The sequence below is a fragment of the Ensifer sp. genome (genome assembly GCF_031989085.1).
Lineage (GTDB): Bacteria > Pseudomonadota > Alphaproteobacteria > Rhizobiales > Rhizobiaceae > Ensifer.
The window spans coordinates 1-57,671 of sequence record NZ_DALZXU010000010.1 but is presented as its reverse complement, the minus strand read 5'-3'; the positions used below and the strand labels follow the sequence as shown (position 1 = coordinate 57,671).

Annotated in this window: 50 protein-coding genes and 4 pseudogenes (1 of these 54 running past the window's edge); 24 read left to right on the top strand and 30 right to left on the bottom strand. The window is 57.7% G+C overall.

The window, feature by feature from the left end; genetic code table 11:
• On the top strand, positions 1 to 1,410 hold the 3' portion of the coding sequence (locus RTP54_RS27675) for a hypothetical protein (protein ID WP_312367016.1). 3,039 nt of this gene lie to the left of the window's left edge; the window shows 1,410 of its 4,449 coding nt (coding positions 3,040-4,449); its start codon lies off the left edge, out of view; it ends in the stop codon at positions 1,408 to 1,410.
• Between the two features lie 150 nt (positions 1,411 to 1,560).
• Here RTP54_RS27675 and RTP54_RS27670 read toward each other — a convergent pair whose 3' ends face one another.
• The 11 genes and pseudogenes from RTP54_RS27670 to RTP54_RS27615 all read right to left on the bottom strand — a co-directional run bounded on the left by RTP54_RS27670 (position 1,561) and on the right by RTP54_RS27615 (position 19,525).
• A complete protein-coding gene (locus RTP54_RS27670; RefSeq protein ID WP_312367014.1) occupies positions 1,561 to 2,130 on the bottom strand; it encodes a DNA-binding protein in 570 nt (189 codons plus the stop codon).
• Between the two features lies 1 nt (position 2,131).
• The gene (locus tag RTP54_RS27665; RefSeq protein ID WP_312367013.1) at positions 2,132 to 2,491 is read right to left on the bottom strand and encodes a hypothetical protein; all 360 of its coding nucleotides are present in this window, start codon (positions 2,489 to 2,491) and stop codon (positions 2,132 to 2,134) included.
• Between the two features lie 293 nt (positions 2,492 to 2,784).
• Positions 2,785 to 2,991 (bottom strand): cold-shock protein, encoded by a 207-nt coding sequence (locus tag RTP54_RS27660; protein ID WP_312367011.1) that lies wholly within the window; start codon positions 2,989 to 2,991, stop codon positions 2,785 to 2,787.
• 104 nt (positions 2,992 to 3,095) lie between these two features.
• Entirely contained in the window at positions 3,096 to 4,310 is a 1,215-nt protein-coding gene (gene repC, locus RTP54_RS27655; protein WP_312367009.1) for a plasmid replication protein RepC, read from the bottom strand.
• A gap of 181 nt (positions 4,311 to 4,491) precedes the next feature.
• Positions 4,492 to 5,484, bottom strand: a complete 993-nt coding sequence (repB, locus tag RTP54_RS27650) for a plasmid partitioning protein RepB (RefSeq protein ID WP_312367007.1) — start codon at positions 5,482 to 5,484, stop codon at positions 4,492 to 4,494.
• Positions 5,481 to 6,656, bottom strand: coding sequence for a plasmid partitioning protein RepA (gene repA / locus RTP54_RS27645; RefSeq protein ID WP_312367006.1), 1,176 nt, complete (start codon positions 6,654 to 6,656; stop codon positions 5,481 to 5,483). The genes repB and repA overlap by 4 nt, the downstream gene beginning before the upstream one ends.
• An 824-nt stretch (positions 6,657 to 7,480) precedes the next feature.
• Positions 7,481 to 9,370 carry a ParB N-terminal domain-containing protein gene (locus RTP54_RS27640; RefSeq protein ID WP_312367004.1) on the bottom strand — a complete coding sequence of 630 codons (1,890 nt, stop codon included), beginning with the start codon at positions 9,368 to 9,370 and terminating at the stop codon, positions 7,481 to 7,483.
• A 1,126-nt stretch (positions 9,371 to 10,496) separates the two neighbouring features.
• Entirely contained in the window at positions 10,497 to 12,809 is a 2,313-nt protein-coding gene (locus RTP54_RS27635; RefSeq protein ID WP_312367002.1) for a glycosyltransferase, read from the bottom strand.
• A pseudogene (locus RTP54_RS31120) lies at positions 12,806 to 15,924 on the bottom strand (glycosyltransferase). The gene RTP54_RS27635 and the pseudogene RTP54_RS31120 overlap by 4 nt, the downstream one beginning before the upstream one ends.
• Positions 15,925 to 15,983: 59 nt before the next feature.
• Entirely contained in the window at positions 15,984 to 18,212 is a 2,229-nt protein-coding gene (gene glf / locus RTP54_RS27620) for a UDP-galactopyranose mutase (RefSeq protein ID WP_312367155.1), read from the bottom strand.
• Positions 18,213 to 18,352: 140 nt separating this feature from the next.
• A complete protein-coding gene (locus RTP54_RS27615; protein ID WP_312366997.1) occupies positions 18,353 to 19,525 on the bottom strand; it encodes a glycosyltransferase family 4 protein in 1,173 nt (390 codons plus the stop codon).
• Between the two features lie 432 nt (positions 19,526 to 19,957).
• Here RTP54_RS27615 and RTP54_RS27610 point away from each other — a divergent pair.
• Positions 19,958 to 20,416, top strand: a pseudogene (locus RTP54_RS27610) (DUF72 domain-containing protein); the annotation flags it as partial.
• Here the strand turns inward: RTP54_RS27610 and RTP54_RS27605 are convergent.
• The 5 genes from RTP54_RS27605 to RTP54_RS27585 all read right to left on the bottom strand — a co-directional run bounded on the left by RTP54_RS27605 (position 20,413) and on the right by RTP54_RS27585 (position 25,513).
• Positions 20,413 to 20,790: a hypothetical protein gene (locus RTP54_RS27605; protein ID WP_312366993.1), complete on the bottom strand. Its 378-nt coding sequence runs from the start codon at positions 20,788 to 20,790 to the stop codon at positions 20,413 to 20,415. The pseudogene RTP54_RS27610 and the gene RTP54_RS27605 sit on opposite strands and share 4 nt — an antisense overlap.
• Before the next feature lie 571 nt (positions 20,791 to 21,361).
• The gene (gene catE / locus RTP54_RS27600; protein WP_312366991.1) at positions 21,362 to 23,500 is read right to left on the bottom strand and encodes a catalase C; all 2,139 of its coding nucleotides are present in this window, start codon (positions 23,498 to 23,500) and stop codon (positions 21,362 to 21,364) included.
• 76 nt (positions 23,501 to 23,576) lie between these two features.
• Positions 23,577 to 24,077, bottom strand: a complete 501-nt coding sequence (locus RTP54_RS27595) for a ferritin-like domain-containing protein (protein ID WP_312366989.1) — start codon at positions 24,075 to 24,077, stop codon at positions 23,577 to 23,579.
• A gap of 151 nt (positions 24,078 to 24,228) precedes the next feature.
• Positions 24,229 to 24,756: a DUF4142 domain-containing protein gene (locus tag RTP54_RS27590; protein WP_312366988.1), complete on the bottom strand. Its 528-nt coding sequence runs from the start codon at positions 24,754 to 24,756 to the stop codon at positions 24,229 to 24,231.
• A 517-nt stretch (positions 24,757 to 25,273) separates the two neighbouring features.
• Positions 25,274 to 25,513: a hypothetical protein gene (locus RTP54_RS27585; RefSeq protein ID WP_409517225.1), complete on the bottom strand. Its 240-nt coding sequence runs from the start codon at positions 25,511 to 25,513 to the stop codon at positions 25,274 to 25,276.
• Positions 25,514 to 25,797: 284 nt separating this feature from the next.
• Here RTP54_RS27585 and RTP54_RS27580 point away from each other — a divergent pair, with 284 nt between their 5' ends.
• Complete coding sequence (locus RTP54_RS27580) at positions 25,798 to 26,022, top strand: hypothetical protein (RefSeq protein WP_312366985.1); 225 nt, start codon at positions 25,798 to 25,800, stop codon at positions 26,020 to 26,022.
• A 177-nt stretch (positions 26,023 to 26,199) separates the two neighbouring features.
• Here RTP54_RS27580 and RTP54_RS27575 read toward each other — a convergent pair whose 3' ends face one another.
• The 5 genes from RTP54_RS27575 to RTP54_RS27555 all read right to left on the bottom strand — a co-directional run bounded on the left by RTP54_RS27575 (position 26,200) and on the right by RTP54_RS27555 (position 29,618).
• A complete protein-coding gene (locus RTP54_RS27575; RefSeq protein WP_312366983.1) occupies positions 26,200 to 27,450 on the bottom strand; it encodes a sorbosone dehydrogenase family protein in 1,251 nt (416 codons plus the stop codon).
• Between the two features lie 120 nt (positions 27,451 to 27,570).
• Positions 27,571 to 27,798, bottom strand: coding sequence for a BrnA antitoxin family protein (locus RTP54_RS27570; protein WP_312366981.1), 228 nt, complete (start codon positions 27,796 to 27,798; stop codon positions 27,571 to 27,573).
• A gap of 148 nt (positions 27,799 to 27,946) precedes the next feature.
• A complete protein-coding gene (locus tag RTP54_RS27565; RefSeq protein WP_312367153.1) occupies positions 27,947 to 28,150 on the bottom strand; it encodes a YidB family protein in 204 nt (67 codons plus the stop codon).
• A gap of 12 nt (positions 28,151 to 28,162) precedes the next feature.
• Positions 28,163 to 28,657, bottom strand: coding sequence for a ferritin-like domain-containing protein (locus RTP54_RS27560; protein ID WP_312366979.1), 495 nt, complete (start codon positions 28,655 to 28,657; stop codon positions 28,163 to 28,165).
• A gap of 58 nt (positions 28,658 to 28,715) precedes the next feature.
• Positions 28,716 to 29,618 carry a PhnA-like protein gene (locus tag RTP54_RS27555; protein WP_312366977.1) on the bottom strand — a complete coding sequence of 301 codons (903 nt, stop codon included), beginning with the start codon at positions 29,616 to 29,618 and terminating at the stop codon, positions 28,716 to 28,718.
• A 623-nt stretch (positions 29,619 to 30,241) separates the two neighbouring features.
• On the opposite strand from RTP54_RS27555, the gene RTP54_RS27550 reads away from it, so the two are divergent.
• From RTP54_RS27550 to RTP54_RS27520, 7 genes are all read left to right on the top strand, one after another.
• Positions 30,242 to 31,003, top strand: a complete 762-nt coding sequence (locus tag RTP54_RS27550; protein WP_312366976.1) for an adenylate/guanylate cyclase domain-containing protein — start codon at positions 30,242 to 30,244, stop codon at positions 31,001 to 31,003.
• Between the two features lie 134 nt (positions 31,004 to 31,137).
• Positions 31,138 to 32,061: an alpha/beta hydrolase gene (locus RTP54_RS27545; RefSeq protein ID WP_312366974.1), complete on the top strand. Its 924-nt coding sequence runs from the start codon at positions 31,138 to 31,140 to the stop codon at positions 32,059 to 32,061.
• A gap of 460 nt (positions 32,062 to 32,521) precedes the next feature.
• Positions 32,522 to 32,737, top strand: a complete 216-nt coding sequence (locus RTP54_RS27540) for a hypothetical protein (protein ID WP_312366972.1) — start codon at positions 32,522 to 32,524, stop codon at positions 32,735 to 32,737.
• A gap of 272 nt (positions 32,738 to 33,009) precedes the next feature.
• Positions 33,010 to 33,282, top strand: coding sequence for a PepSY domain-containing protein (locus RTP54_RS27535; protein ID WP_409517222.1), 273 nt, complete (start codon positions 33,010 to 33,012; stop codon positions 33,280 to 33,282).
• Positions 33,283 to 33,301: 19 nt separating this feature from the next.
• Positions 33,302 to 33,913 (top strand): general stress protein, encoded by a 612-nt coding sequence (locus RTP54_RS27530; protein ID WP_312366968.1) that lies wholly within the window; start codon positions 33,302 to 33,304, stop codon positions 33,911 to 33,913.
• 223 nt (positions 33,914 to 34,136) lie between these two features.
• Complete coding sequence (locus RTP54_RS27525; RefSeq protein WP_312366966.1) at positions 34,137 to 34,403, top strand: hypothetical protein; 267 nt, start codon at positions 34,137 to 34,139, stop codon at positions 34,401 to 34,403.
• A 179-nt stretch (positions 34,404 to 34,582) separates the two neighbouring features.
• Positions 34,583 to 35,095: a sigma-70 family RNA polymerase sigma factor gene (locus tag RTP54_RS27520; protein WP_312366965.1), complete on the top strand. Its 513-nt coding sequence runs from the start codon at positions 34,583 to 34,585 to the stop codon at positions 35,093 to 35,095.
• 135 nt (positions 35,096 to 35,230) lie between these two features.
• Here the strand turns inward: RTP54_RS27520 and RTP54_RS31115 are convergent, their stop codons facing one another.
• Both RTP54_RS31115 and RTP54_RS27515 read right to left on the bottom strand, forming a co-directional pair.
• Positions 35,231 to 35,458 (bottom strand): hypothetical protein, encoded by a 228-nt coding sequence (locus tag RTP54_RS31115; RefSeq protein WP_409517224.1) that lies wholly within the window; start codon positions 35,456 to 35,458, stop codon positions 35,231 to 35,233.
• A 214-nt stretch (positions 35,459 to 35,672) separates the two neighbouring features.
• Positions 35,673 to 35,876 carry a hypothetical protein gene (locus RTP54_RS27515; RefSeq protein ID WP_312366963.1) on the bottom strand — a complete coding sequence of 68 codons (204 nt, stop codon included), beginning with the start codon at positions 35,874 to 35,876 and terminating at the stop codon, positions 35,673 to 35,675.
• A 1,109-nt stretch (positions 35,877 to 36,985) separates the two neighbouring features.
• On the opposite strand from RTP54_RS27515, the gene RTP54_RS27505 reads away from it, so the two are divergent.
• From RTP54_RS27505 to RTP54_RS27485, 5 genes are all read left to right on the top strand, one after another.
• Positions 36,986 to 37,393: a response regulator gene (locus tag RTP54_RS27505; RefSeq protein ID WP_312366961.1), complete on the top strand. Its 408-nt coding sequence runs from the start codon at positions 36,986 to 36,988 to the stop codon at positions 37,391 to 37,393.
• A gap of 900 nt (positions 37,394 to 38,293) precedes the next feature.
• Entirely contained in the window at positions 38,294 to 38,593 is a 300-nt protein-coding gene (locus tag RTP54_RS27500) for a hypothetical protein (RefSeq protein ID WP_312366959.1), read from the top strand.
• 98 nt (positions 38,594 to 38,691) lie between these two features.
• Positions 38,692 to 38,946 (top strand): DUF6894 family protein, encoded by a 255-nt coding sequence (locus RTP54_RS27495; RefSeq protein ID WP_312366957.1) that lies wholly within the window; start codon positions 38,692 to 38,694, stop codon positions 38,944 to 38,946.
• Between the two features lie 168 nt (positions 38,947 to 39,114).
• The gene (locus tag RTP54_RS27490) at positions 39,115 to 39,402 is read left to right on the top strand and encodes a DUF1236 domain-containing protein (RefSeq protein ID WP_312366955.1); all 288 of its coding nucleotides are present in this window, start codon (positions 39,115 to 39,117) and stop codon (positions 39,400 to 39,402) included.
• A gap of 178 nt (positions 39,403 to 39,580) precedes the next feature.
• Positions 39,581 to 40,234: a DUF6766 family protein gene (locus RTP54_RS27485; protein WP_312366953.1), complete on the top strand. Its 654-nt coding sequence runs from the start codon at positions 39,581 to 39,583 to the stop codon at positions 40,232 to 40,234.
• 288 nt (positions 40,235 to 40,522) lie between these two features.
• Here RTP54_RS27485 and RTP54_RS27480 read toward each other — a convergent pair whose 3' ends face one another.
• Positions 40,523 to 41,260: a response regulator transcription factor gene (locus RTP54_RS27480; protein ID WP_312366951.1), complete on the bottom strand. Its 738-nt coding sequence runs from the start codon at positions 41,258 to 41,260 to the stop codon at positions 40,523 to 40,525.
• Positions 41,261 to 41,593: 333 nt separating this feature from the next.
• Between RTP54_RS27480 and RTP54_RS27475 the strand changes: the two genes are divergently transcribed.
• Positions 41,594 to 41,842, top strand: coding sequence for a hypothetical protein (locus RTP54_RS27475; RefSeq protein WP_312366950.1), 249 nt, complete (start codon positions 41,594 to 41,596; stop codon positions 41,840 to 41,842).
• Between the two features lie 691 nt (positions 41,843 to 42,533).
• A complete protein-coding gene (locus RTP54_RS27470; RefSeq protein WP_312367151.1) occupies positions 42,534 to 42,716 on the top strand; it encodes a hypothetical protein in 183 nt (60 codons plus the stop codon).
• Between the two features lie 249 nt (positions 42,717 to 42,965).
• Here RTP54_RS27470 and traA read toward each other — a convergent pair whose 3' ends face one another.
• The gene (gene traA / locus RTP54_RS27465) at positions 42,966 to 46,271 is read right to left on the bottom strand and encodes a Ti-type conjugative transfer relaxase TraA (RefSeq protein ID WP_312366948.1); all 3,306 of its coding nucleotides are present in this window, start codon (positions 46,269 to 46,271) and stop codon (positions 42,966 to 42,968) included.
• 276 nt (positions 46,272 to 46,547) lie between these two features.
• Here traA and RTP54_RS27460 point away from each other — a divergent pair, with 276 nt between their 5' ends.
• The 3 genes from RTP54_RS27460 to RTP54_RS27450 all read left to right on the top strand — a co-directional run bounded on the left by RTP54_RS27460 (position 46,548) and on the right by RTP54_RS27450 (position 48,985).
• Positions 46,548 to 46,847, top strand: coding sequence for a mobilization protein (locus RTP54_RS27460; protein WP_312367150.1), 300 nt, complete (start codon positions 46,548 to 46,550; stop codon positions 46,845 to 46,847).
• Complete coding sequence (locus tag RTP54_RS27455) at positions 46,844 to 48,418, top strand: type IV secretory system conjugative DNA transfer family protein (RefSeq protein WP_312366947.1); 1,575 nt, start codon at positions 46,844 to 46,846, stop codon at positions 48,416 to 48,418. Before RTP54_RS27460 ends, RTP54_RS27455 begins: the two co-directional genes overlap by 4 nt.
• Before the next feature lie 114 nt (positions 48,419 to 48,532).
• Entirely contained in the window at positions 48,533 to 48,985 is a 453-nt protein-coding gene (locus RTP54_RS27450) for a ProQ/FINO family protein (RefSeq protein WP_312366945.1), read from the top strand.
• Positions 48,986 to 49,512: 527 nt separating this feature from the next.
• Here RTP54_RS27450 and RTP54_RS27445 read toward each other — a convergent pair.
• From RTP54_RS27445 to RTP54_RS27430, 4 genes and pseudogenes are all read right to left on the bottom strand, one after another.
• Complete coding sequence (locus tag RTP54_RS27445) at positions 49,513 to 50,460, bottom strand: zincin-like metallopeptidase domain-containing protein (RefSeq protein ID WP_312366943.1); 948 nt, start codon at positions 50,458 to 50,460, stop codon at positions 49,513 to 49,515.
• Between the two features lie 765 nt (positions 50,461 to 51,225).
• Positions 51,226 to 51,571, bottom strand: a pseudogene (locus RTP54_RS27440) (ATP-dependent DNA ligase); the annotation flags it as partial.
• Positions 51,572 to 52,130: 559 nt separating this feature from the next.
• A pseudogene (locus RTP54_RS27435) lies at positions 52,131 to 52,571 on the bottom strand (chemotaxis protein CheB); the annotation flags it as partial.
• A gap of 56 nt (positions 52,572 to 52,627) precedes the next feature.
• Positions 52,628 to 53,023 (bottom strand): response regulator, encoded by a 396-nt coding sequence (locus tag RTP54_RS27430; RefSeq protein ID WP_312366941.1) that lies wholly within the window; start codon positions 53,021 to 53,023, stop codon positions 52,628 to 52,630.
• A gap of 125 nt (positions 53,024 to 53,148) precedes the next feature.
• Here RTP54_RS27430 and RTP54_RS27425 point away from each other — a divergent pair, with 125 nt between their 5' ends.
• Entirely contained in the window at positions 53,149 to 53,295 is a 147-nt protein-coding gene (locus RTP54_RS27425) for a CGNR zinc finger domain-containing protein (RefSeq protein ID WP_312367149.1), read from the top strand.
• A gap of 191 nt (positions 53,296 to 53,486) precedes the next feature.
• Here RTP54_RS27425 and RTP54_RS27420 read toward each other — a convergent pair whose 3' ends face one another.
• Entirely contained in the window at positions 53,487 to 54,080 is a 594-nt protein-coding gene (locus tag RTP54_RS27420) for a TetR/AcrR family transcriptional regulator (RefSeq protein ID WP_312366940.1), read from the bottom strand.
• Between the two features lie 681 nt (positions 54,081 to 54,761).
• Here RTP54_RS27420 and RTP54_RS27415 point away from each other — a divergent pair.
• The 3 genes from RTP54_RS27415 to RTP54_RS27405 all read left to right on the top strand — a co-directional run bounded on the left by RTP54_RS27415 (position 54,762) and on the right by RTP54_RS27405 (position 57,401).
• Positions 54,762 to 55,514: an amino acid racemase gene (locus RTP54_RS27415; protein WP_312366938.1), complete on the top strand. Its 753-nt coding sequence runs from the start codon at positions 54,762 to 54,764 to the stop codon at positions 55,512 to 55,514.
• 67 nt (positions 55,515 to 55,581) lie between these two features.
• On the top strand, positions 55,582 to 56,496 hold the full coding sequence (locus RTP54_RS27410; protein WP_312366936.1) for an aminoglycoside phosphotransferase family protein: 915 nt from the start codon (positions 55,582 to 55,584) through the stop codon (positions 56,494 to 56,496).
• 74 nt (positions 56,497 to 56,570) lie between these two features.
• Complete coding sequence (locus tag RTP54_RS27405; protein ID WP_312366934.1) at positions 56,571 to 57,401, top strand: APH(3')-II family aminoglycoside O-phosphotransferase; 831 nt, start codon at positions 56,571 to 56,573, stop codon at positions 57,399 to 57,401.
• Positions 57,402 to 57,671 lie beyond the last annotated feature (270 nt).

The window sequence follows — 57,671 nt, the reverse complement described above, 5'->3', positions numbered from 1 at the left end:
GAACTCAGAGGTCTACAAAGCGCCAGGGTGGCCTTTGAAGAAGATCGGCGCAATGAGGCAGCGCGAAGCGAGATAGGCTACTCGCATGCGCACGACTACCGGACGGCGTTGACCGCCGTAGGCACCCGGGAAGCGGAACTAATCCTCAAAGAACATCTCTTAGATCCAGATTTCGGCATAGAGGCCGCAGTTGGTCTTCAAGTCATTTGGCTATCAAACAACGAGGCGCGATCGGACACCAAGTTTCAACAATGGCCAGACTTCGAGCGAGCCATCGCAAATAGGTCGAGAGACCGAAGCATTTCATGCGATGCTGCTGATGCAATCCTCAAGGCAGCCGAGGCCGCTAAAGCTGAAGGGACGGTTGGCGGGCAGCGTAGAGCCATGCAACTTGCAGGCCGCGCCGCCTTGTTGCCGCACGGTGAGCGTTCGGCGTTCTATGCCGATCTTATGCAATCCAGCTCCGACAGTTGGGGAAAGCTGGACCTTGCGAAACTAATGGTCGTCGGTGGCTTGGTGCCTGCCTCACAGACAATCATGTCGGGGCTTCAGGAATGGATTGCATCGCTGGCTGATAGAACATGGGTCGACGATAGCAAAGTGACCGAGATGCTGGACTGGCTGAAGCTGCTTCCGTATTCAGACGACCCTAAGGCCTTTTTTGTTGGTCTCGATGCCATCACCCCGAAGTTTGACTTCGGGTGGTGGCGCTTGAGGGACGTCTGCCTCTCAATCAAATACCTACCGGAAGTCGAACGCATCAACCTCTTGCGCGGAATCGCCCAACGGGTTCCCGATCTCATTGAGCAGTATGAGTTCTACCTGGCGATGCCAAAGCCCGGTGCGATCACCCTCGATTTTCTGGAACAAATCATATCAGGCCAGTTTGCTGGGAAGTCGTTAGACCGCGGGGCGCGGTTCGACTATCCGCAACAGGTATTCGGGGCTCTTTCTCCAGAGGATCGCGAAAAACTACCGGAGCGCTTCGAACGGGCCCAAAACGTGAAAGTAAAGCATTTTCTGGCGGAAATGCTACTCGCTGGCGCTGATCATGAGGTGTTCCTGATGCTGGCGTCAGACCCGGCCGGCCGGACCGCAATCACCAACCTTAGGTGGGGCGCACGGGAAAGTTTGCTGTATCACCACGAGTCGATCGGAGGGAACGCGTTCGAGTTGATCCCGCGCGACATCAAGAGGCTTCGAGAAGGGCTCTTCGACCTCACGCAATCGGCCGACCGCGAGACCGCAGCGTTCGCCGTCGACTACCTCGAGCGTATCGACTCTGAGCGCGATGGAAAGGGCGACGCCAGCTTCGGTCCGAGACATCCTCGCCTTGCCTCGGGCCGGCCTTGGCCGGATGTTGAGCGCATTCTTGCCGCCGCCTCCTCCGTCCATCCTTTGGAAAATTAAGAATCCATTAACCATCTGATTTAACGTGTGAAATATCACAAACAGAAGCTAATTAGTTTTTTAGTTCCGCCATCCGGACGCGTCTTTCGGATCATTCACTATCGATAGGTACTCAGTATCGATAGCGATCGATATGGCGATAACCTCGATCTAACTGGCCGAACGATAGAAGAGGACGCGACCATTCGGCATCAGTTGCAGCAGGTAATCGAAGTCGCTCACATTGGCAGTCAGAACAGTAAGCCCAAGCTTTTGCGCCTGCAGGAATAGGATGCAGTCGTGAAGGGCTCGCAGCCTCGCGTCGCGTTGATAGCCTTGTAACCGACACAGAATACCGGACAGCAAGGCGGCCCGTCCCAGAACATCCGCATCGGGTGTAAACACCCGGTGGACCGGCATCGCCGTAACCGTGGCCCGGATCTGACGGATCGCTGCCTTTGTCCCCTGGTGCCCCGGATTGAGCACGCCCACGGTATGCATCAACTCCTGGATGGCAATGGTGGAGTGATTGCTATGGCGGACATCAAGCAGGTCAGCCACGAGTTCGGGTGCTCGTCCTTGCAAACCATCAATGTAGACGCACGTGTCGAGGAGCAGTTCCGGGCCGGCTTCGGCAGGCCCCTCGAGGAACGGCAGTTCTTTGTCCACGCGCCTTGCAAGGGTACGGCCGGGGTCAAACCTTGCCCACCGAAAGGCAGCATCGAAATCAAAATCCGACAAGTCAGAATCCGAGTTTCAACTCAGGGTCGACCGTGCCGCGCGTCTTGCGAAAAACGGATCCGAAATCGTCATCAAGTGCTACCGTCGCCAATGCGAACTCGATCAGATCCGTGTCGGTTTGGATGCCGGTGTGCTTCTTCGCCTGTTCGATGAGAGCGGGGCTGATCCGCCCGCCGATCCTTTGGCTCTTTTCGCCAAGAAGACCGGAATGCTCGGCCGCCCTCATGACCGCATCGACGCGTGTCTTGCTTCCAGCCAAAAAATTGGCGGATTTCGCCTCACGTCCGACCTTTGCCAGCACCGCTTTTTTTCCCGGCGTCGGCACGACTGTGCTGCTATGCTTTCCCATGAAAAGCCCCATGTCTGACAAAATTGCATTTTGTCCAACATAGCGACAACCGCCCGAGTTTTCAACTCGGGCACACCACTCAAGTGGTCGCGCTGTCCTCTGGCCAAACGAACATAAATCCTCGTAAGCAATAAGAACGGTCAGTCCGTGGCCCGCCATTTTTGGCGGTGATAGAATACGGATCTTGCGGAATTTGTGCGAGACTATTGCACACAGCCGGCTGCAATAGAGGTTTGGCTGTGTCGTGCACGTCAAACACAAAAGGCGGATTCTAACGGCCTTCCGAGCTATGTCTCCAGTTAGGCTCAGGTCTGGAGGTTGTCCGCCGACATCTTGCCGGTCTTACGATCTGTCACCAACTCATAGGTGATCTTCTGGCCGTCGTCGAGACCGCGCAGGCCAGCACGCGTCACCGCGGAAATGTGAACAAATACGTCGGTGCTACCGTCATCCGGCTGGATGAAACCGAACCCTTTCGTTGCGTTGAACCATTTCACCGTACCGGTTGCCATGAGAAACTCCTCTCGTCCTGCCAGCCAATTGGCACACACTTGGGTCGCGTCCACATTGATAAACGCTTCAAGCGTCGACGGATAGCCATTGGATGTTCACTGCCTCACGACACTCTGCGCTCTGGCGCGCCGTGTGCACGCATCAACGCCATCAGCACCGGTCCGAGCGAAAACTCCCCTCGCCGCGCTTTTTCCGTCAGGTTTCGCAGATATCCCCCGGCCGAGTTGATGTGCCCGGCCCTTTCGAGGATGCAGGCCATCGTCGCGGCAGCATTCTCCGGCCCCATCGCGTCGCAGGCATCCTGATAGGCGCTAGGACTGACGCCGAGCATCGAACGAACCACCACCGCGGCCCCCATCAGCTCACGCCAACTCGAAATCGCCCCGCCTGGCCCGTACATCGCAATCTCCGGGCAGGCCTGCAGCACCATGCCCAACGGGAACGCCTTTATCGGCTCCCTCGTCGCCTGCGGTTTTACCACAGGTTTCGCCCCCTGCTCTTTTTCAGAGCTAGGTTCAAGTTCATGGATGGATTCGGTATTTGAATTCTGTGTGTGGCGGTCAAAACCGACACCATTGGCGTCCGTTTTTTCGGAATTCATCTGCAACTCCAGGAGATTGAGGATCTCCGCCCGCAGCATTTCCATTTCCTCCAAGATCGGTCGCAAATCGTCGATCGAGGGCGTGCGCGGAATTCGTCCGACCAAGTGGATGTACATCGCCTCGATCGCCCCCCAATCGCCAGAGGCGCCCTCCTCCACTGCAGCCGAGATAAGTTTACGAACGTCCCGTCGGCAGATGGAAAGCGTTTCCTTCACGCGCCGAAACTTCGCGCGGTCGGCAGCAACTTCTTGCGCCATTTGCGCAAGCTCCTCAGCGCGCGCCAGCAAGGGCGAAAGATCAAAGCCGTAAGCGTCTTCGATCTCCCCTGCCCGATCCTTTCGGGCATAGCGCTTACCGTTGGCGCTGTCCTTGCGAACAATGAGTCCCGCTTCCACGAGTGCTGCTAGGTGCCGGCGCAGCGTCGTGCCGGTGATGCCGTGCGCGCGCACCGACAACTGGGCGTTCGATGGGAAGACGATCATCGATCGTTCCTGGGAAAGCTCAGCTTCCGGATAAAACGTCAACAAAGCGTCGAGCACGGCAAGCGCCCGATCCTGAAGACCGAGCGAGGCCCTCGTCTCGCAGGCATCGCGAAACACCTTCCACTTCTCAACGGATTTGCCCTGTTTGATTTCTGCGGCCGTGAGCTGCCTTTTCACCAAGGCAAGCGTCATCGGCCGCCGCCCGAAGGGCGTCGTCACACTTCCAACCTGCATTTTCCTTCACCTCTTAGAAGGCAAAAGAACTCTGCTCACCAAAACGATGCCAAAGACTCTTGACGGCGATTCGTGGAAATGCGATTCTCAGATTGCTAGATAAGAGAGAGGCTTCCACGACGGAAACGTTTGGGGGCCTTTTTCTTTTGCGGTTATTCCTCCGAATTAATCATGATCCGCCTTAGCGGGCATTCTTCTGCATGAACTGATCGTGCAGAGTTTCGATCTGTTTGGCCACGTATTCGACAAACCCGCTAGGAACCGATTTGTTGAAAGCCAACTTCGAACCGGACTTTCCGTGGCTCACCTGTCCGAGCACCAGACCGTGCGAAACAAGCTCGGCTGCGTCAAGTGACAGAACTGCTCCCTGTCGCTCGCCTGCAAGTGCCTCTAAAACGGCCGCAAAGCGGGCGCTGCTGTCACTTTTGCGGATATTGTATTGGGCGAGCACTGAAATGGCGGTTTCGAGTGGGGCCGGATGGGCCGACCACTTTGCCTCGAAATCGACCCAGCGTCGGCGACCAACTTCGGGGGCGGCGCCAATCTCCTGTAAGACCTCACGCGGCAGCGCGATGGCGAGCCGGATCATCTCCGAAACGTGCGACTTGCCGGTATTCAGCGATTTGCAGATGACATCGCGGCTATAGCCTGCGACCTCCTGCGATTGAGCAAACAGGCACCGTTCAATGAACGACAGATCGTTGCGATTGCTGTTTTCTTCGCCCTGAAGAACGATCGCGTCTTCGTCGCTCAACTCTCGTGCGATCGCCTTGAACTTGATGCCGAGGTGCTTGGCGGCGGCAAGCCGCCGCCTCCCGAAGACTATCTGAAATGCTTTTCCGTCTCCTGCAACCGATCGCACCAGGCCGGGCGTAGTCTGCCCATGCTCGCGCATCGACTGCATCAACTCAGCGAGGTTCTCGACATCATATGCGGAGGCGAACCGATCAGGAATCGCGGATTCCAGAATATCGTCCGGATCGATCTCGATCACTTGGCCGCCGTCCTTTAGCAACCGCTCCGCAAGCTCGCTGCGTTCCTGGATCTGACGCACGCCTGCTGCGACCTTCATCAGATGCGGTGAGGTCGAACGTTGGCCCACTCCCTTTTCGCTCGAGTTGTCCAGCTGACCGAGAACGTTGGCGAACAGGCCCTTTGAATCTTTGCGGCTCATTCTCTCCCCCACGCCTTCCAGAACAGACTTTCCAGCTCCGCATTGGCGGCGTTGATGGACTCGATGGCTCGATCGTAGGTTTTTGGTGCTGAGAAGCGTGCGCGCTGAACTTCGTAGAGGCTTTGCTTCCAGGTCAACGCATCGGCGACCGCCGTGGACTTGATCACCGAGTTCAACAACAGGTCTTCACCAAACACTTGGCGCATGAGAGCGGACATATTTGCCTGAGGATGATCGTTGGGTTCGAACTTGGTGACGAGGAATTTTGCGAAATCCCATTGCGCCGCCGTCCCGACCTCGTCGAGGATCTGCATGTACGACGCCGCCAGTTCCAGGAATTTTGCAGTGGAGTCGACGTCCAGCATGTGGGCGGGAACTGGAATGACGACACCGGTCGCCGCCGTCAGCGATGATAGAGTTAGGAAGTTCAACGATGGCGCCGAATCCATCAGGATGAAGTCATAGTCGTCGGCGACTTGCTCGAGCGCCTGAGAAACCCGCAACAGGAAGCCTGTGCCGCCAGCCCGGCGCATTTCAAGAGCAACGGCAGTCTCAAACTCCGTGAGTTCGAGGCCAGCGCAGATCACGTCGAAACCGGCGATATGCGTTTGGTGGATGATTGAAGCGGTCGCAACTGGTTCCTCGAACCGAATGGCAGAATAGAGGGTGTCCCCTCCCCGATAATCGAAGTCGGGAAGATTGCCATGAAGTGCGGTGAGTGATGCCTGTGGGTCCAGATCGACGGCAAGCACGCGATAGCCGCGAAGCGCCAGGTAATGGCCGAGGTGAATAGTTGTCGATGTCTTGCTGGAACCGCCTTTGAAGTTGGTGACGGCAATGATCTGGCATTCCTCGCCGCCCGTGCGACGCGGGTTCATCCATTTCTTGCGGCCATTGGCTGCAAGTGCGAGACGCAACTCCAGGACTTGCTCCAAGGTGTAGAGACGCCTGCCATTGGAAATCTCAGGAGCGGGGCCCTGCTCTTTTGCGGCGACCTGACGGATATAGGCTTCAGTGACATCAAGGAGTGCAGCAACTTCCGTCGACGAGAACTTGCGCATGCTTCGCCGGGCGTCCGGCGGAAACTGGGCCATGCTTAGGTTGTTCAACGCAAGCTCAAGCTTGTTGGAGAAGTTCTCCATAAAGGAGAGGCTGCTGAGATGTCGCGTCATAATGAGAATCCCCGGTGGTCAGTACCGTCACTTAACCGCTGCTGTGGTTAACGTTTAACTAACAACCACATAACTACTCGAAAATTCGAAAATTCGGATTTTCTCCGCAACTAAGCGGTACTCCGATTCGGGTGGTCTCATCAAATGGGGTTGTGGAGCATGTGCACTGAGCCGAGCTGTCCGCGGTCCCCGCGGGGAACTCAAGATCGAACGGCACACACTACGTCGGCGATGCAGGCCCGGTAGCTCGTTCTTAGAGGCGCGAATTGCCCAAAGAACATTGCCGACCAATGGCGGTTAAGGTTACGCGCCTGCCCCCCTCAGCGATGGCGAATGAGACAACCGGTGGCGGGCTTCGACACGCGCCCTTAGTTGCACCGCCAATCCCACCGAACCAGACATTTGAGTCATGCTCAGATAATCAACCTCAGAGTTCCCCGCGGGGAACTCGTGTCACGAGCGGATCGATGCATAGGTGGGTCTCGCCCCGCTTCGCCCGGCGGACTAGCGAACCGCCCTTTTTGCTCGTAGTTCCCCGCGGGGAACTTTTCGCGAGATACGTTCCGCCCTCGGCAAAACACGGTCCTGCCATCGCAGATCTATCGGATAACCATTCTTCGAGGGAGGCGCGTTCGAGACAAAGCTCGGAACAGCGAGCCATTCGACGGCGGGCGGGAAGGGGAGCTTGAGGGGATGGAGCAGGGAATCCCCTCAATACAATTGGCCAGCGAACCGTCGCCAACTACCCTTGATCTACCCATGCGGTTTTTCATCAGGTCGTATCTGAGGCAGATCGCGAGAATACTCGCGATCTGCCTGGGGTCCTACTCAGCGGCCTGGGCAGCGTTTGAGACCTCGAAAGATCCTTGTGGAGCGACGGAGCCGTTGGATGTGGGGATGCGAAGGGGCGAGGGAAGCCATCCGGTTCCTTTCACAGCACCTTCCGCCTGCAGCACGCTTTGCGCCTTTTTCAGGCGGGACATGCCCTCGCCGGCAGCTTCACCCTTGATCTCACCCACCGCCGCCGCGATGCCTGCGACCGTCAGATGCTTAAAATAACTTTCCGCCGTAGGTTCGAAATAGCTGCGCATATCAAGACGAAGCGCCCGAGCCAGATGATCCGCGTGAACCAGTTCCTGTTTACGGAAGCCATTCTTGTCCATGACGGCGTTGATCGTTTGTCCCGCCGAAAAGGCCAGCAGCTCCAACAGTTCGTGCTGCTCGCGTTCGAGGCACCAGTCGAAGATCGCGAACGGTTCTCCCGGGACCTCGTGGCCGAAACGCTCGCGCAAGTCTTCGAGCCCGGCGAGCGCGAGATTGCCTTCGGGCGCTTTCATGACGTTGCCAAGCGCCCGGCTGGTGATCCCGATTTCAAGGCACGTGCAATTGCGAGAGCAAGAAAACAGGGTCTGCAATAGCAGCGCATGTACGACGCTTGCCAGCGCAACGTGATGATTGCCCGCAAACTCAAGGCGCATCGCGGCCGTCTTTTGAGCGGTCAGGTCCTCGACGAACTTTGCGGAATGCAGGATCGTGGCCCGTGTCGGCGTCGGGTCTCCCGTCGGGCTTTCATACTCCCGCGAACCGTCTTCTTCACTACCTCGCCGGATCAGGCCGCGTTCGATGCTGACCGATCCATTGTACGCCAGCGCGACGAGTGCACCTGCGCCCAAGATCGCGTCTGGGGCATAGGCCTCGCGACGCAATGCATCCCGCTTCTCCTCGATCCACGCCATTCGGTCTTGCGCCGCTTCATCCGCCTCGCCTGCCTCCACCAGCGCTTCGAGTTCACCCTGTTCGATAGCCAAGGCATCGAGGGTGGCGCGCTGGTCGTCGCAGAGGTCGATCGGTTGCGGATAGACGCGTGCAAATTCTTTTAGGACCCCACAGCCAATCTCGGGCACTATCTCGACCCATGCCCATCCTTCTGCCTTCACCTCGATCGCCAAAGCGTGAAGTTTGTCGGCCATAAGTTGCTCGACGAGTGCTACATCCAGGGCGAACCCTTCGTTACGACTGTCGAAGAGGTCCCGCCGCACCAAACCCCCTGCGGCCTCGTAGACGTCCAAGCCCCCGATAAAACGAATGCGCTTGTCACTGGCCCCGATGGCATCGCCACGCAAAGCCGCCTTGATGGTGTGAGGATAGCGATTCCACATACCCAGACTGCTCCAGACCCGCTTCTGCTCGATATGGTCATCCGAGATGGTAAAGGCTGACAGCAGGTCGAAACTCATCTCGCCCTCGCGATAAAGATCGAGCAGAACCGGGGAAACCCGTGCAAGAGCCAGCCGCTTTTGGACGACCGCCTCCGTTACCCCGAAACGGAGTGCAATTTTGGCGATCGGCATGCCTTGCCTCGCAAGCGCATCGAACGCCTCGTACTGGTCGGCTGGGTTCATAGCCTCGCGCACCACGTTTTCGGCAAGGCTGAGTTCGGTTGCCTCGCACTCCTTTCGCAGGATGCAATTAACGGGATGATCCGAGCTAAGCTTTCCAGCCCCGAGAAGCAGATTGAGCGCGCGCAGGCGCCGCCCCCCGGCGGTAACAAAGTACCGCCCCTTCCTGCCCTTGCGAACGATCAGATTTTGCAGAAGGCCGTTGGCTTCGATGTTGGCGGCAAGCTCCTGCAGGTTTTCCGCGCCGGGGGTCTTGCGCACATTCTGCGGGTCGAGGTCGAGCTTGCCGAGTTCAATTGAAATGACAGTGTTCATGATTGTCTCCATCCGTCCTGTGAGCCGAAGGCGACCGTCCTGGCCCTTCGGGATAGGAGCACTCCGCTCCTGTTCCCGAGTTCGCGCGGAGCAGCGGGGAAGAGGGGGGCAAGGTTATAAATCGGAGGGGGATCACCCGCCCGGGGCGACAGCCCCGGGGCGCGCGGCACGCGTCGATCCTGCACAGCGCCCGACTTGACCGGGCTCCGGAAGGACGGGGATACCGATTTTAGCCTTGCTGGGGAGAGGGGGCAGGACCCCTCTCTTCCCGCGGTCTAATAAAAAGAGCGTACTAGGCGCAGTCCAGAGGGCCGGAGCCAGTCGCGTGCCGCTCGACTGGCCCCGGCAAGCGGTTCCATTAAGTCGCCGCTGGAGGGGTGGCCGTCCAAGAGCGACGACGGGCGATATAAAACGAAACTATTAGCGGCTCAGCATTTCAGTTGAACAGGCGTAGACATAGGGTACGGACACATCGTTGCAGTCTCTTGCGCTGCAGCCCAGCGGGCTCCTGTGATTGGTGCGTGCGCGACCCCTTAACTCCACTTAAAGTTGCCAACATAACGGCGCATAACTGAATTCTGTGTGGTGCGGCGCTGGGTTTGGTCGCCACAGTTGCTGCGATGCCTTTAGGGCCGCCAAGCGCCTGAAGCGGAAGGCGCCATTGCGCTGAAGCACGCAGGCTCGGTCGGATCTCGCCTCCCGCGAGCGTCGAGACGAGCGCCGGAGGAAATGCGCCGTTGACAGCAGTAAGCGATACACGGTGTTGATACGCGACCCTACCGAGTATTCCGTTAGCGAAATGCTACGCTCAGATTGAGGTTTTTGGAATGGTCACGCGATATCAAGTGACAAACAGGTGTTCAGCGAGGGTTTTGCGCGCAAACGGGATATCGATCGCCAGCGGCGTGATTTTGGAAACAGGGGAGGGGAGGGGAGGCAGGGCATGCCTGACTGGGTCTGTCTCCCTGACCGCAAGCAAATCCATTGGGCGCTCCCGCAACCTAGCGTGCTGCTTAGCCGGAATTGGCCGCTTTCACGTCGGCGGCAACAGTCCCCTTCCTAGATCGCCCGCAGAAGATGGGTGAGGGCCGGGACTAAGAGGGTGCCAGAGCCGACGAGTTTTTTGCTAAGAAGGGCGACGTGGTCGGTCCAGACTGCATTTTTCCCGGTCTCCAATCTCTTCAAGGAAGCTTCGCGTCACTTGTGCCTCCTCCTTTAGTTGTCGCGCCAAAGGTAGGTAGAATTTCCGTCCTCTTGGACCGCGCACCATCGACAACAATCCGTTCTCGCAGTGACGATCATCGTCCCACCCTGAATGATTGAGAATCGGATAGAGGCACACCCCCTCTATCGGTACACCCGCTTTCATTGCAGCCCGAACTTCGCCGGCGACATATTGGAGCCAATCCGGCCGCCGGTCCCCTTCGATCCCAGTTTCGGCAATCAACATCGGCCTCCCGTACCGAGCGTAGGTTTCCACCAGGATCTTACGAAGCGGCTTGTGGAGAGGATGACCAACGTCGATAGGCCCACCCCCATGAACCCACTGATTGTTGTAATAATAGTTCACTCCCACGACATCGAGATACCTATCCCGGCCCCCAAGTTGTGGCCACGAGCGGCCGGAAATCATGTCCCATGCCTGATACTGCGCGAGCCGGTGGCCCTCGGCTAACTCCTTTTCGTGCGTACGACCCGGGTCAGCCACGACATTGATGGCCGGTTCGCAATGTACAAATCTCACTTGAGGATCGACGTCGAGAATGGCCTTCATGGAAGCGATACTTGCCCGCACGAGCTGGACTTTTAGTTCGAAGCCTCTGCGCGTGGCCCACGGATTTAGGTAAGCCGCATCACCACCCGCCCACGAGAAAAACGAGATCTCGTTGACGGGGCAGAAAAAGATTGGACCATCGCTTTCCGCCCGCACGAGTGCCGCAGCCGCTCCCGCAAACATCGAAAACCGCTCGACGAAGGCGGGCGACCAGAGGTCTATGTCGTCGGGCCAGCCATAATGGAGGAGATCCCAGATAATTTGGGTGCCAGTTCGCCGGCCCGCAGATATCATCGACAGGGCGCTGTCCCAAGTGTATCTCCCCGGCGATCGCTCTATCAAATGCCATCGAAATCCATCGCGTACCGTGCGGATTCCATGTCCCATCAGCTGACGGTAGTCCTCCTCCGCGTATTGATCGTGCTGAGTTGAGGCAATGACGTCCAGGCGACGGTGCGGCAGGGTCCCGCTCTTGCCTGGTATGTGATGCGTGGAGCATTCGAACCCGCCTTGGAAAAACGACAGGAACAGGCCGGATGGACCGCGCGCACGTTTCTCGTCGATCACTTCGTCAAAGAGCGCCTCCCATAGAGGGACCACAGCTTTGGCGCTGTAGTTCATCTCGACATGGGCCCGCAGCGATCGGCCAAGCCGGCCGCGCAGGTCAGGCGATCTCGCAAGCATGCTGACATTGTCGGCGACCGCCTGCGGGTCGTCATGGGCTACAAAGTACCCCGACACGCCATGTTCGATCTGTTGCTTGGATCCGTTGTCGGCTGTTGCAACGACGGGAAGCCCGGCGGCGCCCGCTTCGGCTATCACATGCGGCATTCCCTCGTCTCGAGAAAGCCAGACGAACACATCGAGGGCAGCCAGGATATCCGGAACATCGGTTCGATCACCAAGGAAGCGCAAGACGCCGTCCAATTCCAGCGCCCGGCTTATTGCCCGTAATCTCTGCGCGTATTCGGGCATGAAAGCATCGGGGCCGCCGACAATCACGAAGCGCACGCGCGGCTCCTGGTCGTGGATGATCGAGGCCGCGTGGATGAACGTTTCGACGTTCTTTTTTGGATCGAGCCGCCCAATCCAGCCGACCAGGATTTCATCCTCCTTGATCCCCAGCTCCCTGCGTATGGGCAGCCGGCGCAATGGATTGAACTCCCGAAGATCGACCATCGAGGGAATTTCCAGGGCGTGGTGCTCACGTCCAGGCATTCGTGAAGCAGCGGCGTCCCTGATCGTTCGGCACACACCTACATATCGGCTGGTAAAGTGCTTTGGACCGCCAAGTGCCTCCAAAACCAAGCCCCCATGCTCGATCAAGGGAGGTCGCAGCTTCAGGCGCTCTAGCGCCGGATATATATCGGCGACATTTTGACAGGAGACGACGACGTCGTAGGCCGGTATCTTGTCAGCCAAATAGGCGACGGTATCTTCGAACGAAAGCGTGTAGGGGGTGGTGTCGACGTCAATCCCGACCGCTTTGAGCTGTTGATGTGTTTGATCGGGCATGTTGTCCTTGCGCAGGCATGCGACGACATCGATCCTGAAACGGGAACGATCGAGATTGGCCGCAAGCAGGCGGACCTCCGTCTCCTCTCCACCTACGACCAGCCATGCAAAGACGAAAAGCACGGTTTTCGGACGATCGTCGCGCTTCATTGCGCCACCTCGAAAACAATCTGCAGAAACTCGACCTGCCGCGCCAAGACGCTCGAAAGGAACTCGGGCGCCTCGGCGAAGGGGATAACGTGGGTAACCAGATGCCGCCTGATTTCGTCGCCTTTTTGCGCCAGCAGTCTGATTGTCTCTTCTGCCAGGCGGCGGCGATCCCATCGAGCTGAAAGTCCCGGTGGAACGCGATTGATCTGAGCACAGTGGATACGCAGCCCGTTGTGATGGAACTCCTCTCCCAATCGCAACGCCCCGGCGCCCGATTGATAGAATGCCAAGTCGATCACGCAGGCCTGGGGTCGCAGTGCTTTCAGGGCGACGTGAAGGCTTTGAGAATGCGCCCGTGTCTGAAACACCACGTCTGCGCCTCTATCACTGCCTCCGTTGTGCCAAAGCGCCTTGGCATGTTGCCACGCGGCATCCTCGTCCAATGCGTGGATGCCGAGCGCCTCAGCCTTGGCGCGTCGAAAATCTGAAGGATCAGCGATCAAAACCTCCGACGCACCCAGTGACATGCAAAACAACGCAGTCAACAGACCAACCGTCCCGGCTCCGATGACGAGCGTGCGCCGCCCGGCTACGCCGCACCCCAAGTATGGCACCGACGGGCCGAATGCCGCAGCGTCGGCGTGCAAAATACCGTTCGCAGCGATCGGTCCCATCTGGGCGACGAACACGCCCAGGATAGGGTCCAGCGCAGCCGGAAGTTGGACGAGGAGATCGTGAAAGGGGTTCGCGGTGTGGCCACTTTTGTGTCCGTAGGTAGTCGCCACGATATCGTTGCTCGAGTACCCGCTCGCCATGCTGTCGGCAACACGCGCCACTTCCATGTAGCCGAGGAACGGGACGGGAAAATCCAGTGACGGCTCGTTAGGAACAAATGCACCACGTTCGTTGTCAAACCGAGAAAAGAAGTAGGGATTTGTCTTCTTGAGGAACGTCAACTCCGTGCCGGCTGAAAAGCCGGTATAGAGCGTATCGAGTTGCAAATGCCCCTCGGCCAGCGGCCCCTCCTCATAGTCCAGGAAGTACATTTTCCCCGGACCGGCCACGCCGAGCGATCGGATGGTACGGCTCGACATCCTCAGTCCTCCTGAAAGTCTTTAAGTTCTATAGGAATTCCAAGATCGGCCGATCGGGCGATCGCGAGCGCAATCCGGTGGGAAAGGAGGGCCTCCTGGTAAGAACAGCGTATCCGATTGCCGCCGCCGCGGACCGCATCTATGAAATCGCGATCCTCCAACCATACCGGGTCTTGTTCTGCCCGGCGCACCGGCCTTCCTGCTCCCACATCGACCATGATGTCCCGGTCCGTCAGCTCAATCGCCAGTCCATCGCAGAAAATGTTCAGACCGATGAGGTGTCCCCATCGCAGGGCGCAGGTAGCGGCGATGTTTCCAATAGCGCCGGATGCGAAGGATAGGCTGGCCGCGCTTGCGGTCGCCACGTCCAATCCGGGAAAATTCTCGCGTTCTTTATGCGTGATCTGCCCGAATACGCGCGTGACATCTCCGACCAGATATCGGGCGAGATCGATGATGTGGGTGACCTGTTCAACCATCTGTCCGCCAGACATGTGGTTCTTCCACCACCACTGCGGGGGAGGGGTCTGATCCAACCAAAACCCACACACAAGCTGTGCGGGGTTCTCCCTCAAACGTTGGCGCGCTTCTTCTACCGTGTCGAGATACCGCCAGTGGTACCCAACTGCCGTAATCAGCCCGGCTTCCCCGACTGCCATGGCCAGTTCGCTTGCAAGCTTCAAGTTGAGGGTGAGGGGTTTTTCGACGAAGAACGGGATCCGCCTGGCGATGAGATCGCGTTCGACCTGACCATGAGCAAACGGTGGAATGCAGATGTAAGCAGCATCCAACTCCTGGCCCGCCAGCATGGCCCCGGCGTCAGGAAATGCTTTCGCTCCAAAATGGAGCGCCGCGTCTTTCGCGCGGTCGAACTCCGGATCGGCGAATGCAACCAAGTGCACATCTTTAAATCCCGAAAGGACTTCAAGGTGCCGGTTGGCAATGCCACCCACTCCGACAAATCCGATACGTGCGCGTTCCATGAGTTGCCGCTCTTTGCTTTTCGGTGAATTGAGAATGGACTGGTAGATTTTCTCAGTTTCCGCACTCATCCGTGCTGCACTGAAGTGCCGTGCGAACCGCGAGCGTTCCGCATCTCCCGTTCGTTTAGCGGCGTTCGGGTCGCGCAGAAGCGAAGCGATCGCCTCAGCAAGCGCGGCCGGCTGGCCGGGTTCGACGAGATAAGGATGGTCCTGTCCGAGTGCTTCAACCGTGCCCCCAACCGCCGTGGCAACCACGGGAACGCCAGCCGACATGGCCTCCAGCACGACGAGCGGAAGTCCTTCGAAGAGTGAAGCCAAAATGAACACATCGGTCGAGGCTAAGAGCGAGGCAATGTCATCACGACGTCCACCAAAGAGCACCGATCGTTCAATGGCGAGCTCCGCTACCAGATCGTGTATGTCGGAGATATCGGGGCCCGACCCGACCAGCAGCAGGACCGCCTCGGGGAATTCCTTCAATACAGCCGGCATCGCTCTTACAAGCGTCGGGTGATCCTTCTGGGCGGTAAACCGTGCAATCGAAATCAGGGTTTTTGCTGACGTGGCACCCCACTGCGCTCGCGCGTTGCCGCCCTTGCCAAGCGCGGAAATACCATTGCGCACAACAGCAATCTTGCTCGTGTCAATGTCCTGGTTCAGAAACGTCTCTCTTGCAGCATCGGAAACGACGATCAGTCTTTCGACGGCGCCGAGGCCTTTACGGAATTCCAGCTTTTGTTCTTCGTCGGTCAAAAGAAACGGCAAATGCTCTGTTCGAACGACCGGAATACCTGCCGATCTACCGGCCTGTGCAAGGGAATGGCCTTCCCAGCCAATCCCCGCATGGACATGTAGCAAGTCCACACAACCCGTTTGCAGCCACGTGGCAAACCCAGCGATGTCATCGAAGTGTTTTACAGCGAGGCCCAGATCGATCGCACCGGTCACCAGCGGGCCGAAGCATTCTCGCGAGGCTGCCACTGTGACGTCGTAGCGCGATCGGAGATTCTCCCCTAGTGCGAGCATGTGACTTCCCATACCCGACGGATCGAGGCTTTCCGTCGCAAGCACAAGTGCCGGCCTGATTTGCACCGGGCTCACCGGACACTCAGCCCGCTGTCGATCATTTCCTTATTTTGCAAGCGCCTGAAAGCGGTGAGCGCCTGCCCTATGACCTGGTCCATATTATAGTAGCGATAGGTGGCCAACCTGCCGACGAAGGTGACATCAGCGCGTGAACGTCCAAGTTGCGCATATTGGTTATAGAGTTCCTGATTTTCCGGCCGGGGGATTGGGTAGTAAGGATCGCCATCGGCGCACGCAAACTCGTAACAGATAGACGTCTTCGGGTGCACCTGTCCGGTCAGGTGCTTGAATTCTGTGAGCCTGGTGTACTCCACCTCTTGCGAGGGGAAATTCACGACCCCGACCGGCAACAGCCGCCGTTGGTCGAGCGTCATATGCTCGAACCTCAAGCTTCTGTAGGGAAGACTGCCAAAACGGAAATCGAAAAATTCGTCGATGGGTCCAGTAAAGACAACGTGCGCGGCAGGGAACCGGTCGCGGATCGTTCGGTAGTCGGTATCGAGAATAAGGTCGATGTTCGCGCTGTCGAGCATATTCTCAAACATCTTCGTATAGCCATCCCTTGGCATGGCCTGGAAGGTGTCTTGGAAATATCGGTCATCGGTATTCGTCCGCGTGGGAATGCGCAACGTTACCGCCTTATCGAGCTGAGATGGATCAAGGCCCCATTGCTTGCGTGTGTAACCTTCGAAGAACGTTCGATAGAGGTCGAGGCCGACCTGAGCAATGACGACATCCTTGGAGGTTTGTATGTCGACAGTGGGCTCGGCCTTCGTGGCAAGATAGGCTGCAGCGGCAGCATCGTCCTGCAAATCGAGGCCATAAAGCCCGTTTATGGTCGTCCGGTTGATCGGTATCGGCAGCAGCTTGCCGCCGACCTCGGCGAGTACCTTGTGCTCATAAGGCCTCCAGGCGGTAAAACGCGACAAGTAGTCGAAGATTGCTTCGCTGTTGGTGTGGAAGATGTGCGGACCATACTTGTGAACCAGAAGGCCGCACTCATTGTAGAAATCGTAGGCGTTTCCACCGATATGCGAGCGACGATCGCACACAAGCACGCGCTGCCCGCCTTCGTTGGCGAGCCGCTCGGCCAAAACAGCGCCAGCGAAGCCGGCGCCGACGATGACATAATCGTACCGTCGACGCTTGACGGAGGTCCGCGCCCGCTTCAGTGGGGCGGAAGAAATTGGCTCTTCGAGGTGAGCCTCGACCGCCTGCTCAACCAGAGCTCTCATTCGCCGATGCGTGTCATCCCATGAAAGAACCTGCAGTTTTTCATCCACTGCCTTCAGAGACTCGCCGCGCATGGGGGCAAGCTTGAGCGATGCTTCGCATGCATCGACGAACGACTTCGCATCAGAGGCGAAGAACACTCCAGCCAGATCTGTGTAATGTCGCACGACATCGGCAATCGGCGTGCTTACGACCGGAAGGCCCGCAGCCAGATATTCGGGCGTTTTCGTCGGGCTGATGAAGCGTGTGGCGTCATTGCGGGCAAACGGCATCAGCGCCACGTCCCATCCGGAAAAGTAAGCAGGCAGGCGCTCATACTCCTTCTGTCCTAGATAATGAATATTGGGCGCTTGCGGCAATTCCTCTTGGCTGATTTTTGCCACGGGCCCGATGATCACAATCGACCACGACGGACGTTGAGCGGACAACGCTGCAATCAGGGAAAGATCGAGACGCTCATCCACGACCCCGCAGTATCCCAATATGGGGCGGGAAATCTTTGCCTGGTCACTTGGCTTTGTCGTCAGCCTTCGCGCCGCCTGGAAGTGGCTCACATCGACGCTGGACGGGAACGGATGAATATTGTCGTGCAGGAGACGCTTTGCCTCATATAGGCTATGGCCTCCCGTGAAGACGACATCGGCCCTGCGCATCAGCTGGTGCTCGAGCTCACCCAGCAAAGGGGAAGCGAACCTGAAGTTGGCAAGTTCGTCCATGCAATCATAGACGACCGCAGCTGCGTCGACATCGCGGGCCATGGGCCACATCATTGGAGTGTAGAACCAAAGAATTGGGGGGGCTCCGCCAACCAGTTGAACGAGTTCGCTCAGCAACCCGGCCAACCCCGCTTGACGCTCCGCGTCGCTCCAGCGATCAGGAATACGGGGGCGCACGGCTTTTACCGAGGTCCCCGCGAAGGAGTGGAACTCCAAGTATGGGAGATGATGTTCGGTGGGAATGAATTCTTCGAAGAAGTAGACATTCCGATCTAGGGAAAACCGGTTCATGAGGTGTTGTGGGCGCTGCTGGACGAAGTCCCAGCGCAAATGCGAAAAACAGATCAGCGGCGCACAATCTTTGCCGTGACGGACTTTTAGGTTTGCATTCAGTGTATCCATATCTGTACCGCGCCCGGGCGTTCCAAAACTCAAACACTCCTCAACCGACGCGCCTCTTCGTGTTTTAAGGGTGAAGTTTCAATAAGTTGGCGGAGTTTTTCGATCGAATGCTCCCACGTCCACTGGCGCTCAACCGCTGCGCGCGGACTGAAGTCGGAAAGCCGTGAAAGCATGTCGGCAATTCCGAGGTGGAATTCTTCCGCTTTCGCGACGCCACCGGTCTGGGGATTTATGTACTGCAGTCCGCAACGCAGCTCCGCGTTGGCGAGAACCGGCAAACCGGCGAGCATGTACTCGGTCAGAATGGCAGGCGCGCCATCATCGACACCGCAGACGACCCCAATGCGCGCGCGATTCATCAATCTGTTTACGTCCGAGAAGGACACGCCGGGTGGCCCTACGAAATCGATGTTAAGCCGGAGTTCGTTCGCTTGGCGTCGTAACCTCTCGGCATCCTCGCCATAACCGAAAACGCAAAGCGCCCGCACCGTTCGCGGTAAGCGATTGAGGGCTTGGAAAAGCACGTCGTGGCGCTTGTAAGGCTGGGCGGCGGCGACGTAGATGACGTCATAGTCCTTGGGACCTTCGAGTGGATGGAACATCGAGGGCGACGCGAACTCAGGCCCGATCGGGAGGACTGCTGTTCGCATATTGGGATGACGCCTTTTGACAGCTTCGCTCTGTCCCTGCGAAGCGGTCAGAACGAGATTGAAATGGCGGCTCACGTCAAAGGGTATGCGCAAGGCGGGTGCATCAATCGAATTGTAAATCTTGAAACTCCCTCGACATGCGCGAAGGACGCTTTCGTCGACGCCCAGCCCCCAGACGCAAAGAACAGAGGGAGGGCCATAGACTTCGAGATGTGCGAGCATATCGTCAGACGAAAACGGTGCGTCGGTTCCGTTCTGATAGAAAGACCGGCGTTTGAGAAATGACGATGAATGCGGTTGTTGAGGGGGCTGGTCGCTGCGCCAATGGGTCCATATCTCGGCTTTGTCCACCAACCCCGACGCGACGCACGCCAAGGGCAGCCGTTCTAGATAGCCACCCTCAACGACGAGCTTGCTTGTTTCGGGCCGACCTTCCTTCTCTTCCTCATTCAAACAGCACGACCATTTCAGCAATTGGGCTGATCGATCGGGGCGCGCGCTCTGGGCCGACGAACCCTCATGGTAATCACTGATGACGACGATCTTTCGCATGGCTCACTTCGCAACAACGCACACGCAAGCGTCTCGGCGACGATCGCGTGGGGAGCGGTTTTCGCAGTTTAGGATTCCGTTAGTCGTATGCTGCAACCGGCTTGCAGAGGGTTTGTTCCCAGGAAGAAGCAGTTAATATGCTTGCTTACTGATATTTGGATTCAAGATTGCCGAAACTGCCTGCAGCCGAAACCTGAGCGGCAAGTCCTTCGGTCATCCGGAGGCATGGCTGACCTGCCAATCTAACAGGAACAAACAGCCAGCTCGGCGCTTCTACAAATATGCGCCGGGAGATTTGAAGTGGTCGAACGTTCCATGGAAGACATTGCCGAGCGGCGCGCAATCCGCGCGCAGCGCAGGCAAAAGCAACGCTTAGAAAATGTGAGACGAGCCGAAAAAATGCATGCGGCAAGACTTGTCGCAAGGCAGATAGACTTCGGATACATCGCTGACCTCCTGGGCGCGCAGATGGGGTGCTTTCTCTTTCAACTGCCTCCAAGCGTTCGTTACTCGAGCGAGACGCTGCACATGATCCTTGCCCAGCTTGATCCTCGCCACAGAAACGTTGTGGAATTTCGCCACAAGAGCTGGTGGAACGACGACGTCGTAAATGCCTTTCGCGTTGCGGGAGTGATCTTTTGTTCCTGTAGCGGCCCGCGGTTACCAGACGAGCTCGTGAAGACGGCTGATGACGTCTACATACGTTTTCACGGGGTAAAGCAGTGGTACCGACATGATTACACTGATGCGGAACTGGAACTCTGGGTCCAACGCATTCAAAAGAGCGGCGCGAAATCCGTTTGGGCCTACTTCAACAACGACCGCGACGGCCACGCAATCAAGAACGCGAAGCGGCTGGCAGCTCTGTTGATTGATGGCGCCTTGTCTTAGTTGGTTTTCTCCGTCCCCGTCGAAGACTTGATTTCAGACGGGCCACCAGTGCCAGATTGCGGCGTGGGATCCCGGTCGACCGGAGAAGGTTCCATTCTCTCTGCCCCGGTGGAACTGTTGTCTATAATGCCCTGATTGGTGGGAGTTATCTCGGGCCTCTCTGTCGCCATCTGCGGTAGGGGCGTCGGCGCATCCTCGTCAATGCCCTCACCGTAAAGGCCTGCTATGCCCCAAGCTATCAACGCAAGAATAAGTCCACCCACAAGGACTGCCAACACCGGCCGTCCAAGTAATCCCTGGCGGGCCCGCACCGCGGGAATAGGTTCCTGGGGTTTGTTTGCCCGCTTTTGACGGTTATCGAGATAGGTCGCCATCGAACTCTCCTGTCCTGTTCACCTGGATAAACAGCACGCGTTGATCAAGGTTCCAAACAAGCGAGAAAGAGCTGCTGTTGGTAGCGCAGCAGAGACACACGAGCGATGACATCCTAATCGACTCCCGAACGGTTATCTCAAGTTTTACTTTGAATTGGCACCTCATACTCGGTTGATCGTCATGACTGCTGGACATTTGAATGCCGATCGCGGGAGAGGCACTGGGGCGTACACGTCTATGCTCCAACCCTCCTCATCAAAAATGGCCCTTCCCCGTAATCCTGATGCAGCGAGACTATATTGGAGCTGTCGATTATCCTGACCCCCTGCGTGCGAAGCCTAAACAGGGCAGGCGGCCGCTCGCCTGAGAGAACTCGGCACTAACAGATCTACCGACAATCGACGGCGTCATAAGCTGGCGGACTGCATGGCAGCCACGGACGCCCCGTCGATTTGTTCGTAGTTAAGGCGGGCCCCGGGCACAGCAAGGCGTTTGTATCAGTTGACGAGAGACTGGATCCGAGGTTCTTGAGTAGTAAAGCGCGGCCCCGGGGGCCGCGCTGGGACGTGATCAATCAATACGTGGCGATGCACTGCCGAGCTTGACCGAGGGTTCTCGGCCCCACACGCGCAGCTTGCCCAATTGTGAAACGAAGGCAGAAAGTCCTTCTTCACCCGGCAACGGAACGACGCCCTCATCGAATGCGCCAGTAATGCCGGCAACCTCCAATAGAGGGATGGCCGACTCATCGTAGCCAATAAACTTGCAGTGCTGAAACGCATCGGCGACGAAGTCCCGCGCCGTCGCCTCCTTCACAAGATCGTCTATGGCCGCGGAGGACGTTAAAAGGGCGACTGCATCAAAAAGGACCGAGGGACCGCCATCGATCATGTGATCGGCCTTGATCCAGGAACCGTCCGAAGCAGTGACGCCACCAACCTTTGGTGCAACGAGTTCGAAAACTGCTTTTTCCTTCTTGATCGCCTCTGTGATCCCATTGAACAACTTCGCATCGACGCCATCGGTAATGAGAATGCCGAGCTTGCGTCCCTCAAAACGTTGAGGGCCTCGCTCCACAATGCTTAGCGCGGGAGATGGCTCCAGGTCCTGGCGCGTCGGCATTGCAGCATCCGCCGGCTTCGGCATTGCCTGGAAGCCTAACTTATGTGCGACAGTGGTTGCCAATGTTTCGTCGATGTTGAAGAGATGGGAGACCATCCGTTCGCGAATGACCGGCGTTTCGACCTTGCTGAGCTCGAACGTCAGCGCGGCCGCGATATGTCGTTGCTCAGGGGGGGTCTGGCTGATGTAGAATTGCCGTGCCTGGCTGTAATGATCGGCAAAGCTTTCCGGCCGGAGACGCGCCTTGATGCCATTCTCTTGCGCCGGGAAGTGGCGGAACCCACTCATCGGAGATTCCCGCGGGCCCTCGTCGAACGAATTGGGCTGGTAGTTCACCCGGCCAACCGGATTGCGCATGGCCATGTGACCGTCTTGCTGAAAATGCGCGAAGGGACACTTCGGCGCATTGATCGGCAGATGGGTGAAGTTGGGGCTGCCCAGCCGCTTCAGCTGCGTATCGAGATAGGAAAAGTTGCGACCCTGAAGGAGAGGGTCATTGCTGAAGTCGATACCGGGCGGCACGTTCTGCGTCATGAAGGCGACTTGCTCGGTCTCTGCAAAGAAGTTGTCGGGCATGCGATCAAGAACAAGGCGGCCGATGGGTTGAGGTGCCAGGATCTCCTCAGGAATGAGCTTTGTCGGGTCGAGCACGTCGAAGTCGAAACTGTCGGCGAATTCCTGGTCGAAAAGCTGAACCTGCAACTCCCATTCCGGAAAATTCCCAGATTGGATCGCCTGCCATAGATCACGACGATGGAAATCTGGATCTGCACCGTTGATCTTGACGGCTTCGTTCCAGGCGACTGACTGCAGTCCAAGCTTCGGCTTCCAGTGGAATTTGACGAAAGTCGACTCGTCCTTGGCATTGACGAGACGGAAGGTGTGGACGCCGAAACCTTCCATGAACCGGAAGGAGCGGGGGATGGCACGATCCGACATCACCCACATGATCATGTGCATGCTTTCAGGCGTCAGACTGATGAAGTCCCAGAAGGTATCGTGCGCGGATTGGGCCTGGGGAAAGGCGCGGTCCGGCTCCGGCTTTACCGCATGGATTATGTCGGGGAACTTGATGGCGTCCTGGATGAAGAAGACAGGTATGTTATTGCCAACGAGATCCCAGTTTCCCTCCGTGGTGTACATTTTGACCGCAAATCCGCGGACGTCGCGCGCGAGGTCGAAGGATCCTTTGCTGCCGGCAACCGTCGAAAAGCGCACGAAAGCCGGGGTCCTCTCGCCTGCTCGCTGGAAGAGATCTGCCCGCGTATAGGCCGCAAGCGACTCATAGGTCTCAAAAAAACCGTGGGCGCCGTAGCCACGCGCATGGACGACCCGCTCCGGAATGCGTTCATGGTCGAAATGGAAGATCTTTTCGCGGAAGTGGAAGTCGTCGACAACCAGCGGGCCACGATCGCCGATACGCAACGAATTCTGGTCATCTGACACCGGCCCGCCCTGGGCCGTCGTCAGTGTTGGATGTCCATCCTCGGCGTGCTGATGTAGTTCACCGCCTTCGCCGCGATGAAGTTTCTGATCGTGGACCGTTGCAGTCTCAGACTGTTTCGACTTCGAAGTGGTCTTGGCCATTGGTTTTCCCCTTGAGCCTGGGTCGCCGCCAGAAGAAAGGCCGCCTCAAGGGCGGCCTTCTCGCTGAAGTAGTTGATTAAGCCGCCTTGGCGCCCTTGGCGTTAGCCGAGGCCTCGGCAAGCTGCGTCAGCTTCTGGTCGGTGGCGACTTCCTCGGAGAGGTTTGCTTCCAGAAGCGGCACGGCATCCGTCAACCCGAGCTGCTTTGCCCAGGCGATCAGAGTGCCGTATCGGGCAATTTCGTAATGTTCGACCGCTTGTGCGGATGAAATCAGGCCAGCATCGAGTGCAGCTGTGCCCTTGTACTCCTCTATAATCTCTTCGCCTTCGGCGATGATGCCCTGAATGGCTTCGCAAGTCTTGCCGCGAGCGGCCTTGCCCAAAAACTCGAATACCTGCTCGAGGCGTTCAATTTGCACCTGGGTTTCATCTCGGTGTTGAAGGAACCCAGCTTTGCCTTCTTCGGATTGCGCCGCCCGGGCCATTTTGGGCAACGCCTTGAGGATCTGCTTCTCCGCGAAGTAAATATCCTTGAGCGTGTCAAGGAACAGGTCGTTAAGTGTTTTTTCGGTAGGCATCTAGTCCTCCTATTGGATGGTCGCGACAGTTAGAACCTCGCATTGCGCTGGAAGTTCCCGGAAATCCGGAAGTTCCAATTTGGTTTCATCCGTTTGGACCACGAGGGCGCTTCGCTCGCCAAATGGGGCCGGTCACGCGATCCCCTCGAACCTACGGGTTAAGACCCTTTGCCATCTCGAGATGGTGCTTCAGAGCTGGAAGCGTCGCGGCCGTCCAGGCCTTGAGATCGACGTTGTCTCCACCTTCGCTGTAGCGCGTGAACAGATCGACGGCGTCCTCATGCGCCTCTTCCTGATCCGAGTGGTACTGCTTGGTAAAGTCGTCGCCCTGCAGGCTTTTGAGCTTCTCGAGCTTGTCGCGTTGAGCCGAGGTCATATCTGCGGGAACCGGGCTCGTAACCTTGCCGCTCGAAATCAGGCCTGTCAGCTCGGTTGTCGTTTTTTCGTGATCCGCGACCATTTGTTGGGCAAAGGCTTTGGTCGCAGCGTCGGAGCGCTCAATCGCCAGCCTGCTGGACTCAATTTCGAACATGTCGCTGCCAGCAGCCTCCTGAACGAAATCCTCCGTCTTCGGTGCGACCCCGAGGGCGGAATTGATCCCGGACTTTTCCATGGCCGATTGGGCGAGCACCGGCCCGGCAAGCGCGAGGGCCAGAGATGCAAGAATGATAGGTTTCATGACAGCCTCCTGGTTGGAATGCTCCCAACCATTCGGACCGAACGTTGTTCCATCAAAATGGAGGCCGTTTCATCCGAATTGGCATGGAGGAGTCGCGACCCGACGAAATTGCCTGAGAACCAGATGGTCGTTTGAAAACGACTGCGGCAACAAGGGCGGCTGGGAAACGTCGGACCATGCGCGGCCTGCTGACGCCGCCGTATTCTTGTTTGGCAAGCGGACCCATCGCGGCGAGGTCGCCACATTGGTTGCAGGGCGACGTGAGCGGCGGCTAGCGTAGCCGATCGCCGCGCAACCAGCCGAAGATAACCAAATCCGTCGCTGGTCTGCCGGAAACTAGAAGGCAAACCGCCCGGGGGTAAGTGGTCGAATTTTCAGAGAGGATCGGCACCCATGACAACGAATGCCGCATGTCTGGCTCCAGGGGCGTCGACAGATTTCAGTTTTGCTTTCCCGATGTCAAATGCCGGGGGGGACAGCTCGGCCTGTCGAGTATGTACCGTGGCGCATATTGGCCTCAAGCCGTTGCAAAAGCTGTTCGAGCGATCTGGCGCCCACATTGGATGTCCTGCATCACCTTGAACAACCATAATCGTTCGTGTGAACGGATGAACACGTCGAAATTTTCAATAGCCAACTCTAATGTCTGTTCCACCAGGACCGCTGCCGAAGCCGGATCGACCCGCATGGAGCGCGCCCAGAACCTGAGGTCCGGAAGCATTTTATTGACCTTCATTTCTCTCACCATGATCAACATGGTCACGCCCTTTGCATGCGAATTAAATGGCTTCCAACCGTTTGTGGACGCTTTGTTCCCTTCGCGGGCCTCGCGCCCATTGAAGGTTGAAATCTCGCAAAAAGACCTTGTGGAACCCCACCCGGATTGAGCAAGAGCGTTGGTTTGGCACAGTTTGCCCAAATTCTCAGTAGGGCCGCCACTTCAAACAAGTCGCGCCCCAACTAGCGGACCCGCGACCCTTTTCGATTGCTTGCAGGAACCAACCCTCGCTCCAGCGATTGTGTCGGCAGAGGAGAAACATCATGACAGACATCAGGAAAGCGCGGTTCTATGTCCTTGATCGCGATGAATCGGGCGGGCACATTGACGCAATTCCCGAGGGCTTTGACGAGGCCTTTCTCAAAGCCGAGAGCCTTAGCCGATGCGGACACCCAGTCCATGTGCTCTACACCGACGGTGCGAGTCAGATGCAACTGACCCGTTTTGCCCAAGCAGGCATAAGAACCAGCCTTGCGCCAGAGGGATAGCTCCGTCCTTTGCGGCGATGGAAAAATCGCACCTTTCGGTTTAAATGCAAACGCCGACGATGGGGGGTACGACCTAGCGGTCAACCGTTGTGTGGGCAACCTTACTCGCCAGGGGGCCGCGGATAAAAGCGCAACTCGCCCGCGCGGAAAAGTAGTACTGGGGCCTTGCCAAAACTCTTATCTTGAGGGCGTAACTCGCCAGACCACGTTGCCCACGTCATCGGCAACGAGTAACGCACCTCGTTGGTCGACTACCACTCCGACGGGCCGGCCACGGGCGTTGTCATCCGCTCCGATAAAACCGGTCAGAATATCGCGCGCTTTGCCAACCGGCTCGCCGTCGGCAAAGCGCACGAAGACGACCTTGTACCCGCTCCTGGGTCGGCGGTTCCACGATCCGTGTTGACCAATGAAGGCCCCATTTCGGTACTCCAAACCGAAGAGGTGGCCAGAATAGAAGGCCAGGCCGAGTGATGCCGTATGGGGACCGAGTGCGTAATCGGGAACGATAGCCGTTGCGACCAGATCCGGTCTTTGTGGCTTCACCCTCTTGTCGATATGCTTTCCGAAATAGCTGTAGGGCCACCCATAGAACCCACCCTCCTTGACTGACGTCATGTAGTCTGGAACCAGGTCGCTGCCGAGTTCGTCGCGCTCGTTGACAGCCGCCCACAGTTCTCCCGACTGCGGCTGCCATGCAAGCCCGTTCGCATTGCGTAGCCCCGAGGCGAACACGCGGACCTTCCTTGTCGCCAGATCGATTTCCAGCACGGCCGCCCTTTTCGCCTCTACGTCCATTCCATTTTCCCCCACATTGCTGTTGGAACCGACGGTTGCGTAAAGTTTTTTTCCATCGCGGCTGGCGATGATGTCCTTAGTCCAATGATGATTGATTGGCCCGGCAGGCAGATCAACAAGCTTTTGCCCGGTGGCAACGATCGTGGTTTCACCCACCTTGTATGGAAAGGCAATTATTGCATCTGTGTTCGCAACGTAAAGAACGCCTTTCGACAGCGTCATGCCAAAAGGGGAGTTCAGGTTTTCAAGGAATGTCGAGCGGGTCTCAGCGACACCGTCTCCGTCGCGATCCCGTAGCAAAGTAATCCGATTGGCGCTCGGCACCTCCGCACCGGCACGTGCCATGAAGTGATCCATGACCAAACCCCGAAGACTGAACGTCTTACTTACGCTTGGAGGTTTGTTCGTCTCGGCTACCAGCACGTCGCCATTTGGAAGAACGTGAAGCCAGCGGGGGTGATCCAACCCCGTCGCGAATGCACTTACGGAAAAGCCCGGCGCCGCTATCGGCTTCTCTCTCGTTCCCCATCTCGAGGCATTCGCGACGTTTACTGTCGGCAACAACGTTGGATGCGGTTTGGGCAGAAGTGGACGGGGGCCGTAACCCTGCTCTGCCGTCAGGGTCGCCATCTCGCACCCTGCCAGAACCAATAGGAGAACCAAACATGATGGGCTGGCGCTCTTCACGGCGGCCTCTCCGACCTGTTGTCCAAAGGATCGATTATCAAGTATCGAGCCCGACCCTGCGGATCATCGACTTTTGTCGAGGTCGGTTGCATTTCGAAGGGCTTCCTGCATTTTTGTCCGCCAATCGGCACCAGATGCCTTGAACCAAGCGATGACCTCGGTATCGATATTGAGAGTGAGTTTCGTCATCGCCGCGCCTGACAGCGGAGCCTTCTTCTTGACCGCTCGGGGGCGCTCAAGAACCTGTTGCACCAGATCAGCGGTAGCTCGGTGGAAGATTGCCTTTACCATGTGCTAGCCTCAAGCAGCGTTGAACCGAGTATCGCATCATTTGATCCCACTGCCTATTCTTTGCGCGACAACCGCCTTGATGCAATGAGCTGGGCCGACCCGCTCACCCGCGTTTCGGGCAAGCGCTCGGCGGTCCGTGAGATGGCAACTAGATTTGGATCTCCGGGGGCGAAACGATTTTCCTTCCCTCAAACGAGAGTTCGTTCTCTTGAGGCAGAACACCGTCGGGCGTCATGTCGTCCACAGCTCTTGGCAGATCACGGCTGAGGCGGCTTAGGATCTCATCGGGAGACAGGCCCGTCCTTGCCGAAAGATCCTCTAAAACCTCCGGCCCGTGCTTCTCCTGCGTTATGGCGAAAGCCGCTCAGGCTTCCGCCTTCTGGTTAACCACCGAGGTCGCTATCGATGTGAGGGCAAGATCGGTCGCCTGTTCTTCGTCAAGTGTCGTCTGCAGCAAACCCGCAGCCTCGTTGTTGCCAAGTTCAAGTGCCCATGTCCGCAAGGTGCCGTATCGTGACATCTCGTAATGTTCGACGGCCTGCGCAGCGGCGAGAAGGCCGGCATCAAGAGCTGGGGAACCCTTGTAGTCTTTCATTATCTCATCGCCTTCCTCCGTAATGCCAAGGATGGCATTGCAGGTTTTTGACTCAGGTTTTTTGCCGATCAGCTCGAACACCTGCTCAAGGCGTTCGATATGGACCTTCGTTTCACCAAGATGCTTGGTAAAGGCATCTTTCAGTTGCGGGCTGACGGCCGCCTCCTGCATCTGGGGAAGGGTGGCGACGATTTTCTTCTCGGCAAAATACACGTCCTTAAGTGTATCGTGGAAAAGGTCTGCGAGTTTTTTCCGATCCACCATGACAGGCTCCATTCTGGTTAACACCGACCACCGAACCATTCCGGCGCTCGGCAGTGGCTTAAACACGGGGGCGAATTGCCGCCGACCCCGAGATTAGGACGGCGTGTTTTGTTCCGCTGACGCCTCCGAACCAGGATGCGATGGCACCTAACACGAGGGCTAGGAAGCCAAGGATGGCGCCGGCAGAGACGGCGGAAGCCGTCGCCTCGGCAGCCGCAAGTGCCTTTTGCTTGGCGGCCGCGACGTTTTCTCGATAGGCCTTTTCGTATTGGTCGACCTGCGTACGTGCTTGATCGACGGGGATATTTTGAGCCTTTGCAACAGCATCCGCGGCTCGCACCCGCGCATCTTCAGCCGTTGCTTCGTCACCTGCCATAAGAGCTTGGACGGCGGAGACCGCGGCATCCTGTAGGGCTTTTGGATCATTGCCCGTCGTTCCGCGAACTTGCTGTTCGATCCCGGCCATGGGATTGGCGGAATTGGCAAGCGCTGGGGCTGCCGTTGTGGCCGCGGTTGCAGCTGCTTCTCCGGCGCCGCCAATAACGCTCGATAATCCGCTAAAGGCGCCGCCAACCAACGCGCCGACGGAAGTCGTCAACAAATAGAGCACGACGAGTGTGGTCACAGCCCAGGCCGTCAAGCCGTGGTAACCGCCCGTTGAGTGGCTCGGTCGGCCAGAAAGTCGACTGGCGATGTATCCGCCGACAAACGATGCGACAATGCCGGCGATGACAAACCACACGCCGCCCATGATCGAAAATGTGCTTGCATCAGGATTGTCGGACGTTGTGGGGTCAAGAACTGCCGCCCCTATACCGACGCCCAGCAAGTTCAATAAGAACTGCACGGCCAAGGCAAGCGCTACACCTGCGAGAATAGATCCCCATGAGATCTTGTTGAAAAACATTGTAGCCGACGGGTCACCGCTGGCGCCTGGGTGGATTGAGACAGGATCGGTCATTGCTTTTTCCTTTGATCCACGGAGCTTGAGTAAGTGCTTAAACTCCATCTCCCAACGCTTGTTCCGTTCCTTCCGGCTTCAACCCAAATCGATCATGACGGGGCAGTGCGCTCAAAAATGGGGAACGTTGAAGTGAGCACGGAGTTCTGATGTGGCGTATCCGGTCTCCAAGAAAGCAGAGCACCATGATAGACCCTCCAAATCATCCGCCTGGGACCCTTGAGCGAAAGGTCGAGCTTGAGCAAGTAGTCGACTATGCGCTCCAAGTATTGGTCGAGGAGGCGTGTCTTTCAGGGTGGACGCGCGCCGAATTCCTGACCGCTGTATTAGATGCTGCGGGCGCCAGGCTCAGCGCATTAGAGGAAGATGTTAATTTCACGCCTGACGAAGCGGAAGTGTCGCGCTCGACCTATCCGACGGACTGAAGCTAGACATCTCAACCGCAGGCCCGCGGGTCGAAGAAACCTACGTTCCCTTCCTGGGAACAAAGACGCATTCTCATCGTTGATGGTTGTTTCCACCAAGACAAGAAGGCTCGGCTAGGCCAGTTAATGGAAGCTCCACCCTTAGAGAGAAAACTAGCGGCCATCCTCGCCGCCGACGTTGAGGGATATTCCCGCCTCATGAATGCGGACGAAGAGCAGACGCTAGCGACCTTGAGTTCGCATCGGACCTTCGTCGATGGCATCATTGAACAAGCACATGGGCAAATCTTCGGGACCGCCGGTGACAGCGTGTTGGCAGAATTTCCTTCGATCGTTCATGCCTTCCATGCGGCTGTGACAATTCAGCAGACACTGTGGCGTGCCAATTTGGTGCTGGCAGAGGAACGGAAGATGCAGTTCCGTATCGGGATTAATGTCGGAGATGTTCTGGTAAAGGACGGCGATATCTTCGGAGACGGGGTCAACATCGCCGCCCGACTCCAGGCGCTTGCGGATGTTGGCGGCATTTGCGTCACGCGAGGGGTGCGTGATCACATGCGTGATCGCGTTGAGATGACATTCGAAGATCTCGGAGAGCATCAGGTGAAGAACATTGCCCGGCCGCTGCGGGTATTCCGGGTCTTGTTCGACCCTCGCGCAGAGCCAAGCCTCGAGGCGGAGTTATCGTCTTCAGTAGGGCCCAAACAGTCCTCTTCCCTCAGTCAGTCACCATCAAGCGACTTCAGAAGTGACGCCGAGCGCGTGGAACTGGCTTTCTGGGAGTCGGTACAGGAAAGCGATCAAGCCGCAGAGTACCTTCTCTATCTGCAGCGGTTTCCCGATGGCCAATTCGTAGATTGGCGGCCGCCCGGATCGAGCAGGGGCGCTCTGACGATGAAGATCCGAGTATCGAAGTTTCGTTCTGGGAAACGGTGCGAGACAAGGACAGCGCGGAAATGATTGAAGCCTACCTGTCGAAATATCCACAGGGACAGTTCGTCGACCTCGCCAATATCCTGCTTGCAGACATTCGCGCGAATAAAAATCTGTAATCAGCCTTTCCGGTGACTTGGCATTTCGAAACGGGATGGCCCATGTTCGACAACTTTTCACTTGAAATGATCCCCGTGTCCCAAGGCAAGTTGCGCGTAAGCCATGGCGGCTCTGGGCCACCCTTGCTGTTACTTCATGGTCATCCCCGTACGCATGCAACCTGGTGGCAGGTCGCAAACAGGCTTGCATCACAATTTACGGTGGTTTATCCAGATTTGCGCGGGTTTGGCCAATCGTTTCTCCCTGTCGACACATGTGATCATGCCCAGTCGTCGAAGCGAGCCAAAGCGCAGGACTGCGTAGAGCTCATGGAAATCCTGGGTCACCGCCGCTTTTCTGTCGCGGGCCATGATCGCGGCAGCTACGTCGCCTTCCGTGCCGCCATGGACCACCCCGATCGGATCGATCGACTGATTGTCATGGACGGCGTTCCTATACTCGAGGCGCTGGAGCGCGCCGACGAAAAGTTTGCTCGCCTTTGGTGGCATTGGTTCTTCTTCGGGGTGCCCGAAAAGCCGGAGCGCACCATCATTGCCGACCCCGATGCGTGGTATGGTGGATCGCCAAAATTCATGGGCGAGGAGGCATTTAAGGACTATCGCGATGCGACACGCGATGCTGCGGTCATTCACACCATGATTGAGGACTACCGAGCGGGCCTTGGCATTGATAGAGCTCACGACCTGGCCGACAGACACGCCGGGAAAACCGTTCAATGCCCGACGCTCCTCCTGTGGTCGAAGCATGACGACCTGGAAGAGCTCTACGGAGATCCACTATCCGTTTGGCGTGCGTGGTCGCCCGGCATAGTCGGCCGACGCATCGACAGCGGCCACCATATGGCGGAGGAGGCCCCGGGCGAAGTGGCGGCTGCCCTTGCAGAGTTTCTCAGCACGTCTCTGTCAGGGGTAAATCCGAAATGCGTATGTCATGCCAAAGTGGCGAGACTTACCGATAAGACTTAGCGGCATCGAAACGCCGGTCATGCGATATGCGACTGGAAGGCGTTCGTCATGGCCAGGGACAAACTCTTGGTGTTGGGGAAGAAATCAGATGCGCTGCAAGTGAACCCGCAATCAGGACTCGGGCCTGCCAACGGATTGGAACATCTAATTGTTCCATAACGTATGTTACGCAACTAAGCCATTGGTTTTACACGGTTAGTCACACTGACCTCGCCTCAATCCCAGGCGCTGTAAACACCTACGGCCGGCAGGACAGCACTACAGAGAAGGTCAGTGTCACTGGCGCTGCAGCGTCGTTAGTCCTGTGGATTTGGCATCGACAGCGGACGGGAAAGGCGGACAGGTCGTTGTCGCTTTTAACACCGCATCTACTTTGACTGGCGCCAAAAACAGCGACCGTCTCCAATCGCGGAACATATACGCGGATCGATAATTGGACCGCCTTAAGCGAGGCGGAGATATGCCGAAACTCGTCAGATTCGTGCTCATTCACATGTCCTACGGCGCGTTCCTGGGGATCGCCACAGCAATCGCCGTGATCGCGATCAGGCCCGAGGCATTCGGCCATGTCGATGGAATAGAACATATCGCCCTGGTGCTGCAGTTACATGCCTTCATTACGAGCTTTTCACTTGGAAGCCTTGCGACCGCGCTCGCTCTACTCCACGAGCCTTGATCAGCCGGCCAATCTGGCAAGGCGCGCAACCTGAGACCGAGATGCCATTAAAAGTGGATTAAGCCCGCAAACTCCCAGTTACCTCCTTTATCATGCCTCGCCCAATGGCGCCGGGGGTGTTTCCTCCCCTCCAGGATGTTTTCTCGGTCGAGTTGTCGATGTGCGGAACCAAACCACGATTGGCCGGTTGGAAAGCGAGGCCAAGGTCGGCCGATTAGGGAAGAGGTAGATCGATGAGACGCACACTTGTAATTGTTACGGCAGTCCTATGCATGGGTTCGCCAGCACTGGCTCAGACCACACCTTCTACCGACGGCGAAACCCCGGCCGTCGCGACACCCGATACCAGCAACCCAACCGCCCCCGTTGCCGGCGCCAATAGTTTCACCGAAGCGCAGGCCAAGGAGCGGATCGAAGCTGCCGGCTTCTCCAATGTCACCGCTCTCAAGCTCGACGACCAAGGCGTCTGGCAGGCGACCGCGATGAAAGACGGCAAGTCGGCGACCGTAGCCCTCGACTATCAGGGCAACGTGACCGCGAAGTAACCAGCACTGGAGGCATGATATGCGAACTGTAACTGGACTTTTCGATAACTATGACGACGCCACGAACGCGGTGGCGCAGTTGGAGGCCGCCGGCGTGCCCTCCACAGACATCAGCATCATCGCCAACAATGCCGACAATCGCTATTCGGATCGCTATTCCGATGGAGATTCGAACGCGGGTGAAGGCGCCGGAGCGGGCGCGGGCCTTGGTGCGGCCGGCGGCGGCGCGCTTGGTCTGCTGACCGGGCTCGGGCTTATGGCTATCCCGGGCGTCGGTCCGGTGGTGGCGGCTGGGTGGTTGGCAACCACTGCGGCTGGAGCAGCTGCGGGCGCGGTTGCCGGCGGGGCCGTTGGGGGCATCATTGGCGCCATGACCGAGTCCGGTGTCAGCGAAGAGGACGCCCATCTTTACGCCGAGGGTGTTCGTCGGGGCGGAAGCGTCGTGACCGCTCGTGTGGATGAAGGATTGGTCGACGAAGCCGAGGTTATTCTGCGCAACAACTCGGTTGATCCTATCGGGCGCCGGCAGGCCTACGCGGATACCGGCTGGCGTCGGTTCGACGATCAGGCGAATGCTTATACCTCAACGGAAATCGAGGACGAGCGTCGCCGATACGATCGCACCCTGTGAATGTCACGCGGATTATCCCCGCTTGATTACTGCTCGCAGGCGCTGCCCAGCGGCGCCTGCAAAGAAATTGGGGTGAGGCACTCCGCGGATTCGGGGCCTCGCGGAGGAGTATCCGAAAATGCAACAGAAGGGATTAAGGGTCAGCTTTTGACGTTTTGAGGCGTGCTGGCGTCCCATGTATTCTCTGCACGGAGGACGACGTTGAAGAATATGGAGGAAGCCAATGAAGGAAATCCATACACGTGCGCCCACATTGGAAGACTACGCCATGATGCGAAGGGTTCACGACCGGGCATGTAAGGCAGCTGGGATTGAGTGGCACGGAGCGCGCGGTCAGCAACTTGCTAAGTTCATCGCCGAAGAATTTGCCATGGGAAATCGCGACGAGGAATCTCTTTCGGAATTTGCGGTATGGCTTGTTCGTCGGCGAAAAGCTTCAGCGGTTTTGACCGACTATCGCGTCGACATCTCCGTTTATGTCCTGCACTGAACTCACCGCCGCCGCTGCCTTGCCTTCCCGCGCGAAAGTACTCGAATGAGCGAATTGGACTCGCCCGCCGGCTCCTGCGCTAGAGCCAGTCGGTTTCGGCTCCTTGGCCGGGAACATTAAGCGCACCCTCGCATTTCCCTTGCTGATCCCCGAGTCCGCTGTGATGAAAGAGGGCGTTCATGCAACATCTATCAGCCGACAAGTTAGCGTGTGTTGAAGATCAGGTGGTGGACCTTATCCCAGCGTTAAAGGCTTTCGCGCGCACCTTCGTTTCCTCGGCCCATGAAGGCGATGATTTGGTGCAGGAAACTCTCGTTAGAGCACTGCGGAGCATACACCGCTTCGAGCCGGGTACCAATCTGAAGTCGTGGCTATTCACGATCATGCACAATGCCTTTCGAACTCAGTACAAATTGCGCAAGCGCGAAGCGCCTGGTGTCATTGATTGCGCCGACATGCCCATCCCGATGGAGCCTTCCCAGGAGTGGAAAATTCTTAACAAGGATCTGCGTAATGCTCTGGCCTCACTATCCCCCGAGCACCGTGATGTTCTTATCCTCGTGGCGGGATATGGGCTGAGTTACAAGGAAGCCTCGGACGTATGCGGTTGCGCCATTGGCACGATCAAAAGTCGTCTCAATCGGGCCCGTGACGAACTCGCTCTCCAAATGCATGGAAACCCACTTCTCTAAGCTCGCTCCGAGCACGGTACGAGGCCCGCACGACGAAGGTAGGCCCGAATGGCCTCAGACTGGCGCGAGGCTAGAGCCGGGTTGGCGTGTCGTCGAGCGAGTTGCACGTAGCAGATGCATAGCGCTACTGGCGTGCTAATTTGGACCGAACGGGCTTTGTGCAAAAACAGCGAGCATGATTTGATGCAGCCAGGCATCTAGTGGCTGTCCCTCGATCCTGCCAGAGACTTCGGCGATAGCTTTTTCAAGTGTCCGCTCGACCAACGCGTCGGCCGCGAGGGAGTTGGGCAACAACAACCGCGCTCTGAGGCGAAGGGCCGGCACCAGCTGAAGCACACATTCCTCTGGTGCGTCCCGCCTCATGGGAGTGAGAGCAGAAAGGCTCTTCAAGCGACGCCTCCCTTGACCCTAGCCAAGGTTCGCTCGACCGAGGGTAAGGGGCCGACCACTGTCGCTCCGGCACTCTCGAGCCAGGATGCAATGGCATCAGCGAGCAAAAACTCATCTTCAGCAATCAAGACGCGTATGGGGTGGCGGTCTGGCATAGCGGGACTTTCATTGTCCGAGAGCGCAAAGCTTAATGCCTTCTGGCGCGACTTGCCTTCTTGATGTCAGTGTTGACCGAGCGCGCGTCGAGCGCTTTCTGTAAACGGTTCGCTAGGACCAACAGCGCATCAGGTGTATCTTCGACCAGCATATTCGTGACGCTATGTGTTTCGCTTTCGAGGGAACTGGCGGACGACAACTCACGATTCCTATCGCCTTTCTTTTGTGATGCCATGCCAATCGCCCATGCTTTGCAACCGTGTTTCCGGCGCTCTTACCCACAATACGGCTTCGCACTTGCCAAGCCAAGCAAACATTTAACGCGATAGGTTCACCGAGTCTGCGAGGCGAATTACCTCGGTCTCGACATCGTGTTTTTTAGCTCCGTTGCGAGCAACGAAAGAAATTCGGTCGGTTGAAGACGCTTCCTTAGCGCTCACCTTCAGGGTGCAGTTCAGCGCGATAGCTTTGAGTGGCATCGATTTACTCTCTGCTTCAAGCTCCCTCAACCGCGCGCAAAAAGAGTTCCCTCCATGCCCGATGAGCCCCGCGTACAATGAAGATTTATTTTCGTGCCAGCGAAAACCACGGAACCCTATTGCCGAAAGTATGTTGGATGGTCTGCATGGAGAGGCAAGAAATATGCTCAAGCAGATCGATGAAAACAAGGTCATTAAGGATCGCGGGCAGACGGTGCACGTGAAGCGTCACATGTTGGCTGTGCTTAGCGCCTTTTCCCAACGCAACGAACTTGAGTTGAATGTTCGATCCAATCGGCAGACACTCCGATGAACGAGACAGATGGTAAGCACCGGCTCGATGCGACCGGCAGGCGAGAGGTCCGGATCTGTTCGGGCGGCGAGCATACTCTGGATATGATTCACGCCGTGCATTACGATTTGGAGGAGTTTATCCGGACCTACCATCTGGCTCCGATGGAGGGCCGAAGGATTTTTCTTGTCCACGGGCCACGGCGTGACGATCTCGATCAACACATGCGACTTTTTCGCTGAACCAACCTCACCATCTACTTTGACAGTCGGTCGTAGCCCGGCGCATCTGGTTTCAATCTATCGATCGCGTGCTGTTGTCGGGTGTCGCCGGCAAAGGCTCTCGTTCTATCTTTGGGTCCTAGGACGACGGTGGCTTGACGGGTTGGAGGTCTGGAAATCGCGAAGAGTGTCATGATTCGCGCAGTTGGGGTCGAGGCCTGTTTTCAACGGACATCGAAACAGAAGCTCCAGCAATGGGTTTTAAGGTCTCACGTAGTCGGTTCTCCGAATGACAAGCTTGAGAAGGTGATCGAGCGTCCGGCCTCGGGCGAGAGACGAGACGATCACCATCATGGAAGGAACAATCTTGGAAAAGGTGGCCACAGCCTGGAGTTCAAGGTTCGTCGGAAAGCGGGTACTTGTCGTCGAGGACGAGTTTTTGCTGGCGGAGGAAACTCGCCTGAAACTTGAGGAGATGGGCGCCACGGTGGTTGGACCCACCGCCCGCGTCGAACACGCGATTTCGCTCATCGCCAGGCAAGCCATCGACGCGGCCATTCTCGATATTCAGCTGGATGGCAACGACGTTTTCCCGGTGGCTGAAAGCCTCAAACAACGAGGCATTCCTTTCGTATTCGCGAGCGCATTTGGGCCCTTTGTAATCCCAGAGCGTTTCAGGGGCTATGTTTTGTGCGACAAGCCCTTCGAGTTGGAAAACATCGCGCGCGGATTGTTTGGCCCTGTGTGCAGGGACCACTGACCTGAGTGCGGCAGCGCTGATCAATAGCTTGCGCTATAGCAAGCCTCGAAACCATACGATGTTTCGTCGGGCGGCAAGTAGAATGTCGTAGACGACGTTGTCGACTCACGTCGCGACCTTCGCCGCCCGCGATCGGTTCGCCGTACCACCGGGCAGATTTGCAATAGGTTAACACGGCACCCAAACCTTATATCCCTTGTGTTTCTTGATTTTAATCGAGTTAGAAACCTCCCCGGTCGAGTGAATTCGCGCCGGCGCACGCGATGATATCATCTCGGCGGAAGGGCCGTAGACAACAACGTGCATGTCGTGGACCGGTTCTTGAGCTTTGCCGTCGGGTGTAACGCGGAGTGATTGCCGGACTGGTGCATGCCGTCATTCCCGCACCTCGAGGTCAGGTGAATCCCATAAACACAATCCACGCAACCGTCTCCTTCCTATTTCGCCGATCAGGACGCTGCCGCAATGCCATAAGAGGAGCGGGACGTCCGAGCTCGGTGTGCGATCCGAAGCAGCACGAAGGCGCTTGCCGCCATCGCGCAACCGAAATCGGTCGCGGGTTTAGAGGGAGCCCTCTGCCCTTGGAAGGAAAGCTGCGAGAGGCCGCCGGAGAGGATAGAACGCCCGAGAGATTGACCCGCAGCACGATCAGCGGTGCCACCAGTGCAAAGCCGACTGTGATTGCGGGCAGACGACGCAACCGCACGGCGTCGAATACTCAGCGGAAAACCGTCGAGGACGGGTCTCAATCGCTAGCCCCCGCAAGGCCGGATACTCCGCGATCAAGACGTGAAAGTCCTCTCCACGGAGTATTTCCCCGGGATGTTCCGTCACGTCGCATCAACGGGAACCTTAATCGTCGAACCATGTTTGGGTAGAGGATCAATGATGGAGATTGTCATGCAGCATCTAGAGACGACGGTCGCCCGGGAGGCAGGAACGGCCACGGTCACATTTATCGGCGAAGGTGGCGAATGCGTGGAGGTCACATTGCAAGATACGGATCAGGAATCCGATGAAAGGCAATTAATCGCGCGCGCTAAGGCCACGATGATCCACTTGACCGCATTCGGAACCCGCGACGGCGGCGGTAGCGTTAACGCATACGATGCCCTCAGCAACGGCAATCTCGATCTCGGCGCCCCCTTAATGGAAGAGCCTAGCCCACCGCCCGCCAATGAGAAACCCGTCAATGAATGATCGGCTCCAAAGCTGCTGCGTCGAAGATTTAGACGCGCTCGCGTTACAGTCTCTAATGCTAACCACCGTCACTCGCACGGAGCCGCAGGGGTCTCGCCATGCCACTCTTTTACTTTAGGACGACCGATCAGGAAGGTTTCAGCGCGGAGGACCGTGGCTTCGAGTTCGAGGATGAGCATGCCGCGCTTCTAGAGGCTAAAGTTGCTCTTGCTGAGATGGCCGCCGATGGCCTTCCACAAGAGCCCGTTTCAATGATCGGCGTTCAGGTCCTCAACGAAGACCGTGTCCTATTGGTCGAAATGAGGCTTGTATTTGAGACAATACCCCACTCTGCCGGTCCGTCGCTTTCGTGAGTCGTCCGTTCAGGCCCGACCGGACGCACGTAAAGCACCGGTCACGGCGCTGGCAGGTTTCAATTGTTCCGAACGGCACTGGGTCCGGCTTCTCCTGAAAGGGTTGTGCGAATGGAACCAAACGTCTTGCAACAGGTTGGGTCATGACGTTCAAAAAGGAGATAACCCATGCGCCTCTTGTCAGCCGCCCTCTTCGCGCTTTCGCTGCCGATAGCCCTTCCGGCTTTTGCTCAATCGACCACGACTGTTGTCCTGCCAGGGGAAGTTCGTACCTACGTTCTTCAACAACAGACACCGTCCGTCGTCTACGACGGGGAGGTCGTGGTAGGCCAGCCGTTGCCAGGCTCCGTTAAACTCTATCGTGTCCCGGACCAGGATTATAGCTACACGATACTGAACGACCGCAGGGTCATCATAGACCCCCGCACGCATGCGGTTATCGAGGTGTTGGAATAGCGCCCGCTTTCGCAAGGCATAGCGAGGTGGCAATGCTGGATTTGGGGGTTGGTTCGCCGATCCTCATTCCTACCGATGGCGGGGGTCCGGTGAGCGGCGATAGTGGCGGCAGTCGTGTCCACTAAGGGAAGAGTGAATTTCACTAGAGGAACACCACCCTCCTAATGAAGTGACGCTGATGAAAGCCCTGAGAGACAACGGCCTAACTATTGTGCTGATTATCGCCACACTCGCGACTTTGCTCGGAATGGTATTTACAGGCCAATCGACCTATAACGATGAATTGGTAGGCCAAGGAAAAGTCGCCGTATCGCTCTTCGAATATCTGGGGACTGGCCATTTCCTCTCAGCCTTGTTCGAAAACTGGGAGAGCGAGTTTCTGCAAATGTCAGCCTATGTGGTCCTGACGGCCTTCCTGTTCCAACGAGGATCAGCCGAGTCCAAAGATCCCGACCAGCCCGAGAAAGACGACACACTACCGCGTAACGTCGACGCCCCCCTTCCTGTAAGGATCGGCGGCCTAACGAAACAGGTTTACTCCTACTCTCTGGGTCTGACGCTTTTTGCGCTGTTCGTCCTTAGTTTTATCATGCATTTACGAGGTAGCGCCGCAGCACGAGCTCACGAAGCTCTTATCCATGGCCAGCACGTGCCCGATCTATTCGAGCATTTAGGAAGCGCGGACTTCTGGTTCGAGTCTTTTCAGAACTGGCAATCCGAGTTTTTGTCGACAGCCGTCATCATCGTTCTTTCAATCTTCCTCCGCTTTCGCGGGTCTCCTGAGTCGAAACGGGTTGGCGCGCCTCACTCACAGACCGGGACGGAAGGGTAACGCTTGGCTTCGCAGGCTGTTGCGGCGCAAAAACACGCCCTACCAATAGGTGGCAAAGGAACCGTATCTGGCCCAGATTCTACTTCCGAATTCAAAATCGAAGCGGAGCTGACTTGGACCTGAGATGCTCGACGCGGTCCAGCGCCGGCGACTTGACGGTGGTGGCGGAGTGACGTCTATACGCCCCGACTGAGGGCATCTGGAAAAGTAAGACCAGGACCTCGGACCACTCTGGCGGCGAGCACATCGCGAGAAGCTGGAACGGGGTTTTTGTCCAAGGTGAGATTGTCATTCGCTCGTTGACGGGTCGTCAAAACCCTGGACGCTGAAGTAGCGCGAGGTCGCTTCTGTACGGTTGCGTACTTTGAGCTTCCTGAAGATGTTACGCGTGTGAACTTTGACAGTGTTTTCAGACAAGGTGAGCGTCCAAGCTATGACCTTGTTTGGCGTGCCGGTGCAGATCAGATCAAAGATTTGCACTTCCCGCGTTGTCAGCCCAACCATCTTAAGTGCCGCTAACCTCGGCTCCCCGATTGCGATGGCTCTCGCGGGGCGGCTTGAGAGTTGGTCCGTGGCTACGTCCGGTGCTAAACGCCCCAGCAGCGAGGATGGGAAATGCTCTCCCCCCTTTATTAGGAGTTGCACGGCTGAGAGCCATACATCGAGTCGCAGGCTTAATGGAAGGACGCCACGAATTAATTGCTCAGCGACGATCGCCTTGATCGACGCTCCGAATTCGTCTGCATGCTTCGCCACCAAGCCAATGGCGGCCCCTGGATATGCACTGTGGAGCCCACGGAGTATGGTCCGGAGATCGTCTTGGACGATCCGGAATATCAATATCAGATCAACGCGGACGTGTTCGCTAATCACAAGCACGGCAGGTTTATCGTGTACGACAATATTATATTCGATGAATTTACTTCGTATTGCGTGGATCAGGCTCTCCGAGAGCAAATCGACGTTGGCAAGCACCACGATTGTTTTTCTCGATATCTCGAGTGGCAACTCTTCGCGCTGATCCATTTCAAACTTTCGTCAAGACGGCCCCTGCGACGACCGTGCTCTTACGGTCGCTCCATCAGAAAATGCGATCCCGATTTCGCCAAACCCGCGACTGCGCAGACGGTTCCGTCCAGACCGGTATTTGCCGATCACGTACAAAGAGCTTGCCTTCGGGCGGTTCGACGCGAGCAAGACAGCCGCGATGGCTTTCCCGCTGAGCCACTCCCGGAGACTACCGCCGATCGGGCCAAGATCGAACGTAGTTTGCGGAACCTTTTTTATTTTTGCGGATTTGGCCGCCAAACTGGGATCGCGGCGATTGCCTAGCTGCCACCGAGACGTAAGGGGGTGAAGATGGACTACGAGAAGATAGGTCGAGCTCGGATGATGGTTCGGCTTCCAAGCCACCGAATACCGTTTGCCGAGCAAAAAACGACGGCATTGCGCGACTTGTTCGAGAACTATGGACGCGCGCTGGTCAAACGCGACGAGCTGCGCGCCCAAAGTGGCCCGCTTGGATTAATAGCTCACTACGAAGAGTTGTGCCAATTGCTGGAGGACAAAGCTGTGAAACTGATCTCCCGCCCGCGTCTTATTCGATGAAAGGTCGAGGTGTCGCAGATGAGATATGACTGGAGTGGAAGACGTTGGTCCCGGGTGAAGCATATGGCGAGGTACGGGACCGCCGTGGCCCTGGCAGTCCTTTTGGTCGTAGTCGCGAGCCAGGTTGTGACGAATGAAGGTTAAGGAAGGTGGTCCGTCCGCTCGCGCGTCCCGGGCAGTATGACAACATGGCTTCGGCCATTGCGCGTGGGCTGCCGAGGTAGTGATAGGAGAGCTGCCAGGGTGTACGGCGAGGATCGGGAAAGGGCCATCACTACCGAAAACCGATGACCTGCTGTCGAATACCGAGGAACATTTCCCCTGTCTTGTAGTTTGATCGGCAGTGCAACTAGGGAGACCTGGTGCCGATATAACGTCATTAGCGAGGCAGATTATGACATATGTTTCATCCCCTAAGACTCGGGAAGGGACAGCGGAGCGCGTTGCCGATTGCTACCAATGCGTTTCATCCACTCTCTCAACTCACGAACCGTTTAACGCTCGGCCAGAGACGGTGAACGACTTGGTTGCTGCCGCGGTGGAGGCCGGCTGGAATGAGGATGAGATACGCGCGGCTTTAGCTGATATTCGATCTGACAATTCCGTCACCAGCGAGAGCTCAGGGAGTCGCGAAAGTAGCTTAGAGCCTGACCAACCCTCGTCACCCGATGTTCTTCTGCAAGCGCGACCGCTGGGGTCCCCGTCCCCTGGCGAAGAGTCGGCAAAGGGATTGCGAGAAAGCGCCGAAACAGAAGAGCGCCGGATCGAACGCCAGAAAGGGAGCCCCCTTGCCAAGGGAGAAGAACGGTTCGAGGAGCGATCGAGGAGCTCTGACGGCAGAAGCGCAGGAGAGAAACAAAATCCTGCAGGCTGAAGACCCTGCTTTCAGCCCTCGTTCTTCAATGAGTTGGACAGAGCATCAGCGGCTTGCCGACTGAGCTCAAGGCCGCCGCTGCCGACAATGCGGCATACGCATGGAGGCATTGACGTTTATCATGACGTCGCCACGTCGGTGTCGGGAAATGAAAATGGGATTGGGCCCTCGCAGAACGTCTGCCGAGGGCACCGAAATCTTTCCGCACTAGAGAGGTAAAGAACGAAACCCACACCAGGTGGGTGTCGTTCACATTCTCAATCCCAGTCCCTTTGTCAACGCGCGCGTGAGCTCGTAGTTGCGCTTCAACTCGGCCCGATGCGCCCGGTCGACGAGACGTGCAACCTCCGTGATGCGATCTAGTCGAGTAGAGAGCTCCGGCCCTAATCGCGTGTTTTCCATCTTGAGATCGCGCGCATCGGCGCTGCCAAAGCGTTGCTCAAGCGCTTGGGCTATTTTCTTGGCCTCTTCCAGCACCTGCTTGCCTTCCACCGTCGCGGAGAGTTGTTCGAGGAATTTTGGCTTTTCCAACTGTGGTAGCAGATCGAGCTGCTTCAGAATGGCCTCACTGCGCTGCGTCAGCCCCGGCACCTCAACCACATCCCGCTTCTCGCGGTTCCAGGTCTCCGACTGGCACTCGGCGACAAGCCGGCGCTCCCAAGTTTGAGCAGCCGATGCGACGTGATTGCTGAGCGCCTTGGCATAGTGGCGTGCGGCCTTGCGCTCCGTGTTGTCGCCCAGAAAGCCGGTCTTGCCGCGCAGTTCTCCAAATTGCTCCGGTCGCTCGGCAACGAAAGCTCCTAGCGCTTGGGCCGCAATGGCGTTGTCGACGATTTCGATGTCGAGCTTGCCGGCAACGTCATCCGGATCGGCATAGACCTTCCAGCCAATAGATCGCACCGCTTCCATCGCTCGCTCGAAGACAGGCCTTGCCTTCTCCCGCGCCACCTCCTCGACGCTGCGGGAATAGTGCATAATCGCCGGCACAAGCAGCTCGACTTTCTCAGCATGCGTCTCAACAGTCCACCCGCTCTGATGCGCGTTGATCAACGGCTCATGACTGTCCGCAGTGCGACCAAGAGCATTGCTGTCGGCAGCAATGGTCCGGTCTGGAGCCTGTGCCGGCGAGCGATTGACGGCAATCTCGCTGTGAACACCAAGCTCCTCTGCGAGCCCCCGCCGGGCGGCAAATATGCCGGTGTAGTCGAGCGTCGTTTCCTTCGTGCCCGATCGGCTCATGCTGGCACTGAGCACGTTCACATCCTTGAGTTCATCGCGACCAGCATAAAGCTGCACATGATCGCGATGGCGCGTCATCGCCACATAGGTGAGATGTCGATCCATGGTGGTGGACGCCATGACAAAGGCCCGATCGACTGTCGCGCCTTGAGACTTATGGATGGTGGTCGCATAGCCATGATCAAAGCTTTGGTAACTGGTAACGGGTATGGAGACCGCACGAGTCTTGTCCGGCCCACCGCCGTCGAGACGAATCTGTAGCGCGTCGGGCTCGACGGCCTCAACCGTCCCCAGCATGCCGTTTTTCACACCAAGATCCCGGTCGTTTTGGAGAAGCACGATCCGGTCGCCGGTTGCAAAGGACCGCTTGCCGTCATTTGTCTGATAGACAATTTCGCGACCCAGCGTGCCCTGCTCGCCCTCACTACGCGCCAGCCAACCTCGCTCCTGAAGCGATGCTCGAATATCGGCATTGATCGCCCGAACGTCGACGCGCCGATGCGCCAACGCGAGCCGCGAGCCGGACGAGTGTTCTTCCAGATCGGCGACGTAATCGCGAACCAAAGCGGTCCGAGCCTCATCCCTGTTGCCGCAGAATTCTACCGCGCCGCGCTCGGCGTAGATTGCCAACGCCTCCCCAGTCCGATGGGTCGCAAACGCGATCGACGCCTCTCGCTGCCAGACTTCATTTTGTCTGCGGATTTCTGAAAGCTCGACAGCGCCGACAAGCTCGGCAATCGCGCGGAACGGCGAGCCCGCCCCAATTGCCTGCAACTGCTCGTGATCACCAACCAGCACGAGCTTCGCGCCACGTACTTCCACCTCGTTGACGAACTTCGCAAGCTGCCGGCTTCCGACCATGCCAGCCTCGTCCATGACCAGAATATCGCCCTTGCCAAGCGCGCCCCTACCCGCCTGCCAACCGTATTCCCACGACGCCAACGTGCGCGCAGCGATGCCGGAGGATTCCTCCAGGCCTTCCGCCGCCTTGCCGGCAAGCGCTGCGCCATGAACCCTATACCCCTGCCGCTCCCAGGCATCGCGCGCAGCCGCAAGCATGGTGGACTTGCCGGCGCCGGCAAAACCAATCACCGCCGCGATCTGCGCCGGCCCGGTGATGTAATCGACCGCTACACGCTGCTCCTCGCTCAACCCCGACCGCTCGATCGCCTCCTCTCGATCGGTGAGCAACATCTCGCCGCGTTCAAACCTTCCAGAGATTGATGCCGCGGCTCTTGCCCTGATCGCATCGTCCTGGACATGCAGTGCCTGATCGACGTGCTGGCGATCAACGCTGTGACGGAATGATTGGCCCATGCGCTCAGCGCTCGCGGCCATGGCGCCCTCGACCTCCACCATTTCGCGCGTCGAATACCGCGCTAACTCTGTCGCATTTTCCGGCTTCAGTTCGACCAATGCCGCCGAAGCCATGACCGCAGCAAAGGCATTGCGAAATCCGTCGACATCATCGATGTAGCGATGCAAAGCGCGTGCGATATCATGGCGATCAAACACACTCTTTTCGCCGGTGATGATCGAAAGAACCTGCTCGGGTTTTTTGCGGACCAGCTCGGCATTCGATCGCGCCGCCTTCTCATCGATCCGCGCCCGCGACACGGCCAGGCCACGCCGGTCCATCTGCGAGGCATGCACACCCATATGCTCCGTCGGCTCGATCTCGAGCCCACGTTCCAGATGCGAGCGGTGGTCTACCCGAACATCCAGACCGAGTCGCGCCAGGTGCCTATTTGTTTGGTGTTCCCAGAGTTGCCGGATATCGCGAAGCTGCATATGCGAAGTCGGCTGATCGTTGTTCAACAGCCATTTGTTTTCGCGCTCGATCAGCGTCTTTTCACCGAGCCCCTGCGCCGTCACCACCCGCGTCGTCATCACCACATGCGCGTGGAAATTTCGGATGTCCGTTTCGCCTTGCGGCTGGTGAATGGAGAAGTCCACCGCAGCGCCGTAGCGGTTTGCCAGATCCCGCGCGAAGTCCCGGGTGAGTGCCAATCGATCGGCCGCACTCATTTCATGCGGAAGGGCAATCTCAAACTCCCGCGCAACGCGAGCATCGTTGCGAACTTCGACGCGCTCAACCGCATTCCACAGCGTCGATCGATCCAACGCCCACGGCGCATTCACTCCTTCGGGAAGAACAATCTCGGAATGCTCAACGCCTTGCTTACGGGTGAAGTCGTGCACAATGCCGTCGCGTTCGTTGACGATCTTCGTCGCGGTGCGATAGGCGATGGCCGCCACCGCGCTTCGGCCACTACTTCTTGCGATCGGCTTCATGCTGCAATGGTAGATGGCCAAGCGACACCCTCCAAAGTCGCACAACCATACCAAGCATTGAGTTGCACAGCAACTCGTAAGTGCGCCCTTCAAAACTTCGTTCGCTGTGCTCCCTGCGTTCGGGATCAACCAAGACTCACGCTCCCCATGCATATTTATGGTTGCGATGAACGGGAACACTGCTACCTTCGCGGAAGGTAATCATTGCGTGAATCTTCAACGGACCGCGAGAATGACGCGCATCCAGATTGCAGGCTGCTCTATCGCAAAGCCATCCGCAACGATGAAAGGATCGACATGGCTCGCAAGTCAATCGAACAACGCATCGCTGAACTGGAAGAACGCAAGAAGACACTGAAAGCGCGGCTCGGAAGAAAGGAGCGCGCCGAAGACACGAGACGCAAGGTCTTGCTCGGCGCCCTCGTCCTCCACCGGCTGGAGCATTCGCGCGATGCTGATTTCACCAGACGTTTACAGGAGTGGCTTCGCCGGGAGCTCCCAGGCTTCCTCATCCGAGACGGAGACAAAGCGTTGTTCGATGATATTCTCCGCCCCTCGCAGTCGCTTGACGGGATGGGTATCGGAAATTCGGAATGACCTTTTCCCGATCCCTCAAATCGATTGCCCGAGCCCCCTTCATCGCGATCGCATGCGCGATCTTCGGCGTCCTGATTTCGGTCCTGCTCGTGCTGGCCAACTTTGTCATTCATCTGATTGGCGGCTTTGAGCCTGGGCCGGTCAGCCAAGTCGTCGATGCCGTCGCCGAGCACCTGCCGCTGGTCTTCGGCGGGCTCGGTTTCCTTGCGGCATTCATGACCGATACGCCCCTTGCCTCTGTATTTGGCTCCGCCCGCTGGGCAAATAAAACGGAGCTGCGAAAGCTCTCATCAGCAGATGACGGGTTGCTGATTGGTCGCGATCCGAGAACAGAAAAGCTGCTGCGTTATGAGGGCCCAGCCCATTTGTTGACCATGGCGCCGACGAGAACCGGCAAGGGTGTTTGCACGCTCATTCCCAATCTGCTGACCGCCGAGCGCTCGGTGATCTGCATCGACCCGAAAGGAGAGAATGTTGGGATCACCGCACGTGCACGCGAGCAGTTCGGCCCCGTCCATAACCTCGATCCCTTCGGTGTGACCGGCAAACGATCCGCGGCCTTCAATCCACTCGACATGCTCGACGCCAACGGCCCCGATGTCGCGGAAGATGCCAACACACTTGCCGATGCTCTCGTGTTCGATGAGCCGGGCATGAGTGGCGATGCGCATTGGAATGAAGAGGCGAAAGCGCTTGTCGCAGGTCTCATCCTCAAGATCGTCGTCGCGGAATCTCCAGGGCGGCGAACGCTCGCAACGCTGCGCGAATATCTCACGCTCGCTCCCGAACGCTTTCTCGGGTTGCTGGCGCGAATGCAGGATATGGATGATGCCGGCGGGCTGATCGCCCGTGCCGCCAATCGTCACCTCGGCAAGTCCGATCGGGAAGCAGCCGGTGTTCTCTCGGCCGCGCAGCGCCACACCCATTTCCTCGACAGCCCGCGCATGACGGCCGTGCTCGGCCGATCGGATTTTCGCTTCTCCGATCTCAGGCGCGACAACGTGACCGTGTTCCTGGTTCTGCCGCCCGATCGGCTCTCGAGCTATTCCAGGTGGCTGCGCTTGCTGATCACCCAAAGCCTCACCGACATGGCGCGCGATAGCACCATTCCCGCCAGGCCTGTGCTCTATCTGCTTGACGAGTTCGCGGCCCTCGGCCACCTCGCACCGATCGAGCGCGCCATGGGACTGATGGCCGGTTATGGTGTCCAACTCTGGCCTATCCTGCAGGATATCCACCAGCTGCGCGCGACCTATGGACGGCGCGCCAGCACGTTCCTGTCGAATGCCGCCGTACTTCAGGTCTTTGGCGTCAACGATATCGAGACCGCCGAGCTTATCGCGCGCACGGTGGGCAAAACGGATGTCAACTACGTCACCAGGTCGTGGTCCGAGGGCAAGAACTCCTCATCCGAACACATCTCGGCTCGAGACCTCATCAATGCCGATGAGATCATGCGACTACCGGAAGGCAGGATGATTTTATTGAGGCAAGGGCAGCGGCCGGCCTGGGTCAAGAAGCTTCGATACTACGACGATCCGGAGTTCAAAGGCGCCTACGATCGGACGTGACTGCCCTCTCCCAACGCGTTGGCTGTCTCTAGGACCGATGTCCTCAACCGTGACATCGCCAGGATCCATTGTTACAGGCTAAAGTCTCAAAGAAGTGATCCGTGGGACAGTTGCATGAGCAAATCGTCGAAACAGAAATTCGGCCCGGTTCCGGCGCGCGAGATCGACCTACTGAAAGCGCAAGCCATTAACGCGCTGCTCACCCGGCCGATTGCAATTCTCCCCTTTCAGCCGGGCGACCCCATCCTGCCATTCGCTCTCGGTCTTTGGATAGAAATCAGGCCACTTCTAAGAGCCGACCTCAGCGTCTCGGCCTTGCGCGGGGCGACCGGAGCCTATCTCCATTCAAAGCGGTATCTGCTGGCAGTCGCACAGCCGGGCTCCGCCCGCCACGACATCAATGGGCTAGCTGTCGATTCTGTATCGGAGAGCGACAGGTTGGCGGCGCAGCAGAAAATTGAAAGCTTCAGAACGCGTGATGAAGCCCGAAACGTACCTGCGCCTGCGGTTTCGAAGGCCGATGCGATCCGGGCGTCGCTGCTCAACCGCAATGGTCCACTCCGCTAAAATTACTGCGATAGCGGCTTTCCGGTCATCCGTGGAGCGCTGTTGGCCAAGGACAAAAATTGGCCGGTGGACCGTTCATCCGACTAAGCCGCCGGGCTTGAGCCGCCAGCAAAAATGAGCGTACCAGGTGCCGGCAGTGTCGCTGCCAAAGCCAATTCGCGCGTGGTTTCGCGGGTTAAAAGCCTCGTCGCGGAGGATCAGCATCGCGACTGCCACCGGCCGGAACCGGGAAGCCGCTCCGCTTGACCGTTACAGAGTGCCCCAATTTAAACAAGGGCTGTTCGGCCCTCGTTCCAATTGAGCGCGCGGTAATATTCGCACGCGCTGAGGACTTGTCCGAAGATCGGCCCGCAGCCCGGCTGCGGGCCGCTTTTTTCCGGCACCTGAATTCGATCCTCATGCCTCGTTCGGGGGATGGCGCGAGTGGCAATGGAAGCGTAGAGACTGGCGGACGGTGGCAGCCGTGGGGATATTCGGTGCAACGATACGAGGCGGCGCACTCGAATATCCCTCGCCCACCTTGCCACTCAGACAGCCGCGGACTCACTTACCTCTTCATCTGAACGTTTGCCGTCCTCTGGCTGCAGACCGTGCAGAAACGTAACGGCCCGTTCGGCGTGGGCCGCCATCTGGAACACAAGTCGCTTGTCGTTTTTCAGAACCTTCAGCCAAGAGGCTATGTAGGCGGCATGATCGTCGCGCGGTTCGATCGCAAGACCGAGATCGGCGGCGAGAAACACACTTCCAAGCTCTGCCACCAGCTCTTCCTTCGCATAGCCCTCGTCACCCCACTTCTCACGGCCGAGATGGCGATCGAGCCGGGTGGGGCTCATGGTCCAATGGATTGCCTCGTGCCCGAGGGTTGTCGCGTGTGCTTCAGCCGAGACAAAAGCTTCGAAGCGCGGCATCTGGATGAAATCACCAACGGGGTGATAGTACGCCTTACTGCCCCCTTGGCGGATGTCGGCGCCAAGGTGGGCGAAGAACCGATCTGCGGTTTCAATGCGCTGATTGCCGGTCTCCGGCAACGCTGACGGCTTGACATAAAAGCGTTCGGGCAAGCCGTCGATCTGATCGGCATTGAAAACACTGTATCCCTTCATGAATGGGATGCGGCGCTCAACCTCCTCGCCCGCATCGTCGGTTTCCTTGCGCTCTATAGTATTGGCGTAGACAACAAGGGTCGACGTCTCGCCCTTGCGCACCTGCGCGCCGAGTTCCGAAGCCTGCTTATAAGTCATCCAATAGGGCGACGAGTAGCCCTGCTCCGTCGCCGTCATCCACAGAAGCACGGTATTGATGCCGCGATAGGCAGCGCCATTGTGCCGAAGCGGGCGAACCGGCATCCCGCCCCCGCCCCAAGGCTGCATCCATGGCCGGGTTCCGGCCACCAGTTGCTCAACGATGCGGTTGGTGATGCGCTCGTAAACGTCACTGGCCGCAATCTTGGTTTCTGCCTTTGCTTTCCTTGTCATTGCCTTGCCCCTTCCCTGATCTCGCGAAGCGGGAGCCGTTCGCTCCTGCTTTCGAGTTCGCGCGGAGCAGCGGGGGATTGGGGTGCAAGCGATCCGCGCGGGGAACCGGCTGCACGAAGCGCAACGTCAGTAAAGCGAAGGAAGCTGGGCGGCGGGCGCTTGCAGGGGCGAAGGGGGCAGCGCCCCCCGCCCATCTCTTCTATGAAAATTCGCATGGCCGTCCAAAGGACTAGTCGGGAACAGGCGGCCCGTTGGGCGATTGACACCAAGCGGCCGGCACCTCCAAAGCCGCCCGCCTCGAACCAACCGTTGCTACGCCGTAACTGAGGTATAGAGTAATTGGTATCGTCGGACTGTTTTTCGGCTCCGGCGACTGGGAGATCATCGCGCTTTCGCCTTTAAGGAGGCCGAGATGACCCTTCACCGCACCGACGCCATCCTGCTGGATCAACTAACAGTTCTGGACACCGTCTTTTGCGAATTACTTCGCTCACGTCGTCTCGGCCGCTCAAGCGACTAGGCGGAGCATCTGGCAGCTCGACTGCTAGCCTTTACCAAGACGTTATCTGAGAAAAAGATGATCTTCGGCAGATGGCCTGAGACCTTTAGTGAACCAGGGAAAAACAACGTCTCCCCCACTAGCCCGCCCGAACCAGCGACCGCCTTATGTAGATGATGTCGTGGCGGGCGGCCATCGGATCTTCGTTGGACCATGCCACACCGAGCCCCATCGGGTGGCGCCTTCGCCGGCATGGCCGATAGTTGCTTTCGAAGATCTCGGGCAATCGTATCCGTGAACCCAGTTCCCACTTCACCAACATAGGCCAACGCGCCGCGAGCAGCAGCCGCGAAATCGCGCCCGGCACAGTTGAAGGCTCAACACCGACGACAACGAAGCTCTCCACTCACTTTGAATGCATTTTAGCTTTAACCAGTCGCCCGTCCGCCCTGAGTGGTAAGGCGCCTTGCGACAATTCCCTCCAGGCCGAACTTACCGGCCTGCTCCAGAATGGCGTTTGCCTCCTCGACCGCCGAGAGCCGCCTGCAACATTTCGAAATCCGTACGCCCGGCTTCGTCGAGCACGACCCCGTCGCCGTCGAGTATCATCGTCGATCAACCGGGCGCGTTCGCAGCCGGCGGAAGGTCGCACTAACTGTCTTCTTCCCTTAAGCGCAGCGTCCATCAGCACGACAGCGGAGCGCCGATACTCTTGAGCCCGTTCCTCGAAACCCACGGCAGCGGCAGTTCTGCCCGCCTCAAGCGCGTCGGCCGTCATCTTCTCCATTAGAACGGCCCGCTCGCCCATTACGCGCAGCGCCATGCGCACTGCCTCATCGACAGAACCCTCCTGCTCGTGAGCCAAGACTTGCGCCGTATAACTGTGCCCTACCTGACAGCGAAATCGAAGGGGCGAGCGCCTGATCTGCGACAGTGTCCGCATCCCGGACAATTCAATGGCGCCGGATCTGCGATCTCGGCAATGAAAGGCGTGTCGGTTGGTCGGCCGAGCGCGATCTTCACTTCCATCGCGACACTGGGCGGCGGCGTCCGGGTCGGCCCTGGTACTTCTTGAGAGAGCCGGATGATGAGAGGTGCCAGCACGATAGTCGATATCACTTGCACGGAGTGCGGTTCGGGGCATCTCGCTTTCGACAGCATCGAGTGGGCTTTGAACGATGGTCACTCCACCGCAGCGTTTGAGGTCCGCTAGCCCCGACGCTCCGTCATTCAGCATGCCTGAAAGGAGGACGCCAATCGCTCCTGGCCCGGCGCTGACACCTGCTGATCGAAACAAAGGGTCGATTGCGGGTCTCGCCATATTCTCGCGAGGCCCGCGACCCAATCGGACTAATCACCCATCCACTATCAGGTGATGGTCGGCAGGAGCCACGTAGATACACCCGTGCTCTAATGGCTCGCTATCGATCGCGGTCCTTGCCGGCAGCGGCCCTCCGCCCTCCAAGATGCCGGCGAGAAGATCTCGATCTCCCGCTCCCACGTGAACCGTGATGAGGACGCAGGCTTTGAGATCTACTGGCAGCGCTCGACAAATTTCCCGGATCACCTGGACAGAGCCCGCAGAGCCACCGATTGCGATAATCTCACGCATAGCGGATTCATCACCTCCATATATGGAGCGCCACGGACGGGCGCAGGCATTATCACCTATTCGCCGGGTGGCGGTGCTTCCAAAAGTTGCAGCACTCGTTCCCTAAGCTCTTCTGGGCTGAAGGGTTTGCTCAAGCGAGGGCGATCACGATGACGTTCTTCCAGCGCCCAGCCACTATAGCCGCTGCAGAAGACGAAAGGGATCTCCCTAGTCGCAAGGATATCTGCGACGGGATATGAGTTACCTCCACGGATGTTGATGTCGAGGATCGCGGCATCGATAGAGCTCTCGGCTGCTAGGCGCATGGCCATATCGAGCCGTGACGCCGGTCCGATAATCTGGGCCCCAAGGTCAAGCAGCGTCTCTTCGATGAGCAACACGATGGTCATCTCGTCTTCGACAATGAGCACCCGAGGGCCTTCGGTGTGGGGATGTGGGGAGGCGTCATTCAATCCACTTTCCGATCTAGTAAGCGAACCCCAACCTCCGGAGTGAAGGGAAGGTTTATGACGCAGACCATACCGAGTGTTTCGAAGCTGCGTTCAACCACCCCGTCAAATTCGTAGGCGAGAGACCGATCGATAACGGTCGTACCGAAGCCGCTTCTCGATGGCGGACCGGGTTATTTCTCGATAAATCAAAAAGTGGGCGGCGGCTTTGGTGTTCGGACGCAAGCTGCGGCACACACACCCGCGTCAAACGCTTCCGAGCCAGAAACATGTGATTGCGGTCGGGGAGGGAGCAACAATTTTCACACTCGCGCGCCGAAGACGAACGCAGAAAGCGGGATTGACGCCTCGCTGGAACGCCGGTTGCCCAACGCCCCCGCTTTGATGGCAGAACTCTGAGCCTCTGCCAGAAGCTGGAGAGCGATATTCTCAGAAGGTTGGCAAGTCAGAGCCCGCGAATAATACTCTAAACTCTCGGGCAAAGACCCTGGAGGAGCGCGTCGAGGGCACTAATAAAGGCTTCGATCGCTTTTTCCGGGGCATGACTGTTGGCACACACGAATGCCGCTTCGGTGACGGCTCCCAGCAAAAGAGCGGATAGCGGTTCAATCGGTTGGCTATCAACAAGGCCCGTCTTCATTGCCGCCGCCAAAGCTGCCGGCACCATGGCACCGAAATGCTGTCTGTCGATATCCCGCCATACCCGCCATCCCAGGACGGCAGGACCGTCAGTCAGGATGATCCGCCCAATTGGACCACCGTCGGTACAAATTTCGAAATAGGTCCTTGTGCCCTCGCTGATGCCTTTGAGCGGATCAACCGCTAAGCGACCTGCAGCAGCTACTCTCGCAGCCACTTCTCTCGACGTTACCTCAAACACTGCGGCGAATATCGCCTCTTTGTTCGCGAAGTGGTGATATACAGCTCCCTTTGCTACCCTGGCCTCCCCGGCGATCTGGTCAACGGTCGTAGCAGCAAATCCAACCGTCCCAAAAAGGGTCGTAGCCGCCCTGATGACCGCGCTTCGCGTAGCTTCCCGTCGTTCTGCCTGAGTAACCATATCGACTTTCTACCATCCCCATTTCAAAAGTCGATTGACTTTTCGACTCTCAGTCGGTTATTTACCGACTCACAGTCGATAAATTATACATTCTCACTTCTGACCATTAGACACTGAGTATCAACGACGCTCCAACGCCGTATCGGCGCAGTGAGCGGCTGTTTCTGACTGTATTGCATCCAAGCTGCTTGCTTGAATTCAGAGGAAGGCAATGCCGATGATGTGGTCAAGCTGGACCCCCGGACCAGAGTATGAACAATGCCTGGCGAACCCGCGGAGACTGTTTGTAAGCGGGACGCATTTTCACGCCGAACGGATGGCAGACATGCCCGCGATCGTTTTCGAGGGATGGCGGCTCAAGCGGTGTTGGCATGATCTTCCCGGCGCAGTTGGGACATGGCTCTGGACGGACGCCTTGCGACTTCGGTCCGGCTCCCTTTCGGTGTGGCTGACCGAGGAGGACATGCAATGTTTCGTGCGGGGGCAACTTCACCGCAGAACAGCAAGCCGCCACCGAAGGACAGGCACGATGACGTCCACCAGTTGGACTGTCTATCGGCTCGATCAGAGGGCAATCCGCGCGCAAGCCACGGATTGGCTTGCCCGTGAGGCCGGCGAAATGGCCGAGGTCCACCCTTGAGACGCTCCGCCAGCGACGCCGACATCCACAGGAGGTCCGAAGTGAAACATATTGGAATTCTGGCGCACAGTGCCGAGGGGTCGGCTCTTTGCTACCTCACGATGTGCCATGAGGGCGCTAACCGGCTCGGCGCGCATCACCATCCCGATATCACGATGAGCGTCATCGCCATGGGGGCAAGCATGCCGGCCTGGGAAGACGGCCTTCTATCGGACATTGAAGGCACGCTCGCTACAAGCGTTGAAAGGCTGGCCGCCAGCGGTTGCAATTTTTTCGTCTGCCCGGACAACACGGCCCATCTGGCCCTGGAGGTGGGCTCGGGTCGCTTAACGCTGCCCGGGTTGCACATTGCTGACGTGGTCATGGCCGAGGCAAAAAGGCTCGGTTTTCACAAGATCGGCATCCTGGGCACCAAATGGACCACTGGGGAGCCGATGTATTTTAAGGCCGCAGAGCGCCATGGTGTCGAGGCAGTTGCACCCTCGACGCATGATCGAAATTCCATAAATGAGGTAATCTTTGAGGAGCTTTGTCGCGGCATTTTCACCTCCGAGGCAAGAGAAATGCACGTCCGGATCATCGCCAATTTCCGCGACCGGGGCTGTGACGCAGTTGTTCTCGGCTGCACAGAGATCCCCCTTCTTGTTTCGCAGGCAGACTCTCCCCTTCCCACCCTGGACTCGACACGATTGCTCGCGCGCCACGCCGTGGAGACCGCTCTTGGTGAGCATCCGATGCCGACTTGGAGAGGAGGACCCATATGTCATGTTGAATGCCCCGGCCGCAAGCGTTGAAACGATTGCCGGGCGGAGGGTGGCGACCCGATATGTTCAATAAATCGCTCGTACGAGAAATCATGCAATGGAAAAACCGAGTGTCGAAATGCCCGCTGTAGCGGCCTTTCTCATTAAGGAATTTGGCGAGTGCGCAGCACTGGGCCAACTTGCGGAAGGCGAAGAGTCACGAGCATTTGCGTTCCAAGCGAATGACAACCCGTATGTACTGCGCATTAGCAGGAGTGCAGATGGTTTTCACAAGGATGCCTTTGCGTATTGCGCCTTCAGTGGGCCGGCGCTGCCGATCCCCGAGATAGTGCGTATCGGCAATTTTGATGAAGATCTCAGCTATTGCGTATCGCGAAAGGCGGCTGGCATTACCCTTCAGGATCTGCCCGAGGATGACTTGCCGACCATCGTCGAACCTGTCGCCCACGTCCTGGACGCCATCGCTTCTACCGACGTTCGATCTTTGGGTGGATTTGGCCGGTTCGGACCCGATGGCGTCGGCCATTTTCCCACTTGGCATGCATACTTGATGGCCATCGCCGATGCGCGGCAATACGACTGGCTTGCGCTCCAGTCGCACGAGTTGCGAGCCGCAGCTCCGCCACTCCTTGAGAAATTCGTCCAATGGGCAGACCACTGCCCGGAGATTTGTGGCCTGGTCCACGGTGATTTTGGGTCAAACAACGTGCTTGCGCAGGTCGGGCGGGTGACGGGCGTAATCGATTGGAGTGAGGCCCTCATCGGCGATCCGCTTTATGACAGCGCCAACATTTTTTTCTGGCGCCCATGGCTCCGATGCATGGAACATCAGGCGCGCTTCCTCGAGCAGCGAGCCCCGGTGCTGGAGAGGTCGCTTCAACTGCGCGCTTACCAGCTTCGCATCGGTCTCGAGCAGCTTTTCCAAAGCGCGATGAACGGAGCTCAAGAAGATGCATTGTGGGCTCTTGCCCGTTGCAAGGCGATTGCCGGGCGCGCAGTTAGCGATGGGTAGTCGCCGACGCGCCTGTCCGGGATACCCAAATGTTTCGAAACGCCTGCTCATCCGAGTGGCACGTGGAGAACGGCATGATTGAACCAGTACGAAACCTCAACGAGATCAGCGCATTGGAAACTGAAAGCCTCATTTCCAAGCTTCCGCATACACTGCGCGAAAAGACCGTGGGCTACAGTTGGGATCTGCAGACCGTCGGGTGTTCGGAGGCCAGTGTATTCCGGCTCACGGCGCCCGGCAAAACGCCTCTCTTTGTCAAAACGGGTCTTGCAGGCCCCTTCGGCGAAATTCGGGACGAGGCGCTGCGGCTTCGGTGGCTCTCGACGGCAGGTATTCCTGGGGCGCAAGTGATCGCCGAGGTTTACGACAGCGCGCGCGACTGGTTGTTGCTGAGTGCCGTCCCAGGTAGCGATTTGTTATCAGCCACCCTCGAACCCGCAAAAAAGATAGAGATCATGGCCGACGCGCTGCGGCTTTTACACCAACTCGATCCCGCTACGTGCCCCTTTGATCACGGTGCGAGACATCGCGTCCAACGAGCCCGCGCTCGTATGGAAGCGGGCCTCGCGGAACGAGAAGATTTCGACGAAGAGCATAAAGGGCTCGAGCCTCTGGAATTGTATGAGCGATTAAAGGCGTTCCTTCCCATTCAGCAGGATCTCGTGGTGACACATGGCGATGCCTGCCTGCCCAATCTTATGGTCGCCTCCGGTCGCTTCACTGGGTTCATCGATTGCGGTCGGTTGGGTGTGGCAGACCGATATCAAGATCTGGCGTTGACCGCTCGCGATATCGCGGAGGAATTGGGAACAGATTCCGTCAAGCCCTTTCTCGATCGATATGGAGTCGAGAAATTGAATCCTGGGCGGGTTCAGTTTTACCGTCTTCTCGATGAGTTCTTTTAGAGCCTTGCCAGCTGCTACCTCAGATGTATTTGACCCCGAAGCAAGCCGTTGATAATGGCTTCGAGCGGTGCGGAAGCCGGCCCGACGACCGAAGTCGCCACTCTGCCGGAATGGTATGAGCTCTTCTGCCAATGCAAACACTGCGGCCGAGAACGTCATCTTGATCGGCAGCTCCGATCAGCAGCGCATTCATCCACCGAACATTGAACGATCGAATGTTTCGGCTTTGCCACCATGTCCCTACCACCAGGCGGTCGCTCCCCATTCGGC

Coding starts and splice junctions, on each gene's coding strand:
- RTP54_RS27665 (WP_312367013.1), bottom strand. CDS start 2,491: ATGGGGCTTTTCATGGGAAAGCATAGCAGCACAGTCGTGCCGACGCCG.
- RTP54_RS27660 (WP_312367011.1), bottom strand. CDS start 2,991: ATGGCAACCGGTACGGTGAAATGGTTCAACGCAACGAAAGGGTTCGGT.
- repC (WP_312367009.1), bottom strand. CDS start 4,310: ATGCAGGTTGGAAGTGTGACGACGCCCTTCGGGCGGCGGCCGATGACG.
- repB (WP_312367007.1), bottom strand. CDS start 5,484: ATGAGCCGCAAAGATTCAAAGGGCCTGTTCGCCAACGTTCTCGGTCAG.
- repA (WP_312367006.1), bottom strand. CDS start 6,656: ATGACGCGACATCTCAGCAGCCTCTCCTTTATGGAGAACTTCTCCAAC.
- RTP54_RS27640 (WP_312367004.1), bottom strand. CDS start 9,370: ATGAACACTGTCATTTCAATTGAACTCGGCAAGCTCGACCTCGACCCG.
- RTP54_RS27635 (WP_312367002.1), bottom strand. CDS start 12,809: ATGAAGCGCGACGATCGTCCGAAAACCGTGCTTTTCGTCTTTGCATGG.
- glf (WP_312367155.1), bottom strand. CDS start 18,212: ATGAACCGGTTTTCCCTAGATCGGAATGTCTACTTCTTCGAAGAATTC.
- RTP54_RS27615 (WP_312366997.1), bottom strand. CDS start 19,525: ATGCGAAAGATCGTCGTCATCAGTGATTACCATGAGGGTTCGTCGGCC.
- RTP54_RS27605 (WP_312366993.1), bottom strand. CDS start 20,790: ATGGCGACCTATCTCGATAACCGTCAAAAGCGGGCAAACAAACCCCAG.
- catE (WP_312366991.1), bottom strand. CDS start 23,500: ATGGCCAAGACCACTTCGAAGTCGAAACAGTCTGAGACTGCAACGGTC.
- RTP54_RS27595 (WP_312366989.1), bottom strand. CDS start 24,077: ATGCCTACCGAAAAAACACTTAACGACCTGTTCCTTGACACGCTCAAG.
- RTP54_RS27590 (WP_312366988.1), bottom strand. CDS start 24,756: ATGAAACCTATCATTCTTGCATCTCTGGCCCTCGCGCTTGCCGGGCCG.
- RTP54_RS27585 (WP_409517225.1), bottom strand. CDS start 25,513: ATGTTGATCATGGTGAGAGAAATGAAGGTCAATAAAATGCTTCCGGAC.
- RTP54_RS27580 (WP_312366985.1), top strand. CDS start 25,798: ATGACAGACATCAGGAAAGCGCGGTTCTATGTCCTTGATCGCGATGAA.
- RTP54_RS27575 (WP_312366983.1), bottom strand. CDS start 27,450: ATGGCGACCCTGACGGCAGAGCAGGGTTACGGCCCCCGTCCACTTCTG.
- RTP54_RS27570 (WP_312366981.1), bottom strand. CDS start 27,798: ATGGTAAAGGCAATCTTCCACCGAGCTACCGCTGATCTGGTGCAACAG.
- RTP54_RS27560 (WP_312366979.1), bottom strand. CDS start 28,657: ATGGTGGATCGGAAAAAACTCGCAGACCTTTTCCACGATACACTTAAG.
- RTP54_RS27555 (WP_312366977.1), bottom strand. CDS start 29,618: ATGACCGATCCTGTCTCAATCCACCCAGGCGCCAGCGGTGACCCGTCG.
- RTP54_RS27550 (WP_312366976.1), top strand. CDS start 30,242: ATGAATGCGGACGAAGAGCAGACGCTAGCGACCTTGAGTTCGCATCGG.
- RTP54_RS27545 (WP_312366974.1), top strand. CDS start 31,138: ATGTTCGACAACTTTTCACTTGAAATGATCCCCGTGTCCCAAGGCAAG.
- RTP54_RS27540 (WP_312366972.1), top strand. CDS start 32,522: ATGCCGAAACTCGTCAGATTCGTGCTCATTCACATGTCCTACGGCGCG.
- RTP54_RS27535 (WP_409517222.1), top strand. CDS start 33,010: ATGGGTTCGCCAGCACTGGCTCAGACCACACCTTCTACCGACGGCGAA.
- RTP54_RS27530 (WP_312366968.1), top strand. CDS start 33,302: ATGCGAACTGTAACTGGACTTTTCGATAACTATGACGACGCCACGAAC.
- RTP54_RS27525 (WP_312366966.1), top strand. CDS start 34,137: ATGAAGGAAATCCATACACGTGCGCCCACATTGGAAGACTACGCCATG.
- RTP54_RS27520 (WP_312366965.1), top strand. CDS start 34,583: ATGCAACATCTATCAGCCGACAAGTTAGCGTGTGTTGAAGATCAGGTG.
- RTP54_RS31115 (WP_409517224.1), bottom strand. CDS start 35,458: ATGAGGCGGGACGCACCAGAGGAATGTGTGCTTCAGCTGGTGCCGGCC.
- RTP54_RS27515 (WP_312366963.1), bottom strand. CDS start 35,876: ATGGCATCACAAAAGAAAGGCGATAGGAATCGTGAGTTGTCGTCCGCC.
- RTP54_RS27505 (WP_312366961.1), top strand. CDS start 36,986: ATGGAAGGAACAATCTTGGAAAAGGTGGCCACAGCCTGGAGTTCAAGG.
- RTP54_RS27500 (WP_312366959.1), top strand. CDS start 38,294: ATGCAGCATCTAGAGACGACGGTCGCCCGGGAGGCAGGAACGGCCACG.
- RTP54_RS27495 (WP_312366957.1), top strand. CDS start 38,692: ATGCCACTCTTTTACTTTAGGACGACCGATCAGGAAGGTTTCAGCGCG.
- RTP54_RS27490 (WP_312366955.1), top strand. CDS start 39,115: ATGCGCCTCTTGTCAGCCGCCCTCTTCGCGCTTTCGCTGCCGATAGCC.
- RTP54_RS27485 (WP_312366953.1), top strand. CDS start 39,581: ATGAAAGCCCTGAGAGACAACGGCCTAACTATTGTGCTGATTATCGCC.
- RTP54_RS27480 (WP_312366951.1), bottom strand. CDS start 41,260: ATGGATCAGCGCGAAGAGTTGCCACTCGAGATATCGAGAAAAACAATC.
- RTP54_RS27475 (WP_312366950.1), top strand. CDS start 41,594: ATGGACTACGAGAAGATAGGTCGAGCTCGGATGATGGTTCGGCTTCCA.
- RTP54_RS27460 (WP_312367150.1), top strand. CDS start 46,548: ATGGCTCGCAAGTCAATCGAACAACGCATCGCTGAACTGGAAGAACGC.
- RTP54_RS27455 (WP_312366947.1), top strand. CDS start 46,844: ATGACCTTTTCCCGATCCCTCAAATCGATTGCCCGAGCCCCCTTCATC.
- RTP54_RS27450 (WP_312366945.1), top strand. CDS start 48,533: ATGAGCAAATCGTCGAAACAGAAATTCGGCCCGGTTCCGGCGCGCGAG.
- RTP54_RS27445 (WP_312366943.1), bottom strand. CDS start 50,460: ATGACAAGGAAAGCAAAGGCAGAAACCAAGATTGCGGCCAGTGACGTT.
- RTP54_RS27420 (WP_312366940.1), bottom strand. CDS start 54,080: ATGGTTACTCAGGCAGAACGACGGGAAGCTACGCGAAGCGCGGTCATC.
- RTP54_RS27410 (WP_312366936.1), top strand. CDS start 55,582: ATGGAAAAACCGAGTGTCGAAATGCCCGCTGTAGCGGCCTTTCTCATT.
- RTP54_RS27405 (WP_312366934.1), top strand. CDS start 56,571: ATGATTGAACCAGTACGAAACCTCAACGAGATCAGCGCATTGGAAACT.